54 protein-coding genes and 1 tRNA gene (1 of these 55 running past the window's edge) are annotated in these 57671 nt (G+C 56.7%); 6 read left to right on the top strand and 49 right to left on the bottom strand.

Translation table 11 applies throughout. The features are described 5' to 3' along the window. From KQI26_RS06775 to KQI26_RS06720, 12 genes are all read right to left on the bottom strand, one after another. Positions 1–1993, bottom strand: partial view of a hypothetical protein gene (locus KQI26_RS06775; protein ID WP_216503830.1) — the 5' portion only. 1007 nt of this gene lie to the left of the window's left edge; 1993 of the gene's 3000 nt are visible here — the first part of the coding sequence; the start codon lies at positions 1991–1993; the stop codon falls past the left edge of the window. A 30-nt stretch (positions 1994–2023) separates the two neighbouring features. Further along, complete coding sequence (locus KQI26_RS06770) at positions 2024–2419, bottom strand: GPW/gp25 family protein (protein WP_216503829.1); 396 nt, start codon at positions 2417–2419, stop codon at positions 2024–2026. Positions 2420–2435: 16 nt separating this feature from the next. Beyond that, positions 2436–3182, bottom strand: a complete 747-nt coding sequence (locus KQI26_RS06765) for a phage baseplate assembly protein V (RefSeq protein ID WP_216503828.1) — start codon at positions 3180–3182, stop codon at positions 2436–2438. Positions 3183–3197: 15 nt separating this feature from the next. Continuing rightward, a complete protein-coding gene (locus KQI26_RS06760) occupies positions 3198–4298 on the bottom strand; it encodes a contractile injection system protein, VgrG/Pvc8 family (protein ID WP_216503827.1) in 1101 nt (366 codons plus the stop codon). Positions 4299–4331: 33 nt separating this feature from the next. Then, on the bottom strand, positions 4332–5048 hold the full coding sequence (locus tag KQI26_RS06755) for a hypothetical protein (protein ID WP_118426350.1): 717 nt from the start codon (positions 5046–5048) through the stop codon (positions 4332–4334). Positions 5049–5081: 33 nt separating this feature from the next. After that, positions 5082–5822 carry a hypothetical protein gene (locus tag KQI26_RS06750; protein WP_216503826.1) on the bottom strand — a complete coding sequence of 247 codons (741 nt, stop codon included), beginning with the start codon at positions 5820–5822 and terminating at the stop codon, positions 5082–5084. A gap of 3040 nt (positions 5823–8862) precedes the next feature. Then, the gene (locus tag KQI26_RS06745) at positions 8863–9345 is read right to left on the bottom strand and encodes a phage tail protein (protein WP_177614305.1); all 483 of its coding nucleotides are present in this window, start codon (positions 9343–9345) and stop codon (positions 8863–8865) included. Between the two features lie 35 nt (positions 9346–9380). Then, the gene (locus tag KQI26_RS06740) at positions 9381–9545 is read right to left on the bottom strand and encodes a DUF6760 family protein (RefSeq protein ID WP_371744102.1); all 165 of its coding nucleotides are present in this window, start codon (positions 9543–9545) and stop codon (positions 9381–9383) included. Between the two features lie 23 nt (positions 9546–9568). Further along, positions 9569–9934, bottom strand: a complete 366-nt coding sequence (locus KQI26_RS06735) for a phage tail assembly protein (RefSeq protein ID WP_216503825.1) — start codon at positions 9932–9934, stop codon at positions 9569–9571. Positions 9935–10034: 100 nt separating this feature from the next. Then, positions 10035–10457, bottom strand: a complete 423-nt coding sequence (locus tag KQI26_RS06730) for a phage tail protein (RefSeq protein ID WP_118426341.1) — start codon at positions 10455–10457, stop codon at positions 10035–10037. Positions 10458–10500: 43 nt separating this feature from the next. Then, the gene (locus KQI26_RS06725) at positions 10501–12213 is read right to left on the bottom strand and encodes a phage tail sheath subtilisin-like domain-containing protein (RefSeq protein ID WP_216503824.1); all 1713 of its coding nucleotides are present in this window, start codon (positions 12211–12213) and stop codon (positions 10501–10503) included. Between the two features lie 74 nt (positions 12214–12287). Then, entirely contained in the window at positions 12288–13184 is an 897-nt protein-coding gene (locus KQI26_RS06720) for a hypothetical protein (protein ID WP_216503823.1), read from the bottom strand. Positions 13185–13613: 429 nt separating this feature from the next. On the opposite strand from KQI26_RS06720, the gene KQI26_RS15725 reads away from it, so the two are divergent. Next, positions 13614–15548 carry an ATP-binding protein gene (locus tag KQI26_RS15725; RefSeq protein ID WP_216503822.1) on the top strand — a complete coding sequence of 645 codons (1935 nt, stop codon included), beginning with the start codon at positions 13614–13616 and terminating at the stop codon, positions 15546–15548. Between the two features lie 21 nt (positions 15549–15569). On the opposite strand, the gene KQI26_RS06710 is transcribed toward KQI26_RS15725, so the two are convergent. From KQI26_RS06710 to KQI26_RS15720, 5 genes are all read right to left on the bottom strand, one after another. Further along, positions 15570–16295 carry a LytTR family DNA-binding domain-containing protein gene (locus KQI26_RS06710; RefSeq protein ID WP_216503821.1) on the bottom strand — a complete coding sequence of 242 codons (726 nt, stop codon included), beginning with the start codon at positions 16293–16295 and terminating at the stop codon, positions 15570–15572. A 156-nt stretch (positions 16296–16451) separates the two neighbouring features. Beyond that, positions 16452–16649 carry a PTS ascorbate transporter subunit IIC gene (locus KQI26_RS06705; RefSeq protein WP_216503820.1) on the bottom strand — a complete coding sequence of 66 codons (198 nt, stop codon included), beginning with the start codon at positions 16647–16649 and terminating at the stop codon, positions 16452–16454. A 3-nt stretch (positions 16650–16652) separates the two neighbouring features. After that, positions 16653–17675: an SPFH domain-containing protein gene (locus KQI26_RS06700; RefSeq protein ID WP_216503819.1), complete on the bottom strand. Its 1023-nt coding sequence runs from the start codon at positions 17673–17675 to the stop codon at positions 16653–16655. Positions 17676–17731: 56 nt separating this feature from the next. Next, on the bottom strand, positions 17732–18394 hold the full coding sequence (locus KQI26_RS06695) for a hypothetical protein (protein ID WP_216503818.1): 663 nt from the start codon (positions 18392–18394) through the stop codon (positions 17732–17734). 174 nt (positions 18395–18568) lie between these two features. After that, positions 18569–18925 carry a hypothetical protein gene (locus KQI26_RS15720; RefSeq protein WP_371744101.1) on the bottom strand — a complete coding sequence of 119 codons (357 nt, stop codon included), beginning with the start codon at positions 18923–18925 and terminating at the stop codon, positions 18569–18571. Positions 18926–19304: 379 nt separating this feature from the next. Here KQI26_RS15720 and KQI26_RS06685 point away from each other — a divergent pair, with 379 nt between their 5' ends. Continuing rightward, the gene (locus KQI26_RS06685; RefSeq protein ID WP_371744100.1) at positions 19305–19622 is read left to right on the top strand and encodes a helix-turn-helix transcriptional regulator; all 318 of its coding nucleotides are present in this window, start codon (positions 19305–19307) and stop codon (positions 19620–19622) included. 57 nt (positions 19623–19679) lie between these two features. Here the strand turns inward: KQI26_RS06685 and KQI26_RS06680 are convergent, their stop codons facing one another. The 21 genes from KQI26_RS06680 to KQI26_RS06580 all read right to left on the bottom strand — a co-directional run bounded on the left by KQI26_RS06680 (position 19680) and on the right by KQI26_RS06580 (position 42186). Next, a complete protein-coding gene (locus tag KQI26_RS06680; RefSeq protein WP_216503817.1) occupies positions 19680–19856 on the bottom strand; it encodes a cysteine-rich KTR domain-containing protein in 177 nt (58 codons plus the stop codon). Positions 19857–19930: 74 nt separating this feature from the next. Further along, complete coding sequence (locus KQI26_RS06675) at positions 19931–20311, bottom strand: hypothetical protein (protein WP_216503816.1); 381 nt, start codon at positions 20309–20311, stop codon at positions 19931–19933. Between the two features lie 103 nt (positions 20312–20414). Then, positions 20415–20984, bottom strand: a complete 570-nt coding sequence (locus KQI26_RS06670) for a hypothetical protein (RefSeq protein WP_216503815.1) — start codon at positions 20982–20984, stop codon at positions 20415–20417. 49 nt (positions 20985–21033) lie between these two features. Then, positions 21034–22146 (bottom strand): hypothetical protein, encoded by a 1113-nt coding sequence (locus KQI26_RS06665; RefSeq protein ID WP_216503814.1) that lies wholly within the window; start codon positions 22144–22146, stop codon positions 21034–21036. Between the two features lie 15 nt (positions 22147–22161). Then, positions 22162–23478: a TPM domain-containing protein gene (locus tag KQI26_RS06660; RefSeq protein ID WP_216503813.1), complete on the bottom strand. Its 1317-nt coding sequence runs from the start codon at positions 23476–23478 to the stop codon at positions 22162–22164. 19 nt (positions 23479–23497) lie between these two features. After that, positions 23498–24631, bottom strand: a complete 1134-nt coding sequence (locus KQI26_RS06655; protein ID WP_216503812.1) for a hypothetical protein — start codon at positions 24629–24631, stop codon at positions 23498–23500. Between the two features lie 69 nt (positions 24632–24700). Then, positions 24701–25909: a hypothetical protein gene (locus KQI26_RS06650; RefSeq protein ID WP_216503811.1), complete on the bottom strand. Its 1209-nt coding sequence runs from the start codon at positions 25907–25909 to the stop codon at positions 24701–24703. A 92-nt stretch (positions 25910–26001) separates the two neighbouring features. Then, positions 26002–26970: a DUF5067 domain-containing protein gene (locus KQI26_RS06645; RefSeq protein ID WP_216503810.1), complete on the bottom strand. Its 969-nt coding sequence runs from the start codon at positions 26968–26970 to the stop codon at positions 26002–26004. 54 nt (positions 26971–27024) lie between these two features. Next, positions 27025–28491 carry a hypothetical protein gene (locus KQI26_RS06640; protein ID WP_216503809.1) on the bottom strand — a complete coding sequence of 489 codons (1467 nt, stop codon included), beginning with the start codon at positions 28489–28491 and terminating at the stop codon, positions 27025–27027. A gap of 22 nt (positions 28492–28513) precedes the next feature. Beyond that, positions 28514–29197, bottom strand: a complete 684-nt coding sequence (locus tag KQI26_RS06635; RefSeq protein WP_216503808.1) for a TIGR00266 family protein — start codon at positions 29195–29197, stop codon at positions 28514–28516. A 48-nt stretch (positions 29198–29245) separates the two neighbouring features. Then, positions 29246–30097 carry a DUF4428 domain-containing protein gene (locus tag KQI26_RS06630; RefSeq protein ID WP_253292714.1) on the bottom strand — a complete coding sequence of 284 codons (852 nt, stop codon included), beginning with the start codon at positions 30095–30097 and terminating at the stop codon, positions 29246–29248. Between the two features lie 22 nt (positions 30098–30119). Then, positions 30120–30521 carry a hypothetical protein gene (locus KQI26_RS06625; RefSeq protein WP_216503807.1) on the bottom strand — a complete coding sequence of 134 codons (402 nt, stop codon included), beginning with the start codon at positions 30519–30521 and terminating at the stop codon, positions 30120–30122. A 44-nt stretch (positions 30522–30565) separates the two neighbouring features. Then, positions 30566–31408 (bottom strand): hypothetical protein, encoded by an 843-nt coding sequence (locus tag KQI26_RS06620; protein WP_216503806.1) that lies wholly within the window; start codon positions 31406–31408, stop codon positions 30566–30568. Positions 31409–31527: 119 nt separating this feature from the next. Further along, positions 31528–32952 carry an SPFH domain-containing protein gene (locus tag KQI26_RS06615; RefSeq protein ID WP_216503805.1) on the bottom strand — a complete coding sequence of 475 codons (1425 nt, stop codon included), beginning with the start codon at positions 32950–32952 and terminating at the stop codon, positions 31528–31530. 300 nt (positions 32953–33252) lie between these two features. Next, positions 33253–33621: a hypothetical protein gene (locus KQI26_RS06610; RefSeq protein ID WP_216503804.1), complete on the bottom strand. Its 369-nt coding sequence runs from the start codon at positions 33619–33621 to the stop codon at positions 33253–33255. Positions 33622–34216: 595 nt separating this feature from the next. Beyond that, on the bottom strand, positions 34217–34834 hold the full coding sequence (locus KQI26_RS06605) for a response regulator transcription factor (protein WP_216503803.1): 618 nt from the start codon (positions 34832–34834) through the stop codon (positions 34217–34219). Further along, positions 34831–36261 carry a hypothetical protein gene (locus KQI26_RS06600; RefSeq protein ID WP_216503802.1) on the bottom strand — a complete coding sequence of 477 codons (1431 nt, stop codon included), beginning with the start codon at positions 36259–36261 and terminating at the stop codon, positions 34831–34833. Before KQI26_RS06600 ends, KQI26_RS06605 begins: the two co-directional genes overlap by 4 nt. Next, a complete protein-coding gene (locus KQI26_RS06595) occupies positions 36254–38674 on the bottom strand; it encodes a histidine kinase N-terminal 7TM domain-containing protein (protein WP_216503801.1) in 2421 nt (806 codons plus the stop codon). The genes KQI26_RS06600 and KQI26_RS06595 overlap by 8 nt, the downstream gene beginning before the upstream one ends. Further along, positions 38671–39024, bottom strand: a complete 354-nt coding sequence (locus KQI26_RS06590) for a hypothetical protein (protein ID WP_216503800.1) — start codon at positions 39022–39024, stop codon at positions 38671–38673. The genes KQI26_RS06595 and KQI26_RS06590 overlap by 4 nt, the downstream gene beginning before the upstream one ends. 172 nt (positions 39025–39196) lie before the next feature. Next, positions 39197–40789, bottom strand: coding sequence for a helix-turn-helix transcriptional regulator (locus KQI26_RS15715; protein WP_216503799.1), 1593 nt, complete (start codon positions 40787–40789; stop codon positions 39197–39199). Between the two features lie 23 nt (positions 40790–40812). Beyond that, a complete protein-coding gene (locus tag KQI26_RS06580) occupies positions 40813–42186 on the bottom strand; it encodes an ABC transporter substrate-binding protein (protein WP_216503798.1) in 1374 nt (457 codons plus the stop codon). Between the two features lie 432 nt (positions 42187–42618). On the opposite strand from KQI26_RS06580, the gene KQI26_RS06575 reads away from it, so the two are divergent. Beyond that, positions 42619–43056 (top strand): tyrosine-type recombinase/integrase, encoded by a 438-nt coding sequence (locus tag KQI26_RS06575; protein ID WP_216503797.1) that lies wholly within the window; start codon positions 42619–42621, stop codon positions 43054–43056. A gap of 74 nt (positions 43057–43130) precedes the next feature. Here the strand turns inward: KQI26_RS06575 and KQI26_RS06570 are convergent. After that, a tRNA-Val gene (locus KQI26_RS06570) sits at positions 43131–43207 on the bottom strand. Positions 43208–43381: 174 nt separating this feature from the next. On the opposite strand from KQI26_RS06570, the gene KQI26_RS06565 reads away from it, so the two are divergent. Then, positions 43382–44041, top strand: a complete 660-nt coding sequence (locus KQI26_RS06565) for a helix-turn-helix domain-containing protein (RefSeq protein ID WP_216503796.1) — start codon at positions 43382–43384, stop codon at positions 44039–44041. Positions 44042–44095: 54 nt separating this feature from the next. Here KQI26_RS06565 and KQI26_RS06560 read toward each other — a convergent pair whose 3' ends face one another. The 7 genes from KQI26_RS06560 to KQI26_RS06530 all read right to left on the bottom strand — a co-directional run bounded on the left by KQI26_RS06560 (position 44096) and on the right by KQI26_RS06530 (position 52442). Beyond that, on the bottom strand, positions 44096–45232 hold the full coding sequence (locus KQI26_RS06560) for an aldo/keto reductase (protein ID WP_253292713.1): 1137 nt from the start codon (positions 45230–45232) through the stop codon (positions 44096–44098). Between the two features lie 226 nt (positions 45233–45458). After that, on the bottom strand, positions 45459–45653 hold the full coding sequence (locus tag KQI26_RS06555; protein WP_216503795.1) for a hypothetical protein: 195 nt from the start codon (positions 45651–45653) through the stop codon (positions 45459–45461). An 11-nt stretch (positions 45654–45664) separates the two neighbouring features. Further along, a complete protein-coding gene (locus tag KQI26_RS06550) occupies positions 45665–46171 on the bottom strand; it encodes a GNAT family N-acetyltransferase (protein ID WP_216503794.1) in 507 nt (168 codons plus the stop codon). A 506-nt stretch (positions 46172–46677) separates the two neighbouring features. After that, positions 46678–48558: a family 10 glycosylhydrolase gene (locus KQI26_RS06545; protein WP_216503793.1), complete on the bottom strand. Its 1881-nt coding sequence runs from the start codon at positions 48556–48558 to the stop codon at positions 46678–46680. Positions 48559–48684: 126 nt separating this feature from the next. After that, positions 48685–49722, bottom strand: a complete 1038-nt coding sequence (locus KQI26_RS06540; RefSeq protein WP_216503792.1) for a low specificity L-threonine aldolase — start codon at positions 49720–49722, stop codon at positions 48685–48687. An 18-nt stretch (positions 49723–49740) separates the two neighbouring features. After that, the gene (locus KQI26_RS06535; protein WP_216503791.1) at positions 49741–51669 is read right to left on the bottom strand and encodes an LTA synthase family protein; all 1929 of its coding nucleotides are present in this window, start codon (positions 51667–51669) and stop codon (positions 49741–49743) included. A 32-nt stretch (positions 51670–51701) separates the two neighbouring features. Beyond that, a complete protein-coding gene (locus tag KQI26_RS06530) occupies positions 51702–52442 on the bottom strand; it encodes a DUF2461 domain-containing protein (protein WP_118748071.1) in 741 nt (246 codons plus the stop codon). A gap of 230 nt (positions 52443–52672) precedes the next feature. Between KQI26_RS06530 and KQI26_RS06525 the strand changes: the two genes are divergently transcribed. Both KQI26_RS06525 and KQI26_RS06520 read left to right on the top strand, forming a co-directional pair. After that, positions 52673–54526, top strand: a complete 1854-nt coding sequence (locus KQI26_RS06525; RefSeq protein WP_216503790.1) for an LTA synthase family protein — start codon at positions 52673–52675, stop codon at positions 54524–54526. Between the two features lie 41 nt (positions 54527–54567). Continuing rightward, a complete protein-coding gene (locus KQI26_RS06520) occupies positions 54568–55098 on the top strand; it encodes a GNAT family N-acetyltransferase (protein WP_216503789.1) in 531 nt (176 codons plus the stop codon). 52 nt (positions 55099–55150) lie between these two features. On the opposite strand, the gene KQI26_RS06515 is transcribed toward KQI26_RS06520, so the two are convergent. The 3 genes from KQI26_RS06515 to KQI26_RS06505 form a co-directional block, all read right to left on the bottom strand. After that, positions 55151–55840 (bottom strand): MATE family efflux transporter, encoded by a 690-nt coding sequence (locus KQI26_RS06515; RefSeq protein ID WP_216503788.1) that lies wholly within the window; start codon positions 55838–55840, stop codon positions 55151–55153. A gap of 426 nt (positions 55841–56266) precedes the next feature. Beyond that, positions 56267–57370 carry a recombinase family protein gene (locus KQI26_RS06510; RefSeq protein ID WP_216503787.1) on the bottom strand — a complete coding sequence of 368 codons (1104 nt, stop codon included), beginning with the start codon at positions 57368–57370 and terminating at the stop codon, positions 56267–56269. After that, a partial coding sequence (locus KQI26_RS06505; protein WP_216503786.1) for an integrase core domain-containing protein occupies positions 57363–57671 on the bottom strand: 309 nt, incomplete at its 5' end. The genes KQI26_RS06505 and KQI26_RS06510, both read right to left, overlap by 8 nt.

Below are 57671 nucleotides of genomic sequence, written 5' to 3'. Positions count from 1 at the left end.
CCTTCACCGAAAGGGAACCGTGCTCATTGACCCAAACTCTGGTTTCCCACAGATTGGGCACATTCAAAGAACACCACTTGTTCTTTTCCCCCCGGCCGATGTAGAAATAGGCCCGGCTGCCCCGTTCCCGCTGGATCACCGGCACGGTATTGGGCCACACAGCCCGCAGCACCGGATTTTTCCCTTTTTTCTTTTCATCGTAACGGCCGTCCACATCCACAAGGCGGACAAAATACCCTTCCCGTCCGAAAAACCGGGCTTTGGCAAAGTCCTTTTTGCCCACCAGAGTCACCATGCCGCTGCGGGTGAGGTTTTCGGTCTGATCCATCACTTCGATGCTTTTCCATCCCGGCTCCCCATTGACGGTGATGCCGTAATACTCCCACCGCAGAGGGGGCGGGGCGGGAAAGACCCCTTCGGCCACATCCCAGAATATCCGCAAAGGCCCGCCGGTGAGGGGATTGGTAAAGCACACATACATGGTCGGATCGGGACAAAGGCCCGCCGTCACCAAAGGCGTCTGGCCGCTGTGGGGCAGCTCAACCAGATCGCGCTCCACATTGCTCTCCACCAGCACCGCTTTCCCCTCCTGCCAATCCTGGTACCAGTAGCCGATCTCCATATGGCGCACAAAGGGGACGATGTAATGGCCCTTGGTGGAAAACAGATAAGAGAGCTTGTCGATGCGGGCCCGGATGAACAGCCCCTCCGCAGCCCCTACCAGCAGGCTTTCCATGTCCGGGGGACAGCGGAAAGTAAGCCGCTTGACCCGTACGCCGGTCTGATCCGGGGTGAAGAAATCCTCTTCCTCCCCCAGGGGAAAGAGCCGGGCCCAGCCCAAGCCGTTCCAATATTCCCACACTACCCGCTCGATGCGCACATCCCGCTCCCGGGAACCTTCAAAATCCTCCCGGGTCATGACGCTGCGGTAGCAGATGGGATCGGGCTCATAGGCCTGCTCAATGGGCACTTTGTAATATTCCAGGGCAAAGTCCACCGTGATGACGGCCCCGGCCTTGGAAAAAGCCTCCCGGCTGGAAAACTGAAAGGCGGTGAAGATGCTCAGCCCATCGCCAAAGGGGGAGAAATTCTCCTCCGGCAGCTGGTTTCCCTCCCAGGACAAAGCGTCGGGGGCCAGTCCCTCTCCCCAGCCCTTCCAGGCGCTGTGGGTAAAGGAGACCCCTCCATCGGGGATCTGTTTCAGGCGGCAGCGAAGCAGCCCCATGGCCTGCTCCCCTTCCACTTCCACCGGATGGCTTCCCCGGCTTCCTTCCAACCCGATGCCCTCTTCTGTGAGCAAAACCCGGTCAAAGGGTTTCCAGCCGGTTTCGGTATGGTATTCCCATTGGGCCATATCCTCATTGGAAAACACCTCCGCCAACTGGCGGCGCTGCTTTTCCGAAAGGGCATGATCCAGGCGTATCATAAAGTGGGTACGGTCTTTGGTATAGAAGGCCCGGTCATCCCGGAACACCAGGATGTGCTGCTGAAGCTGAGGATATCCCTCCAGATCAAAAAGCCGCACCGGCTCTCCCGGCTCGTTCCGGTCATAGGCCATGACGATGGTGTCCTTCTCCGCACTGGTAAAAAAGATGCTGTCCACCTGGGTATCCAGGGCGGTCATGCCCTGGGTGGTCTCATAAAAGACCCGGCCTGCATCGGTATCGGCGGCGGCATACACCACCGTGCCCTGGGGCAGATAGACCTCTCCTCCGTCCGGGAGCACTTCCACCGTCACCATACCCTCTGCCGGAGCCGGAGGCAAAAGCCGGGTGCCCAGCAAGTTGAGGAAGGACAGGAAGTGATTGTACATGGTCCGGTTGTATTTGCTGACGGTATTTTCCATCATGGCGGCATAAACATGGGCCAGAACCATGCCGGCATCCGGGTGTTCCTCACCCCATCGCCACTCAGGCACATAGCTCCGGGCCAGAGCTTTCAGCTGGTCCATAATATCCCGGCGATCCCGCCCATCCAGCTTGGGTGTCTGCATTGTCCTTCCTCCTTCCTGTGTATTCTGAAATCATCTGTCCCCTTGGTTCAGCTCCATCTCCTGCCGCATCTGCTGGGGACGGATGGGGTCAATGTCGGAGACATACTGAATGTCCACCGTCACCGCCGTCCGGTTTTCCGGCGACTGCAGGACCCCCACATTGATTCCCTTGATATGCTCTTCCCACCGCTTGATGCTCTGGGCCAGAGTCTGGGACATCTGATTGACCAGCACCAGATCCACATTCTGGAACATGAACTGGTTGAGCCCGGCGCCGAATGTGGAACGCATTTTCCGCTCGCCCTGGTCGGTTTTCACAATGAGCCGGACATCCTGGCGGACACATTCTTCGTCCTCCACCATCCGGATCCGGCCCGTGGTTTCATCCACTTCCACTGGAAAAGCCCATCCTTGCAGCTGTGCCATCCTCTTTCCCTCCCTATCAGTTGACTTTCACCATGGCGCCCTTCACATTGGTGACGCCGCTGGCCTCCAGATTCAGCTGGCCGCTGGCCTTCACATTGACGGCACTCTTGCCGCTGACATCCACCTGCTGACCATCCACCTTGATGTTGCCCGAGGCCTTGATGGTGATCTGGTTGCCGCTGCCGTCCAGCTCGATGGAAGCGCCGCCGCATTTGAGCACCAGTTTGGTTTTGGCCTCCAGCGTCACGGCGCCGCCTCCGATATCGATCTTCAGCAGATTGGCTCCCTCTTTGTCGGTGAGGGCAATGGTCTTTTCCTTATCGTTCATGGAAAGGGCGCTTTCCCCTGCGGTTTTCAGCGTCAGGCCAGGGGCTTCCTCTCCATCGTTCCACTCCATCAGATGGCCTGTTTTGGATTTGATGGTGCGCAGCTGGTTTTTGCCCTCCTCCACCTTGCCCGGGCCAGGGGCCTTGGCATTGTACAGGCTGCCCAGCACATAAGGGGCGGTGAAATCCCCATCCACAAATCCCACCAGCACCTCGTCCCCCACTTCCGGCAGGAAAAAGGCGCCGTAGTCTTTGCCGGCCATGGGGGTCATCACCCGGATGTAATCGGTCTCCTGGAGGGAATCGGTGCGGTTGAGCAGCCGGACTTTCACCCGGTTCTTTTTCTCCGGGTCTTTGATGTCGCTGACGATGCCCACCGTGATGCCGCAGAAGGACTGGTCCTCATGCTCCTGGGCCAGCATTTCGAAGATGCTCATTTTCTTCCTCCTCTGCTACATCTTGTTTCCCGCAATGTGGACGGTGGTATCAAATCCATCCCGATCCAGATGATGCACCACTTTGGTGATGAAATAATCCCGGTTCAGATCCTTATTGAAGCCCTTGAGGGTGATCATATGGCCGGGGAACAAAATGGGGATGCCCGAAAGTTCGATGGTGCCTGTGAGAAACCCCATGGACATCTGATCCAGCAAAGCCTGGGCCCGGGCTTTGGACTCGGCCTCGGAACGCACCGAGCCATCAGCCACCACCTTTTCCATGGTGGCGGTGATCAGCTTGGTTGCGTCAGCCCCCGCTTTTTTGCCGCCTCCCACTCCGGTGACGGCGGTGGCCTTGGCTTCAAAGGGCTTGCTTGCGTCCTCTGTGTTGTGGCTGCGCACCGTCACCGATTTCACCTGATTGGCCAGAGTGACCTCCCGGCGAAACCGGCGCAGATTCTCTCCCGGCTCCACCGTCAGCAGGCTGTCGGTGAATTTCTTATAACTAACGAAATACACCGTATCCTGTGCCACATAAAAAAGGTAATTCAGCCGTTTGGCCAGGGAGACCACAAAATCATAATCGCTCTGGTTGTGCTGCTCGATGGGGGCCAGCACCTCTGCGCTCACTTCCACCTGCTTGCTTTTGTAAAGAGCGGTGTAGTTTTTCAGCACATCGTTCACCGCTTCGGAGTATTTGGTGATGCCCTTTTTCTGCAGGGAGCGGTAGCTGTTCATCATAAATTGTTTGCAGTCCATGGCGGTGACGATCACGGCCACCCGATCCCCCTGGATGTCGATTTCCTGAGAGGAGATATAGCCCACAAACACCGATTGCGCGTTTTTGCTCTCTCCATAGCCCAAAAAAACCTCCAGCTTGGCCCCCAGCACCAGCTTATCCAAAGAGGTATCCATCTGGAGTTTCCCATCTTCAAAACGGGAATACCGGCCCACCACTTCCAGCGTGCAGTCGCTGGCCTCCATGCCGGTGGACATATTCACCTGAATACTGGTATAGATCAGCTGCTCTCCTGGAAGAAGAGAACCGTTGACATGGAAATAAGCCACTGGCCGCTGAAAATTATTGAATTTTTGGGCCGCATCGTTGAGGGTCACGCTCTCTCCTCCCTTCGCTTTTCATCAAACCGGTCAAATGGGCAGAGATCGGAGAAATTTCCCCGCCTTTTCCACCATTTTCAGCATATCCGAGGTGGAATCGCTTTGCTCCAAAGGATCCGCATTGGTCTTGGTCACCATGGACAAAGAGACTTCGGCCCCCAGCGGCGCTCCCTGGCTGGAAAAATAATTAAAAGTCGTCTGAATTTTGGTGATGATCCCTTTATAGGCCATATTGCCCCAGGTAAATATCACCGGCACCTGCTTGTGAGCGGCCTTCATCAAGGGGGTATAACAGCACAGATCCTCGTTGAACAAACTCAGACTGGTAAAGTCAGTCTTTTTGATCAAGTCACTCAAGGCACTTTCCGCCTGGCCGATCTTGTCGCCGCTGCCGATCAGGCTGGTGACAATGCTGGTGGCCGCTGTGGCCAGAGCCTTGAACTCCACCCCGTCGGTTTTGGCGTTGTATTCTTCCACAATGTTGAAAATCAAGGTGATATCCACCTGTTGTTCCCCAATGCCCCGAGGCAGAATCTTACCGTCGGCCGCTGCGGTCTCCGGAGTTTTTTCATTGGCGACCCCTTCTTCCCGCTTCACCTGCGTAGTGGCGCTCACCTTCAGACTGGATGGGTTGAACAGCACAGGATAAGGCCCTTCGGATTCCCATTTTCCATCGCTTTTTTGTTTGGTGGCGATAGTGAATGTGGCCTTGTCCACCGCACCGAACCGTCCGCCCAACGCACACATGGGCCATACCCCCTTTTTGTCATTTCAATTTTTTTACCGGCCGATTTTCCGCCGTTCTGTCCGCAGCCGCCGCTCGACCCGATCCAGCACCTGGGCGGCCATGCGGTTATAATTGAGATCCTGCAGCACCTGCTGGATGATGCGCTCTTCGGTCTCCTGGCTGATGGCTCCGGGAGTTTCCGGTCTGGGACGGCTCTCCGGCGCCTGATAGGAATAGGCCGCATTCATGGCCGACACATACCCTGCGTCCACCGATTGAGCCCGCAGCACTTCTTCTCCGCTCTCTTCCTTTTCCTGGGGTGCACTCTGCGGCCGGGGCGGCAGACGATAAACCACGCTCTGTCCTGTCCCTTTCGGCGCATCCTGGGATGGAGCCATCGGTCTGTCCGGCTGTGAAACCGGTGTTCCTTCGGAAAACTCTGGGGAAAAGGCGGTGTGCACCATGGCCTGGGAAGTTGCATCCAGCCTGGCAGGAGGTCGGGCATTCTCCAAAGACAGCAGAGAGGAAAGTCCCTGGCCTCGCCGAATCGCCGGTGCCCCTTCTTTCTGCAATGGCGCAGATTCCTGAGTTTTTCCCTGCTCCAAAGCAAAAGCAAGATGCCCCATCATAGGCCCTATAGAGAGAGCCTCCGCTCTTTCCTGCTCGGCCCCTTGCTCTAGCTGGGTATCCAGAGAAGTGCGGAACACCATGTCCCAAGGCCCTTCCTCCTCCCAGGCCGTGGGAAGAACTCCACTGGAATGAGAAAGAGGGCTTTGACCTTCTGTCAAAGGCATAAAGCTCTTTCCACCGTTCCAGGCCCCGCCCCGCCAGGGACGGGCAAAGGGGAGCGTCCTCTTTCTCGCCGGGGCCGCAGTCCCTTTGGCCCTCATCGGGGCCAGAGACAAGGCGCGGCCGATGGCAGCCACGCTTTCCAAGGCGGGAACAGCGGGGGAAACAAAAGAAAGAGAGAATGGATAGGAAAAGAAGGATTTTCCCCTTTCCGTTCCCGACCGGATGGCAACGGTCTCTCCACTCCGGCGTACCGGCTCTCCACCCCAGGCCCAAGGCCGCGGGAGAGGAAGAGGCGAGGGACCTTCCCATTTCCGGGAAGGTTCTGGAATGGGAGAAGGCGGCAATGCCTCTCGCCCCGGCGGGAAAGAAGACGCCTCATGCCCCTGATCCACTGGATTGGAACGAAAAACGCCAGCCGGCAGCGTTGTGCGATACACCGGCTCACGAACTCCGCTGCTGACTGGTTGCGGCCCCGTCAAAGCACCAAGCCGGGACATCGCCCCAACCGGCAGCGCTGTGCGATACACCGGCTCACGAACTCCGCCACCGACCGGCTGCGGCCCCGCCAAAGCAGCAGATCGGGACAACGCCCCAATCGGCAAAGTCGTACGATACACCGGCTCACGAACTCCGCTGCTCACCGGCTGCGGCCCCGCCAAAGCACCGGATCGGGACAACGCCCCAATCGGCAAAGTCGTACGATACACCGGCTCACGAACTCCGCCACTGACCGGCTGCGGCCCCGCCAAAGCACCGGATCGGGACATCGCCCCAACCGGCAGTGCTGTGCGATACACCGGCTCACAAACTCCGCCACTGACCGGCTGCAGCCCCGCCAAAGCACTGGACCGGGACAGTGCCCCAACCGGCAGCGTTGTGCGATACACCGGCCCATGAGCTCCGCCACTGACCGGCTGCGGCCCCGCCAAAACACTGGACCGGGACAGTGCCCCAACCGGCAGCGTTGTACGATACACCGGCTCATGAGCTCCGCTGCTGACTGGTTGCGGCCCCGCCAAAGCAACGGATCGGGATAATGCTCCAACCGGCAGCGTTGTACGATACACCGGCTCACGAACTCCGCCACTGACCGGCTGCGGCCCCGTCAAAGCAGCAGATCGGGACAACGCCCCAATCGGCAAAGTCGTACGATACACCGGCTCACGAGCTTCACTGCTCACCGACGAAAGAGCGGCCTCCTGCTCTGCTTGTGCTGCGTCCCGATGGACCAAAGAAGAATGTAGCCCAGCTCGCCCCTGTGGGAAAAAGGTAGCGGCCCCACGGGACCCCAGACCTGGCGTTTTGCTGCTCACAGACTGAGATACCAAAGCATTTTTCGCCTTTTCTCCCAACGGCCAAGCCGCTTTTTGCCCAAATACACCTTCTTGGCCTGATCTTTCCCAGGCAGTTTCCCGTTTGTTTTCTCCGGTCTGGAGTACAGTCCGAGCTTTTTCAGCTTCTGCCCTTGTTTCGGCCCATTCTGTGCGAGGACCAATTGAGGGAAAAAGCGGACGGGCTTCATAGCCTGAAGCCGGTTCTTCATTGGAACCAATCTCCCGGAAACGCAAAGGCACCGCCTTCGGGCTTTGGCTCTTCCGCCCAGGAAACACTCCCTCAGCAGACAGAGGGAAACCGATCCAAGGCGTCCCTTGGGCACGACCCGAAAACAGAGAAAGCTGTTCTTCTTTCCTCCCCCATGCCGCCCCTTTGGAAGCCAGAGTCAGCGGTCCAGGGAATATCGCTCCGGCCTTGGCAATTCCTCCAAAAGGAAACGACGCATAAGAAGATGGAAAAACCGACAAAAAGGACGGCATTCCCAAAGCCCCAGAGGGCGCAAGTGGCGGGAGATTTCCCACTGGCCCAGGCATTCCAGCCTTTGCCGAAAGGATTTTCGGCTGAAAAACGGAGACAGCATGGGAAATCGCCGGAAAAGTCCGAAGGACCGGCAGGCTTTTCCCCCCCGGTCTCTCTGTTTCTTCCCCATGTACTTCCCGGCTTCCAGCGGAAACTGGTCGGGCTGTGCTCCCATGCTCTCGCTTAAAAACGACGCTTGCAGAATCCTGGGATACACTTTCCAGCGTCCCTTGAACGGGGAGTTGGGCACTCCACTCCTGGGAGCTTTTCCCTGTCACCGCTGCGCTGCGGCGGCTCGTTTCTTCGGCCTGAGACAAAGCAGGTTCCCGGCTCTCTTCCCCATGGGAAGTTGGGGCACTGCTTTCCCCTCGCTTCTTCTGGATGCGCCCGGTTTTCCCTTTGCTTGGGGAATGGACCTCCCCTTGTGCATGAGGGCCATGGCCGGCTTCCCGACGCCGCAGACCACGAGGCGATGGAGCCTGCTCCCGCACCGTTTCCCCCTGTTCTTGCTTTTGCACTACAGTCAAAGGGGTAGTATGCAAAGATTGCGGCTTTCTTTCGGCCTCTGTCCGTCTGGGGGCAGAGGTCTCCGGCTTCAAAGAAAAAATTGGAGAGGCTGGACCAACAGAAGGGGCCTGCTTTCCATGCACCGGGGCAGAGCTTCCCGGTAACACAGCCCGGGTCAGCCGCGCTTCACCGGATTTGCCGTTTTTTTTTAACTGTTGGGTCAGTTCCGAAAGAGCCTTCTGAAACTGGCCAGCCTGGAGCATCTCCCCTTCCACGGCCCGCCGGATCTGCTGGGCCTGGGAGCTCACCGTGCCCCAAGCGGTGGAAAGAGCCTGATCCAACTGACGGGTCAGCTGAAGCTGCAAATTGTGCTGCTGGCGGAGAAAGGTGTTGCTTTCATCGCAATAAGCCCGCAGCTGCATCAAAAGATTGACCACCACCGGCTGCTGAGACGCCGGAGTCAGCTCTGGCCCCTGCCCCTCCCGCGGGAGTACATAGGACAAAGATTCCAGGCGCAGCGCCTCTCCCGTAATCCCCTTTTGCAGGATGGACTGGCAGAAGGCCGCGTTGCTGCCAGGCAGGGTGAACTCCCCCAGCCCCCGGCCAATGGTGCCGGTTATCGGTTTGAATCCTCCCATGCCCATGCCTTTCCTCCTCTCCGGCCCTCCCTTTTACTAGAACCTAGAACAGAGAGGGAATGGGAATGTTTTTCAGCCCCTTGTGGGTGATGGTGAATGTTTCAATCAAAGGTTCGGAGCGGGTGGCGTCCAGATTGCTGACCTCCCACTCCACAACACCCTGGGAAATAAAGGAATAAATTGCCTTGATGCTCTGGCTTTCGTCCAGCACCAGGATCAGGCCCAAGGCGTCCTTGGCCTCGATGGCCTGACTGCCCACATACCCGGCCAACAGACCGGTGATGCTCAGCTTGCGCATCTGGTAGCCCCGCTTGAAGGTGAGCCGGTGGGGCTCGGTCTGGGGTTTGGGAATGCGGATGGGATAGTCGTTGCGGCCCCCTTCGCTGATGAAATCCACCGACTGGCTCCGCCCAATGCCCGAAACACTCTGAAATCCCAGTGTCACTGCATTGAACAGCACAATAAACCGCACCGCCACAATGGGATCATAATGGCCGCTGCGGGTGATGAAAAAGGGTACCTTCATACGCTTCCTCCTTTCCCCAAGGCCCCGTTTTTTTGTTAAAACACATCAAAGATGTTTTTGCCCCGGGTCTCCTGGTTCATTTTGTCATTGATCCGGGAAACCTCCCGGCAAAACCGGAGTCGCTCCCTGTGTTCCATGTCCATCAGTTCGCCGTAGCTCCAGTGCAGATAGTAGCCCAAAAAAGCTATCTCCTCATAGATCCGGTCCAGGGGATAGCTTTTTGCTATTCCCCCAGCAGGGATACCTCCACCTTGAATTTTTCACCGCAGTGGGGGCAGGTTGCTTCCACCCGAATGGGCTCCACCGCGTTGATCTGCTGGTAGAGGTTCTGGAGATAGGCCATGTCGGAAGAGGGCAGCTTTTCTACGATCCGGTTATCGACGGCCGGCAGCGTGCCCAGTTTGGTGATGACCCGTGTCATGAGCACCACGCTGAGATAGGCCGGGTTCTGCTGGACCCGCGGGTCCTTGAGAGGCAAAATCTCATCCGCCGCCGTGGCAAAACGCATGGTGCCCTCCCGATGCACCGTGCCGTTTTCATCCATATAGCCCCGGGGCAGTGTGAAGGGATATTCTGTCTGGTAAGCCATGTATGGCACCTCATTTCTTCGCTATGGTGACCTTGCCGAAAAAGACAACATGCCGCCGTGTCCCCGTCCAAAAGGACAAGGACACGGCAGCGATGACGCATCACTCGGTGCGAGTCAGGCCTTCGTGGGCCAGCTCGATGGTTTCGATGGCCACCTCGGAGGAGGTGCCGTTGAAGTCCGGGGCGGTGTATTTCACCGGCCAGGCGTTGATGCACCGCCAGGAAGCGGCAGGGGAACCCTCTTCGTCCAGAGCGGTGAGAGTCACTGTCTTTTTCTCGATGGTGCCTTCGGTGATGTCGATGAGCCAATCATAAAGCACCATGGTCTCAGAAGAGCCCCATTTCAAGGTGATGTTGCCATATTTGATCAAGCCGGGCAGCTTTGTGGGGGTGATGGCAGGATCGTCCCCGGCCCGGTATTCCACCACATCGATGGTGGCGTCGAAACCGCTGACTTCGCTGAAGCTGCCGGCATCCAGGCCGTCAATCTCCAGGCGGAATCGGAAATTACGATAGGGAAGCACTTGCTGTTCAACTCCTTATATAAAAATCGTGAGAGCCTTTTTCTTATTCGCCGGTCTTCTGGGTCAGGCGGAAGATGACAAATTCCGCAGGCTTGACAGGGGCCACACCGATGACGCACACCAGGCGGCCATTGTCGATGTCGTCCTGGGTCATGGTGTTGGTGCCGATGTTGACAAAGAAGGCATCGGCGGCAGTGGAGCCGGCCAGAGCGCCGCTCTTCCACATCCCCTCCAGGAAGACCTCGATGGTGCGGCGGACACGGATCCACAGCAGCTCGTCGTTGGGCTCAAAGACCACCCAGTTGGTGTTGGCCTTGATGGACTCCTCCAGGAAGATGAACAGACGCCGCACGTTCACATACTTCCACTGGGGTTTGGAGCTGGCGGTACGGGCGCCCCACACCCGGATACCCTGGCCGGGGAAGGAACGGATCAGGTTGACGCCGTTGGGGTTGAGCATATCCTGCTCGGCGGTGTTGTAGGCCACCGACAGGCCGGTGCAGTTCATCACCGTCTCGTTGGCCGGTGCTTTGTGGATGCCCCGGCTGTTGTCGCTGCGGGCATAGATGCCCATCACCGAACCGGAGGGCGGAATATAGGTGTTTCTCTTGTCCAGAGGATCATAAACCTCCAGCCAGGGATGGTACATGGCACAGTAATCGCTGTCCACGATGTTCCGGTGCTTCATGATCTCATCCACGCTCTTGGCCTCTTTGGGCATATCCAGCACGGCGAAACGGCTGCCCAGGTTTTCGCAATGGGCCACCAGGGACAGCTGCACATTGGGAGAGGTGATGCCGGGCACAGCCATGATGGACACATCGCTGTTGTCCAGGAAAGCCTGGATGCCGGTACGCTCGCCGGGGCCCTTGTCCTCGCCGATGAAATCGCCGTCGGACAAAGCGGCCGCTGTGCCGTTGAGACCACCGGACAGCTGGAGACGGACTTCCGCTTTCTGGCAGCCTGTCCACTCTTTCACCAGCTCGATGGGGGCCTTGGCCTCTTCCACAGCCTGGGCGGTCACATTGACCAGCTCGGACTTGGAGAGCATCTTTTCGATGAAATAAGGGGTGGTGATGTTAAAGGACACATTCTCATAGGTCTCCGCCATGTCTTCGCAGCGGATCTCCATGTTCATTTCACAGGTCTTGATGGTCACCTGAGGCAACAGAGCCTGGTCCACCACCTGGGCGCTCTGGAAGGGAGAAGCCATGGTGATGTTCTTGCCCTCCACCTGGGCCACCACGCCGTATTCCACCCCATCGGGGCCCTCCAGGGCCACCACATCGCCTGCATAGAACTCCTCGACGCTCTTCAGGGTGTATTTTCCTTCGCCCAGATCCTCCATGATCTGGCTCTTGCCCTTGCTGGCCGGAACCATGGTGATGACGATCCGGTTACCCCATACACCGGGGTTCTTGGCTTCAAAACGCAGGCCTTCGCCGCAGGACAGGCCGGCCACTGCCGCATCGGAAGGGGCCACGCGCATTACAAAAGCCCGGGCACCTCCGTTGGCGAAAAAGTGGCTGACCGCATGGGCCAGGTAGCGATATTCGCCGAATTCGCTTTTCTGCAGATAGCCGCCGAACTTCCGGTGGAAATCGGAAATACCGGTGACAAACACCGGAGCGCCGGACACGGGGCCCTTTTCTGCAAGGCCTACAAAACCGGCGGTGCTGGTGCTCACCCCCTGCATGGGAGCCGGGCCGCTGTCAAATTCCTCCACATAGACACCGGGAGACAAATATTCTGCCATACGCTTTCGATCCACGAGCGATCAGGCCGCAAACAGCCCGGCCCGGGATCTTTCCACTCCTTTCTATCTGGTGTTCATGGTGTTTCGCGCTTGGGGGATCCCGCTTCCTCCATGTTCTCCGCTTCTTCCATAGGGAGAACATCCTCTCCCAGGCCGCTTTCCAGATCCAGGCCCAGGGCCTGGGCCTGCATGGCCAGCCATTTTTTCCGGATAAAAAGCTGATAATCGTCGGATTGGCGGTTCTCCCCGGCTTTCTGCAAAGCCTGGGAGAAAATTTTCTGGAACTCTTTTTGCTTTTGCCTCTTGCGGGAGATCAGCGTCTCCACGCCGGAGGCGGCGCTGTGAATGCTGCTGCGCCGGGCATCGCTGCGGTGCTCCAGCATTTGCAGCTGGTGCAGGCGGTCTCGTTCCTCCTCCACGCCGTAAAAGGGGAGCACCCGATCCATGGTGGTCTCCCCGCCCTCCCGACGGGACATGGTTCCCATCCGGCCCATCACCGCCTTGGGCGCCCGGGCCGCCTCACACCGCAGACCCATCGCCCCTTGGGAAAAGGTCTCGTCGTTGCTGCGGAACCGGTCCTGACCGTGGATGGTGCGCACTCTGGCCTTGTTTTCCAGCACTTCCCGTCCCTGGGAGTCGTGGTCGTGCCGCACAAAGCCCAGAACCACATCCCGTTTTTTGGGGTCATAGCCCACCTCAGCCCGCCCGGTGGTAAGATCCACCTGACCGGAGAGCTGAGGCAGTTCCTCACGGGAAGCACAGCAGGAGGGCTTGACACTTTGCAGCCGGGAATCTTTCCCTTCCGCCGGTTTCAGGCGGATGCTCTCGGCGGTCTCCAGATCCAGCCCCTGCAAATAGGTGCTGGAGCTTTTGGCCGTGGCGGCGCTGAGGGTGATGTGATCCCCTGCAGCCTTGCTCCATTTGGGCCGCAGCGGCTTTTTTCCAGGCGCTGTCTGTTCCTTGGAAAGCACCTTCCCTCATCCCTCCTTCCGGTCGGGCCGCAGTCTTCCCGACCCCATCCGGCCGCGGCAGAGAGAATACACACAGAAAAGCCCTCGGGCTCTTTCTGCCCCAAGACCGCTGCTCAGATGCCATATTTTCATGATGAGAATAACATAAAATCTTGTCGAATAGTGGCTTTTGGCACAAACGACACGCATCTGGCACAAACAACACGCATCTGGCACAAACAACACGCATCTGGCACAAACAACACGCATCTGGCACAAACAACACGCATCTGGCACAAACAACATGACAATGGCTTCTCAGTGGCTTGTGTCCGGAAACAAACTCCTGTATGATAGAAATAGCGTAAAATCGCCATCAAGCGATGAGCTTCTCATAAAAAGGATACCTTTTCGGTATCCTCTCTCAACTTATGGACGGAGGTGCAGGCTGTGTTTACCAAAGAGAAATGGAAGAGATTTCTCTGTGATAAAAAATGGTTTTTGCTGGCCTTGATCCCAGCGGCCGCGCTGCTGTGGTGCTGTTTTCTCTATATCCGCATGACCCAGACCCCCTTGAAGAATCTGGACATCAGTCCTGCCTCCGATCCGGCCTCCTGGCACTTCACCCTGGCCGATGGCACAGAGGTTTCTCCCCAAGGCGAAAACCTGCTCCTTCCCCCGGATACCGTTCTATATTGCAGCCGGGACCTGTCCCAGCTGGATTTTCCCCTCACCCCCACATCCATCCTCGCAATGAACCGTTTTGGCTGTGATGCCGCTATTTTATCCGACGGAAAGCTTCTGGCCGACCCCTCCCTGCGGTATCACCCCCAGGAAGGACATTTTGATGCAGGAAATCAGCCCGCCATGTACCCCGCCATGTACAGCGATATCATCACTCTGGGCTCTGCTCAGGAACTGACTTTGGTTCTGTCCTATCCCGGTGGAATGGCCTCCATCCGCCAGCTGCCCTCCCTGGTTCTGTACCCGAATCTTACAGCTTATCAAAGCCAGGCCATGGCCTCCACCGCCCAGGATGCTTTGCCGGCGGGAGTGCTTCTGGCGGCCGCCCTGTTTCTGGTCGGGCTCTTCTTCTTGCAACTCTACCACGGCAAGGCCGACGCCAGCCTGCTGCCCCTTTCCCTGCTGGCCTTGTCCTTCGGTCCGGAGCGTGCCGTCTCCTACAGCGCCTATGACATCTGGTTCCTGCAAAGCCCTCTGGTGCTGGTGGGTCTGCAAATGCTCCCTCTGGTGCTCAGTTTGTGGGTCCTTTGGTACCATCTGGCGGGAAGAGTCCGGAAATGGGGAGTCTTGCTGCCCGCTCTCGGCACTTTGGGCATGGCAGTCGGTCTTGTGTGGCGGCTTTTCGACAACCAGGGCGGTTCTGTATGGACCAATCTGCTCCTGAGCCGTCTGCTTCCTCTGGCTCTGCTTGTCTCCCTGCTGCTTTGTGCCCACCAAGCCCGCCGGGGCATCGCCTATTACCGGCACTTTTTCCTGCTGGGCGGCGTTCTTCTCCTGTTTTTTGCCCTTTGTGTCCTTTTCTCCCTGGCCGGAGATGGCTCTTTGTGGTCCTATCTTTGCTCTCTGTGGCAAAACACACGGATGCTCCGCAGCTTTTTCTATCTGGCCCGCTTGGTGAACCATCTTCTGCTGCTTCTTTTCTTCCTGCTGGCGGCGTATGACTTTGTGCAAAGTGTGGTGCGCCGAAACAGTGAATTGCAGCTTCTGACGGTGCAGAACCACTATGCCTCGGAACACGCTGCCTACCTTCGCCGTTCCCTGGACGAAACCTATGCCATGCGCCATGAGATCCTTCACCATATGAACGCCCTGTCGGCCTTTTGCCAGGAAGGGGATCTCCAGCGGGTGCAGCAATATGTGGAGCATTTCACCGGACAGATCCGCCAGGCCCCCGGCCGGTATACCGACCATCCCCTCATCAACGCCCTGGTGTCCTATTGCCAGATCCAGGCCCAGAAACTGGATGCTTCCTTTCAGGCCTCGGTGCAGGTTCCCCAACACATCGGCATTGTTGATGCCGACCTGGCCGTGCTTTTGTCCAATATGATCGACAACGCCCTGCACGCTGTGGCGGCCTTGCCCGATCCCCAGGAACGCAGTATCCGGCTGAAAGTGGAGATTTTCGAAAATGCCGGCCTTTTCGTCAGCTGTACCAACAGTTTCTCCGGCGATCTCCAGCGAGATGAACAGGGCGATCCCCTTTCTCCCCGGCGCCACGAAGGCCATGGCCAGGGCATCAAAGCCATGCGCCGGGTGGCCGAGCAATACAACAGTGTGCTCATCATCGAAACCCAGGACAATCTGTTCCATGTGAAGTCTTACCTCTATTTTCAGGAAGGCCCCTCTCAAGCAGAAGCATAACAAAAAACAGGCCATTTCTTCTCAATAAGAAGAAATGGCCTGTTCCACATACTGCACAACAGCTTTCTGCACTTCATAACGATATTGCCGCCCCAGTGGGATGGCATCGCCCCCATGGAGCAGGATCTGGCTGGTGCTCACCCGCACTTCCTGCACCTGGGCCAGGTTCACCAGATACCCTTTGTGACACCGGACAAATTTTTCCGCCCCCAGCTTTTGCTGGACCTGAAGCAATGTGGCCCGCAAACACAAGGGTTCCCCCTTGTCCCCCAACCGGATGAGCACATAATGCCCTGTGGACTCGACATAGAGGATCTGCTGCAGCTGAAGAATCTTCATGTCTCCGGTGGTTTCCAGCAAAACGGTCTCCAGGCGGGGCAGCACCCGGCCAATGGCCTGATCCAATGTGTCCTTCTCCACCGGCTTGAGCAAGTAGTCATCGGCTTTGACCTTGTAGCCATCGATGGCATAATCCCGGCTGGCGGTGATATAAATCAGTTTGCCCCGATACCCTCTTTGCCGAAAAGCCTGGGCCAACTGAATGCCGTTGCGTTCTTCCATCAGGATATCCAGCAAAAAAAGGTCGTACTGGATCTGCGTCTGCTGCAGCTTGTCCAGCAGGCTTTCCGGGTCGAAGAACAGATCCACCTGTGCTTCGATCTCCCGCTGGGCCATGATCTCCTGGGTCATACGGCCGATAAGATGTGCTTCTTCCTGATTGTCGTCGCAAACCGCAATATGATACATCTTATCACCATCCTTCACCCGATCCAGGCCACTATCCAACCCCCTTCCGTTTCTTCTTCCAGGAAAGGGGAGCTTTTACATTACCGTACATTGTATCGGTTTTGCAAAACGATGTCAAGAAAAAGGGCGAGAGATCGCAGTCTCTCGCCCTTTTTGTCATAAATCTAGTTTTGGAGGTTCATCCAGCTTTTCCGGCACATATTTGCCATTCTTTTTCCGCTGGCGGACGCATTCGGTGAGGAGATACTCGATCTGACCGTTCACCGAGCGGAAATCGTCTTCGGCCCAGGCGGCAATGGCGGCATAGAGCTCGGGGGGCAGGCGCAGGGGAACCTGCTTTTTCTCTTCGGCCATGGTTTAATACAGACTGCCGGAATTGACCACCGGCTGGGCATCCCGATTGCCGCAGAGCACCACCAGAAGGTTGGAAACCATGGCAGCTTTCCGTTCTTCATCCAGCTGCACCACATGGTTTTCTCCCAGCCGCTCCAAGGCCATTTCCACCATGCCTACCGCGCCGTCCACGATCATCTTCCGGGCGTCGATGATGGCGCTGGCCTGCTGACGCTGGAGCATTACTGCGGCGATCTCCGGCGCATAGGCCAGATAGGTGATCCGGGCCTCGATGACCTCCAGTCCGGCATCCGACACCTTGCTCTGGATCTCCTCCTTGATGCGCTGGGCCACCACTTCGCTGGAGCCCCGCAGGCTACCCTCATCGGCCACGCCGTCGCCGGTGGTATCCACCCCCGGCGCCACATCATAGGGATAGAGCCGCACGATGTTCCGCAGAGCGCTGTCACACTGAAGGGACAGATATTCCTTGTAGTTGTCCACATTGAACACCGCTTTGGCGGTATCGGTGACCCGCCACATGACGGCGATGCCGATTTCCACCGGATTGCCCAGGCAATCGTTGATCTTCTGCCGGTTGTTGTTCAGCGTCATGATCTTCAGGGAGATCTTTTTTCCGGCCGCTTCCGCACCGGTCGCAGCCACAGCGGTGGCTGCCAGAGCGCCGTTGCTTTGACCGTCCACATCCCCGCTCTGTTTCAGCCGGGTCTTGGCCGCCGGATTCACCCCGGTGCAGAAGGGGTTCACACAGTAAAATCCTTCTCCCCGGAGGGTACCCACATATTTGCCGAACAATGTGAGCACCAATGCTTCCTGTGGTTTGATGACCCTCAGTCCGCAAAGGAAGATCCATCCCAGACTGAGCCACGCAATGGAAAGAACCAGCACCAAACCGCCCGCCAGCACCCCTTCTCCCGTCCAAACGGCCCCCAGGATACCCAAACCGAGGGCCGCCACATAGCTCAGCAGCACCAAAAGCAAGACAGGCATTCCTTTTCTGCAATTTTTCAGGATCTTTTCTTCCATGAAAAACACCCTCTCTCTTTATGATATCAAAATCATATCATAATCAAATCATGCTGTCAAGCATGGAAGCGCGCCTTCACGGCCTGGCCGATGGCGGCCGAAGTAACGGTATGCAGCAGTGAGGAAGGCAGGGACAGTTCATAGGCCGGTTTGTTCCCATAAGGAATGTGATGGGGGATCAGGCGGGCCGGGATCTCTTCTGTGAAATCCAAAAGAGCAAACTCTCTGGCAGCCATGGAAACGGCCAGAAAAAGAGATTGTTCCCGCTGCATTTTCAAATATTTGTTGTCCCGTAAATGCATTTTGTGGCTTCTGGCCCAAAAGCCGGTGTAGTCGTTCATCAGCTCCAGCTTGCGGCTATAGCCGTTGCAGCTTACAGAGAAATCGCTGGAGGAGGAAGTTTTCACATTGCTCAATACCTTCCGGCCCTGGTCGGCCCCATCCAGACTGGCGTCCAGACCGGCGGCCCAGAATACCCGAAGGAACACATCCTCCACCAGCCAGGAGGCCACCAGGTCCTGGCCGTATTTCAAAGGGCTGCGTTGATCGGCCTGGTGGGTACAGGAGCACAGATTCTCATAGGTCTCTGAAAACTGCTCCCGCAGTTTCTGGAGATCCCCCTCCAAAATACAGATGTTATCCTCTGCATACCTATAACGCCGGGCCAGCTGAGACAGAGGCATCCCGAAAAAATCCGTCGCGCCAGAAAAAGCACCCATCTCGTTTCCTCCTTTGTTTTTGAAGATACCTCTATCATAGCAAACGCCAGACAAAGTGTCGAATTTTTCTTTTGGATCTGTTACAAAAAAACAAGCTGATCCCCCGGTTGCTAACAAATCAAAACAGCCCTTGGGCCAGTGCGGCCCAAGGGCTGAGCGTGTCGAAAAAGTGGCTTAGGCCACTTTTTCGAGTTTTTGCAAGGGGCTGTATGCACGCCTTTGGCGCACACTTGCCCCTTGAGAAGTACAAAAAGCCACGCACAGGTCGCGGCTTTTTGCGGATTGATAGGGGTAGGGCGGACGACCCTTTTCGTTATATAGGTTTTTCGACAGTCTGAGCCCTTGGGCCAGTGCGGCCCAAGGGCTGTTCAGCAAATCATCAAGCAGTCCCTGACAGCCTTCTATAACATCCCGCCAGGTCGCATCGAAGTCGCCGGTGCACCATGGGTCGGCTACTTCTCCGGGGCGGCTTGTAAAATCCATCAAAAGGTGCATTTTGTCGGCAAAGCCGCCACCACAGATCTGGTACATACTCCGGATATTGGCGTTCCTTTTTCAGCTTTGCAGCGCGGAGCTGTTCGGTCAGCTCATTGCTCTGGGATATAAAAATGTCAGGATCAATGAGACCCTGCTGTTTCAGCGTGGTCAACATTAGATTCTGACTGGAAAGTTCAGATATTTGTTTGTTCAACTCAATGACATCCAGGCTTCAGAGCATTCTGCGGCTGCGGATCGTCAGGAGACTGGTGATCATCTGGGAGAGGATTGGCTCTCCATGGTGCTTGAGGTTATAGTATCGTGATACACCCAACAAGCGAATTGTGCCGCATTCACCCGCAAAAAGATGTATTGTAGAATATCTTCGAGGTGAACTGTGATGTATGATTTCTCCTCTCCATTGGGAAATGCGGTGAAGAGCACATGTTATCAGCGCGGTCTGACCCAGCCTCAGGTAGCAGACATGGCGGATATCGATGTGCGAACCGTGATGAATATTGAGAACTACAAGGCAAATCCCAAGATGGAAGTGCTCTACCCTTTGATCCGTGCCCTCCGTATCGATGCCAGAAGCATTTTTAACCCTGAACTGCAGCGCGAAACTCCCGCTCTGCAACAGCTTCGGCTTATGATTGAGGAATGCAGTGAGCGGGAAGCCGAAGCGTTGATCCCGGTGGTGAAATCGGTCATTGCCGCACTCCGGACAAAGGACGCCATTGAGATTGGATGACTACATAAAAAACAGAGCCTGCTTTTCCCCGACAGGGGGATCAGCAGGCTCTGTGCTTTAAGCATCCGGCTCGTCGCTTAATACCATCTTCAGTTTTACCACATTGACCATGAATTCCTTTTTACATTTTGGACAGTATAGCGGGAATTTTACTAAAACCGTTTCTTCATATACTTTGACTTTCGTTTTGCTGCCGCACTGAGGACAGCAGATCCATTTTGACTCATACCGCATAGCAATCACCCATTTATTCGCAGTTACAAGTTAGATAATTGCAGTTGGTTTTTCTTCATTGATACCCAATCATTCTATGAAAACGCCGCCAATTTCGCCAGCAGATATGCCAGAGAACTATCATAGAAGATGAAATCATCGATCAGTCCGGCATTTTTTGCATCTATGACACGGCTGCATACGACAGACTGTTCCGGCCTGACCAGAAGCAGGATCTTGAGGTCCTGTTCAACCTGCCGAAGAGGTTGGCAGATCCCGACCGCCTGATCCATATCCGCCTGATCCACAATATCCAACATCACCACATCCGCATGAAAGATATCAACGCCGACCACAGCCTGCGGATAATGGAACTGGGCCGCCCACAGGAAGTCAAGCTCCGGTTTTGCATGGATGGCCGCTGACAACCCCTGTCCCAGCACCTTATTGGATGATATAAACAGCACTGTTTTCATGATCGGCACCCTCTATCCAATCCGATAAATACAGATGGCTTTCTGATCGCTCCCGCCTGCTCCGGCTTCCATGAGCCGAGCCTCCACAGCCGCGCCGCCTGACTCACGCCCAGGGGTCGGCGGACTTGGGGGTACGGACACCGGTGAGCAGATATTGCTCCCAGAGGAACCACTTTCCATCGCTACCCCGCTGTCGGAGTTTGATGGGGCGAGGGCTGTCCGCGCCGCCGCAGGGGATAAACAGTTTCATATAGCCCTGCTCCTCACCGGAAACATGGTTGCTTTCCACCCGGATGGTATAGGGCTGGGCGGGTGTATAATTGTTGTCGGGGGTAGAGCCGGCGAAGTAGGTGAAGGGAAGGTAGGTTTTTCCGTCACGGAAGCGGTCGTTTAAGAAGGATATCTCCTGTCCGTTCAAAGGACGGGGCCCCCGCAGCCAATTCAGCATATCCGTGCCGATCTGCCGGTCAGCGGCATAGGCGCACAGGGCCAGCACGGTCAGCGCCGCCGTCTGAAAGGGGGTGTCAAGGGCCGCCTCCGGGAGAGCCTGCAGCTGGGCAAGGCTCTCAGGGAGTGCCGCGAAGGTAAAGGTTTCCCGCTTGTTTCCAATGGCTGTGGCTGCCGTCGCCGCAGCATCCACGGCGGACTGCTTTAGCTTGTCAAAAATACTCATACAAATACTCCTTTCACGCCTGTCCCACACTCGTGCGCCTGATGTTCTCTCAGCCATAGGTGCGTATCAGATCCATACAGGTCATGCCCTCGCCAAAAAAGGGTGGACACACACCGGTTTCACGATCCTGCTGGATATGGAGAGATTCGCCGGAGGGGTCGATCAGCACCGGGAAGCTGCCGCTCATGCGGGTGCCCGCGCCGTCCGAGAGGTCCAGATACAGGCAGTCGCCCTCCATACGCCAGATGCCGGAATATGAGTATGCATACTCCTGCCCATCCTCCGGCTGATGATAGAGATCGATGCGTCCGGAATAGTCCGGGTCGCTGTCGCCCCAGCTGAACTCCATGTACCAGCGCTCGCAGGTCCAATTTGTGTAAGCCAGCCCCCAGTCTGTGGGCGGCAACCAGTCCTCGGGGTAGTCCAACCCGGTCACATAGCCCCAGATGCCGAAATCCATCAGCATGGGAAGGTCGCTCTCCCCGGTGGGCACGATGGGAATGCCGTATTCATCGGCCAGCGGGAGCCACTCCACCTCCACGCCATCGTTTGTCACAAGGACGATCTCCGTGTCCGGTTCATCCCGCCATTGCTCATAATTTACGAATATCAGTACAGGCTGGGCACACTCTTCCCGGTAGAGCACCTCACCCGGTACAGGCCGAACGCCGTTACCGAGAGATTCCCAGGTGACATGGTTCACGGCAAGGCTGGTAATCTCATCCCGGGGAACGATGCAGAATAAATCCCCCCAACCTGCGCCGAGGATATGTTCGGCTGGTATATGCAGCAGAAACGGCATCGCCTCGACCAATCCGGCACAATTCTCCACCAGCCAGTCCGACAGCGGGGTGGAGTCCTCCTGCTTCCTGTGTCCCAGATAGGCGACCGCGCCGGCGTACTGGTCATCGTATGCCATGGCGTCATGCAACAGGTTCAGGGACTCCTCCGCCAATTCCGCCTCCGCTGTTTCTTCCCCGCTGCCGGAGAACACACCCACCCCGGAATCTTTTCCTCCCTTGCTGCCAGAAAGGGTGCCCATCGCACCGTCCGTTTCCGTTTCAACGGGCGGTGTGTCTTTTCTTCCGCAGGCGCACAGGCCAAAGGCCAGCGCCATGCACAAAATCGCCGGGAGAAAGCGGCGCCGGAGCAAATTCATCATCATCTGGCCTCCTTCTCAGAATGTCCCGCTGCGGCCGCTGCCGCCGCCCCCGCTTTCGCTGTAGGTGCTGCCGCCGCTGTCGCCCGAGCTCTCTTTCTGGATCTTGGTGCGTGTTTCGGTGGTATGGGTGTACCGGTCGTACTGCTTTGTCAGGTGTAAGCCGCCAGCGGTGATGTACGCATCGGCTTCCGCCTTTTGATGGACGGACTTCATCTTACGCAGCAGACATAGGCAAACCGTCCCTGCGGCCAGACAGGAGCATCCTGCTGAAATGACGAACCAGATCCAGTAAGGACGGCGCACCGGCTTGCCGGCGTCGGCCTTCGTCAGATATTCGTCACAGGCGTCCAGATAATGGGAAATGCCGCCGTACCAGTCGTTTTCCCCAAAATCACCCAGGAATCGTTCTTCCAGCTTCTCCTGCCCATATTCATCAAAGGCATACTCGGCGTATTCGCCGTAGACGAACATGGCATAGTTCCGCTTGGCCATGCTCAGGAGCACGATGATCCCATCCCGCCCGCTGCCCATACCGAGCTCATTGCCGTGGTAGAGCTGATAGGTGACCTCATAGACACTGCCGTTCCCGTATTCCGTGTAATCATCTACAAGAGCAAAATAAACGCCGCAATCCTGCTTTTGGGAAATAGCTTCGGCCCGTTCCTCCAGTTTTTTCCACTTCTCATAGGGAAGAAGGTCTGCAGCATCAAATACATACTGCATCGTGCCGCTGCCCTGCACCGGTTCTTCCACACCGGCATCCTCGCCGGAGCCGGCCGGCGGGCAATTTGTGAGGATGTAATCCTCCGCCGATTCCGCCATGGCGTCCACTACCTGTGTCAGCGCCACGGCGCTCATGGTCATGTCCTCGCCGTTCCACGCCCGCGCCGCCATATAAGGCTGTACCGCATCGTAAACGGCATCGGACAATTCCTGGCTGCTGCCCCGCTCATCGCTCAGTCTGGCGTAGACGCACCAGTCATTTTCGTCAACCATCTTGTAGGTATCCCCATCCTGCGGTTCCAGCAGAATGGTCAGCGTAACGCCCTCCTTGTGCTCGCCATAGCCGTAATCATATTCCTCATAGATTCCCGCGGCGGCGTCGCCAAGTTCGTCATAGCTGTTTTGGGTCAATACATCCACCCGCAGATCAAGGCCCAGCGCCTGGGAGAGCTGGGGGAGGGTCTGTTCTCCCTGCATGGTCAGCTCCTGCGATCCCAAGGATTCCGTTTCGTCATAGATCACGCCGTACTCCATTGCCGCCATTGCGGGAGTGCAGAGGGACAGGGCCAACAGGAACGCCAGCGCGAGAGCAGTATATGCTTTCTTCATATCCGGTCCGCCTCCTTTCTCACGGCAATAGGACCAGCGCCGAACTGATCAAAGATAGGGGGACGGCGATGGCGGCAAACAGCCCCCAGAACTTCCCCCAGCTGACCGGCAGATCGCCCACCAGCTTTCCGGTCTGTCCATTCATGGCAAAGAGGAAGTCCTTCCCATGCCATTTGGTATTCAGCATCCAGACGGGCATCAGGGCGTAATGCACCTTGCCCCTACGCAGGTGAACGCTGCTTTCTTTGAGAACGCAGAGGTCATAACGCTTCACTGTGCCGCGCAGCGCGGAGGCAAGGGTCCCCTCACAGCGCTGATCCGCCCGCTGCCGGCTCTGTTCCACCGTCACATCGAACTTATCGGCCAGGAAGCCGGGGAGATACGCGGTGGAAAAGGGCTTCAGCTCCTTGTAGTCATAGGGTTCAATGGAGTCCATGTGGCCGTCCGGCATCTTGCTGGAGGCGTCCACCGGCACCTTCTCAAAGGCGACGGTTCCGGCCCGGTAGACATCGTAGTGTTTCGTCTCCGTGATCTCGTAGTCGCCGGAGCGGTATGTACGGGAGCGGTCAGCCTCATAATGGGCGTCGCCCTCCGCCTCGCCGTCGAACATCCAGAAGGGAACATAGATCCCCCGAATCTCCTGCACATGATTTTCACCGGTAAAGCTTTTCGGCAGGAAAAACTTTCCTTTGTAGTGGGACTTGAGGGCCTTTACCGCATCTTCCTTGCTCAGCTTGAACGGAACGATGAAATCCGGCCGCAGTGCCCCGGAGAACTGGCCCGGCACCACGGTGGGGTTCCCGCAATAGGGGCAGGAGGTCGCCGCCGTGCTCTCCTCGCAGATGAGCTCCGCGCCGCAGCTGGGGCAGCTGTAGGCCCGCATACCGTCGCCCTCAGCCCCCCAATCCTCGCAAAAGTCAGAGGTGTCCCATGCGCCTCCATCCGTGGCCGGCGCGCCCTGTCCGGCGCCGCCTTCCTCCGCCGCCTGCTGGGCTTCTGCTGCTTTTTTTTCTTTCTCTGCGTAGAGCGCCTCGATCTCCGCCACATCGTAACTGGCACCGCAGTATTCGCACTCCAACCGGCCGGACGCACCGGAGAAATGCAGCGGTCCCGTGCAGCTGGGGCATTGATAATTTGTTACCTGTGTTGGCATCTGAAATTCCTCCTTCCCATGCCGACGCTGTAACGGTCTATGCCGAAACAGGCCGTAATCCGCAGAAGATCAGCCGAGCGGGTCGGTGAGCCAGCTGTCCAGCGTCAGGACGCACAGCTGCGCGTCGTACTTCGGCATAAACGGCAGGCTGACTTCGTTCTCCCCAGCGCCGATCACCATCTCCTCGCCGCTGGGACTCATCAAAATCGGATAAGTCTCCGAGATATAATACGGGCCGTCTGTAACGCCATAGTTGTCGCCGCCAACAAGGGACAGGCTGATGGTCACATAACTGGGCCCATCCATGACGGATGTGGTCGTCCAGAAACCGCTCCACACCTCTTCCCATGTCGTTTTAGAAGGATCGGCACCCTCGTATTCCCAATACAGTTCGACCGTTCCTCCCATCTCATCCTCGGGAAAGAACCACAGGTAGTAATTTGCCATACGGTCCGTATCCCATGCCACCGCCTGCGTTGTCCAGCTGCCGCCAAGCCCGGAGGCATATACGCCACTCCAGCCGTCTGCCAGCCACGGTGCAAGCTCGGAAGGAACGCCCTGCCATCCGTATTCCGTAAAGTCGAAGGAGAGGTAGTCTCCGTTTTCCGAGAAACATGGCGCGATGTGCCCCGTTGATGTATAGAGCTGCGGCTCCCACATGCAGCTGTTGCCTGCGCTGTCTACGATCTGGATCTGTATGTAGGACAGGTATGCGTATGCATCGTCCCCGCCGGCTGCAAAGATCAGCAGCGGATCTCCAGCTTCAGACCGGTAGAGAACCTCGATGACCTCTTCGGTATCTGATTCCGGATCCCACCGCATGCGATTGACGGAAACCGTCGCATTTTCATCCAGCGGCACGATACCGTACAGATGGCCTGAACTGCCAATGATGCGGGTTTCGTCGATCTCCGCAAGGAAGGGATATTTCTCCAGCATGGTCTGGTCTGCCGCTGACAGCCAATCGCCGGCTTTTTCCACATAGCCCAGATAAGCCGCGCCGAACATGGTCTGCGGAAAAGCCATTCTCTCCCGCAGCCAAACAAGAGATTGTTCCGCTTCCGCGGAGAATCCGGTCGGTGTCGGCTGCATATCCGATCCCCCGGCCCCCGGGCGCAGCTTTTTCGGCAGTTTCTGATCGGGCATACCAGTCTCACCATCGGCGCTTCGATTTGGTTCGTCTGTTCTCGCTTGCTGTTTTTGCTCGCAGGCACAGAGAGACAGCATCAGAACCAGTATTAGAAAAAATGCGATCACTCGTTTTGATGTCCTTTTCATAACTGCTCCTTTCAAATGTCACCGCTCCATACCATTGCGCAAACAGGGATCGCTCCGCCCCAAATGGGGCGGGAACGATCCCCATTCTGGTGTTATCCGATGCTGTCCGGCATAGGCTCCTCCGCATCGATCAGAGGCAGATACCAGCTGTCATAGAGATTGGGCAGATCCTCCTCATCCACATCCACCCAATAGGTCCCCCACGGGCGCAGGTAGATATCATAGTGGAATGCATTTCCGCCGTTTTCGTAATCACCGTCAATGTGGATCATGTCCCCATAGTCCACCAGTCCCGGGTCAACGATCCAGTCCCCGTGCTCCAGCGCAATATCCGTGAAGGCACCGCCCTCGGATGTCATGGTGCCATATATGCTGGTCCCATCATCACTGAGGCTGACCGATGCGGAGACCATCGGTTCCGACTTCGTGTAGTCCTCATCCCAGAGGGTGACAGTGCCCATTCCGTCTTCGCCGATATCAATGGCACCGCAGATGTCCCACCAGGCGCCCTCCAGATCCTCGTAGTCGCCTGAGCAGCCGGTCATGGTCCACCAGCCGTACCAGTCGCCGTTCCACCAGTCCAGCGGTATATCTCCGGTCCCACTATCCTGACCCGTACCGCTTCCCGCCGTTTCCCGGCTGAGTGTGGACGGATCGACGGTGATCTTACCGGTTTTGTCGCCGAATGCCTCCTCAAAGGTCACCTCGACCTTGCTGGTGGTATCCTCCAACACGAAGGCGGTTCTGAGTTCAAGGGTTTCACCCGGCGCGACATCCGTAAATTGACTGTCGATTACCGTGTCGTAGGAGTCGCTGTCCGTAAAGACAGTGGCGATGGCCAGCTCTGCGCCGTTCTGCATCACTGTTTCAGAGATGCACCAGACATAGGAGCTGCTGTCCTTGCTGTTGTTGGTAAAATCCAGCGTCAGGACCAGCGCGTCGTTTCCATCTGAGTCCTCCATGATACTGGCCCCTTTATAGAGCAGTTCATAATCTCCGAGTTTGATCAAATCGGACTCTGCCGGTGTGTCCTTGTCACAGGCGGCGAGGCTGAACAGCATCGCCACCGCAAGCAGGACGCAGAATAACCTCGTGCGTTTCATGTCAGATCCTCCTTAAAAGCCGCTGAGTTTGAATGCCACCAGTTCCATTGCGGACTCGTCTGCTCTGTCTTCGGTCATAATGGCAAGGATGCTGCCGTCAGCCAGCTTCACGCCGCCGCAGAACCAGGGATAGTCCGTGCCGAACAGGTCGCCGCCATCCGCCTCGCCGAGATAGGTGCCATCCTTGCTCCAAAGCACCACCTCACGCATATTTCCGTCCAGGGCCAGATAGCCATTTGCGGTCTGCGTAATAAAGGTAATGCTTCCCAGGCCGCCTCCGTCGGAATCTGCCAAAGTCATTTGCAGCGCACCATTGCTGTCATAGACAAACACCTTGTGACCGCTGCCATCCACGGCAGATCCGCAGACATAGATGTGGCTGTCGTCGATCAGCAGATGGCTGAGGTTATCCACTTCCTGGAATACCATGGGCTCCATCTTGAGAGCTCCGCCGGAGAGCGTGATCTTTTCACATTCCGGTCCGGAGAACCAGCTGACGCCCCAGGTCCCGGATGGGTGCATGGTGACGTGATCCGGGCCCTCATAGGACGCCGTCTGTGCGCCGTCCTTCCAGCTGATCAGCGGCTCCATAAAATTCGCCAGCCAGAGGGTCCCTGTGGTGTCGGCGGAAATATCCTCATATTCCGCGTCCAGCTCAATATCCTCCGCGAATTTCAAAGAGGCGCCGTCGTAATCGAAGCGCTTCAATTCTCCGTCCACCAGAAGGTAAGCCTGATCTCCTGTGACAGCAGCCGCGTGATTGAAGGTCTCCTTTGTGATGATGCAGTCTGTGATAGGCAGCCACTGGCTGCTGAGCGTGTGCGTACCCACCATGACGCTGCGGGGCTGGGCGGAAAAGGGCTCGCCCTCCCAGTACCAGGGGCCATCCTCGTTTCCGGTATCCTCCAGATGGATCGTCAGGCCGGAGAGCAGCTTGTCTACACGCTCATCCTCGTACTCGCCGATGATCTCCATAAATACGGTGGCTCCCGCGCCCTCCACCCGGTTCATATACCGCAGGCAGGGGGAACCCCAATAGTTTCCTTCTGCTTTGAGGCAATCGATGCCGCCGACGGGAGTAAGATCATAGGCCTGATCGACTGCATATTCGTACTCGTCAAAGCCGTAGCTGGTGAGGTAGTCCCGGAAGGTATACGGATCTTCCACGGAAACGCGGATCTCCGCATCGACGATGCTTCCATCCTCTCCTTCCTTGGGAAGCGTCAGGATGATCTTGGAGGATGTTTCATCGTCATGAAAGTCGTCCTCCTCATAGACCCAGCCGTCCGCCTCATCGTAAGTAAGATCCCACAGATTTGTATGGATCGTTGTTCCGCTTCCCGCTTCCACAGGAGACTTTGTCTTCTCGGTTCCTTCCGATGTCGAGCCGGGCTCCGGGTTGTCCTTGCCGCAGGCAGTGAGGCTGAACAGCATCATCGCCGCGAGAAGCAGACACGATATCTTTGACTTGTTTTTCATGGCGATTCACCTCTTTTTATTTCTATTTTTTGTCGGCAAAAAACGGAGTCAGCAGCTCGGCAACCTTGCTGATGGGCATGGTCTGCAAAATAACCTTGCCAGGCCCTCTGACAACGGTATTAAAAATACCCTCTCCGCCCAGCAGCATATTTTTGACGCCCTTGACCGCTACCACATCCATAGTGCAGCTCTCCTCCATGGCCGCCAGGTACCCTGTGCTGATCACCAGTTCCTGCCCAGCACTCAGTTCATACTCTGCTGCATGTCCGTCGATCTCGATAAAGGCGGTTCCGCTCCCGCTCAGCCGCTGCATGATGAAGCCTTCGCCTCCAAACAGCCCTTTCCCCAGTTTTTTCTGGAAGTACATGGATAGTTCCACGCTCTCCTCGGAGGCAAGAAACGCACTTTTCTGCACGATCATGGACCGGCCTGCGCTGATCTGCAGGGCCTTGATGGCTCCGGGAAAGCTGGACGCGAAGGCGATGATCCCGTCCCCGCCCTCTGCGGTGAACTTGTTCTGGAATGCGGAATCGCCGGACACCAGCCGCCCCAGCATCTTCTTCATACCGCCTCCGGTGGTGGTTTCCATTTTCATATTTGGGCTCATCCAGCTCATGCTGCCGCTCTCCGTGATCATGGATTCGCCTGGGGACAATTCACATACGACGACCGGCAGATTTTCTCCTAAAACTTCATACTTCTTCATGGTGAAGCTCCTTTCGTTTTCGTCGTTTTCTATTGCTCCAAGGTATTCTTATCTGTTGATTGCGCCGCCGCAAAACTCGCAGCAGCCGCTGGCATCCGGTGTGGTGGTCGCCCCGCAGTACGGACAGGTCACCGCCGCCTTGGGTGCTGCGGCTGCGGCCGCTTCCTCCCGCGCCTGCTGCCGGACCTGCAGCAGCGCATCCCGGATCTCACAGCCCATTTCCTCATATTGCCGGTATTCCACGCTGGAGCGCACCTCATCCGCGTTGGAGGTCAGGGAGCCGCCGCCTATTCCGCCGGCTTTAGCCCGGAGACCCCCGCGGGGTCTGCGCATGGCGTCGGGTCCATCCAGCAGTGTTTCCTCATCGTTATCCACTGAGCTGCTGTTGAGCTGGAAGCGGATCTCGCTGAAATAGGGATTGTTGACGTTGATCACGATGTAGAAATCGTAGGAATAGGCATACCGTTTGGGATTAAAGCTCTGCCGCTCTCCATCCTTATCCCTGTATTCGATCTCCGTCCTGCTCTCGTCGATGTCCAACTTGCAGCCGGTCACATCGGAGAAGGACAGCACATCCGGATTGGCCTCCTCCCAATTTCTGGCGGAGGTGACCATAAACAGACCCGCATCCTCGTCCAGCAGCACCTTGGTGCGCTCACCCAGAGTACGGGTGGTGCGAAAAGAGGATACCTTGGCTTGATTGGCCTCCCGGTAGGCCAGCTGCTCCTGGATCTCCGCCACCGTGCTCTGGCGGCGGTCGCTGAACCAGGGAGAGAGCTTGGCGGCGCATTCCTTGCACAGATTGCCGTCCTCCAGCTTGCGGTTACCCAGCAGCCCGATCTCGCCGCCGCAGACCGAGCATTCCTTTTTATCAAATAGTTTTCCAAAGAGCCCCATCATCTGCACCCCTTTCTGAAGCCGCTTACGCGGCACCCTTCATCTGCATGGCGCCGTAGGCATACAATCCCGGCAGCAGAAGGTTGAGCACCAGACTGGTGATGCTGAACTGGCCTCCGCCTACAAGGCCGATGATGATGGAGATGATTGCTAAGATTGCAATGATAATGCCCCATTTGACACAGGAAGCGGCCTTCTGGGGTGCGCTGCAGGCCCCGATGCCCTTAATGCCTGCGATAAACTGGATCACAGAGTCCACAGTTACAAGAATGGAGCTGGCATAGAGCAGGCCGGTATCCTCCGCGCTCCCCGACAGGGCTACCAGGGCGCTGACGCCGAGAATGGCGATGACGCCGGCGATGGCGGCGATGACGCCGCCGATGATCATGAGAATGGATGTGACTTTCAAAATCTTCTGACCTTTCATTTGTAGTACCTCCTATGTTCTGTTTTTATGGATCGATTTGCGTACTATGGCTGTTCATCCAGCAGGCACAGGGCCAGCTCTGTAAAATACGCCCGGAGCTGCTTCGCTGTTTCCTGATCCAATTTCTTCTGCTGCTGTTTGCCGTCAGAGTAATAGATGGTGCAGGCCGGCTTTTCCGAGCTGCCGTCCGGCTGCTGCTCCAGACGGATCCCCTCCGCAAACGCGGTGAAGGCATCCCACTCCTCATCTGACACAGCCCAGTCACTCCAGACCTCCTGCTTCCGACCGGACGGGGTAAACCTGGCCCGGAGGATATATGGGGCGTCCTCTCCGTACACAACAGACGAACCCCGGTCGAATTGGAAGGAATAGCCCTTGGAGAAGAGAGCCCCGGACTGCCCCATATAGAAGCCGCTCAGCTCCGGCGGGGCATAGCGGGGGATCTCCCGTCCAATGGGGTCGGCCAGCTCCTCCAGCAGAGCGATCAGCGTATGGATACGGCGGTCGTTTGGCGGATCATAACGGATGCTCCGTGTTCCGTCTTCTGTACTCCAGGTCAGGATCAGGCTGGTGGAGTCCCCGCCATCCATGACTTCGATCCCCGGTGGCAGCTTCACCTCAAGCCGGTTTTCCGAGATGGGCTCCATCAGCGGGTAGAGCTCCAGAATGATCTGCTCCACATCCGACCACTGAGCCGCGGTGATGGGGACATTCTCTTTGGTAGACGGGTGATACCAGTCCTCGTCCTCCGCCGTATCTGGATCAAGGGCCGGATAATAGCTTGTTTCCAGAATGACCTCCGGCGAAAGCGTGATGGCAAAATCCGCTCTGGCAACCATGCCGCTGGTGTGGCTGTATGTGACGCCGGTCAAGGTACCGGGCGGCACGGCAGATTTCTTCTGTATGGATGAATCACCTCCCTGATGACCTCTGAAACAATATCCCGCAGCCGCCAGAAGCAGGAACAGACCTACAACAGAAAATACGACGGTTTTTCTTCCCCGGGTCATCCCTGCACATCGCCATCGTCAAAGGGATCGCCGCACTCCGGGCAGAACTTGGGCGGATGGGCGGGATCATCCGGCTCCCAGCCGCATTTGTCGCATTTGTACTGGGGTACGCCAGCGGGCTTTTTCGCCCCGCACTCCGCGCAGAATTTCCCTTTGTTCACCGCACCACAGGAACAGGTCCAGCCGTCCGCTGCGGGCCGGGGCTTGCCGCACTCTGGGCAGAATTTTCCGGTGACGGCTGCACCGCAGGTACACTGCCAGCTCTCTGCTGCCGGCTTGGGCTCCGGCTTTTTGCTGCCGCAGTTAGGGCAGAAGCTGCCGGTGATGCCGCTTTGTCCGCAGGCGCAGGTCCAGCCAGGGGCGGCAGGCGGGGGCGTGGGTACAGGTTCGGGTGCGGGCTGAGCCTGCTGCTGCGCGCCCATCTGATAGAGATTCTGGGCGTTCATTCCGCCCATCTGTCCAGCCATCCCCATGCCCATAAAAGCCATAGCGGGACCGGCATTGGGGTTGCTGGCCGCGGACTGCATGGCGCTGGCCTGTGCGCCCACCAGATGGGCCGCCGCCCGGGTTGGGTCCATAAAGGCCGCGTTGCGCTGCAGCTCCTTAATCATCTGCTCGTCTTCCTCATTGGCCTTGACGCTGGAGACGCCAAAGGAAACGATCTCCATGCCCCGCAGGTCCCGCCACCGGGAGGAGAGCTGCTCGTTGAGGGCTTCTGCCAGCTCCAGGGTGTGGCCGGGGAGAGCGGAGTAACGGATACCCATTTCCGAGATCTTTGCGAATGCGGGCTGCAGGGCGGTGAGCAGCTCCGTCTTCATCTGCCCCGCGATCTGCTCGGTCTTAAAGTCCTCGCTGACGTTGCCGCAGACATTGGTATAGAACAGCATGGGGTTTTTCAGGCGGATGCTGTACTCGCCGAAGCAGCGGATGGCGATATCGATGTCGATACCCGCCCGCTGGTCCACCACCCGGAAGGGGACGGGGCTGGGGGTTCCGTACTTGTTGCCGGTGAGCTCCTTGGTATTGAAATAGTAGATGCGCTGGTCCTTGGGGGCCTCTCCGCCGAAGGTGAAACGCTTGCCGATGTTCTGGAACACGCCCTTGATGGATTCCCCCAGATCGCCGGTGAAGAGGCTGGGCTCGGTGGACATATCGTAGGTGTACTCGCCCGGCTCGGCGCACATATCCACCACCTTGCCCTGCTCCACGATGAGCATACACTGGCCGTTGGCCACGGCGATGACAGAGCCGTTGGTGATGATGTTGTCATCCCCCTTGGTGTTGCTGGAGCGGCCTGTGGCCTTCTTCTTTCCCTTTACCGCCAGCACATCCGCGGGGATGGCTTCACAGTAGAAGAATTCCTTCCACTGATCGGCCATCACGCCGCCGGCTGCGCCCAATGCAGCTTTGATCAGTCCCATAATGCAATCTCCTCTCTTGTTTTATTTGTTATGGTGTCAGGAATGTCCACCCATCCACCAGATACCCGTTTGTGTCGGTGATAGGCCAGAGGTACCAAAAATCTTCCCAGGGGCGCTTGATGTGCAGGCACAGGTTCCTTCTGCCCCCTAAAACCGCAGCACTTTTTCCGTTGTCTCTTGGTGTTCGCCGCCAGGCCGTCTTTGTGTATAAAACCGAATCGACCAGAGCCGGATCAACGCCTACCACGGTAGGCGTTGAAATGGGGGGTACCCCCCATTTCAAAATGATCGTTGCCTATCTCAAAGGGATTGCAGACTGGCGGCCAAATAGTCCAGAGATACATCATAAAACACAAAGTCGTCGATCTTGCCCCTACGCTTAGCCTCGATGGCGCGGCTCACAGCCTCCGGCTGTCCTTCGGGGCACATCAGCATGAGCCGGCAGTGGGGCGTGACTTCCCGCAGCCATGCGCACAGGGCCAGACAAAAGTCGATGCCGTGATCGCCATCCTCGGAGACCTCCAGCAGTGCCCCAGAGGCCAGATGGCTGCGGATGGCCACATCCGCGTTGGCATAGTCCGGCTCATAGCACAGCTGTATTCCCGGGGCGTCCCGCACTTTCGCCATCAGGCCCTGAGCCAGCGATGCCCGCCGCATGATCAGGAGCACAGTTTTCAGTCTCCCCACCTCCCATACCTTCTGTATTACAGATTTATTGTAGAACTTATTTTGAATTTGCACCCTACCCGCTGCGGGTAGTCTTTTCCCTGAAACAAAAAAATCCACCGGCACAAAGCCGGTGGATACAGACTGTCGAAAAACCTATATAACGAAAAGGGTCGTCCGCCCTACCCCTATCAATCCGCAAAAAGCCGCGACCAGTGCGTGGCTTTTTGCACTTCTCAAGGGCGGGGCGCCCCGCTGGTCCGGTGGCCGGACGGCCATACTTTCTTTGGTCCGGTGGCCGGACGGCCATACTTTCTTTGGTCCGGTGGCCGGACGGCCATACTTTCTTTGGTCCGGCGGCCGGACGGCCATACTTTCTTTGGTCCGGTGGCCGGACGGCCATACTTTCTTTGGTCCGGCGGCCGGACGGCCATACTTTCTTTGCCTTTCTGCATCGGACCTGCCCGGCGCGGGAGCGCAGTATGGGAGCGGAGGCACTCCGCCAGCCCCTTGCAAAAACTCGAAAAAGTGGCCTAAGCCACTTTTTCGACACGCTCAAAGGACCGGCACAAAGCCGGTGGATAGGAAGTGCAATTCTTTAATACAGGGGATTGATCCAGCCGTTGGAGATCATGTAGAAGGCCAGATCCACCGCCTTGGAAAAGCCGGTCTTGCCCAGCATGTTCATCTTGTGATACTTGACGGTGTTTTCGCTGATAAACAGCTCCTGGGCGATCTCTTTGTTGGTCATGTGTCTGCACATCAGCCGGAGCACCTCCATCTCCCGGTCGGTAAGGGGGGCCTCCCCCTGGGGCATGGGAATGGTCCTGGGCTCCGGGAAGCTGCTGCCCCCCGCCATCACCGTCCGGGCTACCTCAAGAAAATCGTGCAGGCTCCGGCTTTTGTAGATAAAGCCGTTGGCCCCGGCGGCCCTGGCCCGGGGGATATAGGTGATCTCGTCAAAGGCAGTCATAACGATGATCTTGACCTCCGGATCTGTTTTGCGGATGGCCTCCACCGCCTTCAGCCCAGAGGCGCCGCCCTCGGTGCAGACATCCATCAGCACCAGTTCCGGATGCAGATGTTTACAGAAATCCAGAGCATAGTCTGCGTTGGGCACTTCGCCCACCACGGAAAAATCTCCCGCCGCCGTCAGCGCCGTGGTCAGCGATTCCCGCATGGAAACATGATCCTCCACAATCAGAACGTTTGTCATTTCTCCACAGCCTCCTTTGGAACAGACAGTTCGATTCGGAATCGGGGAACAGTATAGAGCTCCATTCTGCCGCCAAGCTGACGGACCCTGCGGCGCATCCCGCCGATGCCGCCGCCCTCACGGATGGGGCCGGCGGGCGGGATGCCGTTGTCGGTGACCGTCATGCGCCAGCAGTCATTCTGGAAAAAGTGGAACTGGATGCGGGTGGCATACCCGTGGCGCACGGCGTTGGTGACACATTCCACGGCGATCTCGGCAAAACTGTCCGCCACCGCCCCATCCTCCGGCAGCGCGCCCTGGAACTCCACCGACACCTCCATGCCCTGGAAGGTCTCCCGCAGCATCTCCAGACGATGAGCAGGGCTGGGCGTGCGGTCCTCTCGGAGGGCCGTGGGAAGGTTGCGGGCAAAGTCCAGCAGCAGCGACTCATCCATCTGCCGGTCATCCCGCAGCGCCCGGAGCAGCAGGCTGATCCGCTGTCCCAAAAGGTCATGTACCCTCGCCTTGCTTCGGGCGATCTCCTCCGCTTCACAGATGGCCTGTAAATGCGCAATGGTGCTGCGAAGCTCCTGTCCGCGCTGCTCCAGCGCCTGGTTTTGCCGGGCAAGAAAGGTCACCGCGTCCCAATGCTCCGTGACATCATCGGCAGTCAGCAGAAGCATGGTCCGGCGCCCCATGGGGAGCTCATGGGCGGAAAAGCTCCATACGGAGGAATCGGGGAGGCGAAACACCTGCTGCCCACCCAGAACTTCCCGTGCGCAGCCGCCGCACAGTGGGCCGCACTCCAGCAGCCGCTGAAACAGCCTTCCGTCCTGTACCGGCTGCCCCGTCATCTGCCGTGCCAGCGCCTCCATGCTGCGGTTGCACAGCAGGAGCTCCCCCGACCGCCGAAAGAACAGCAGACCGGTATGCAGGGTATCAATGGCTTCCTTGACGGATACGGAGGAGAGCTGGGTGTAGAGCTCCCGCCGGCGCAGCAGGCAGATATGTACGCTGCGCAGCAGGAAGAACGCCATACTCATCAGAAAAAAGACGGGATAGGCGGGCCCTGTGACCGTCTCTGTCAGGGGGAGCAAGACAGCCGCCCCGCCCACGGCAAAAAACGGCCAGATCAGTTCCATCCCCACCGCAGCGGTGGTTCCCAGCACCGCAGTCAGCAAAAACACCGCCTGCCGGACAAGGCCGTAGGCGCTGGGCGCCAAAAAGCCGCAGAACAGCCCATACTGCACCTGTGCAAGAAGGGCGGCGAAGAGGAACAGCACCCCGAGGATGGCGCACTCCATCCCATTTTCCACCCGGCGCACCCAGCCGGTGGGCAGACGTCGGATGCTGTAAGAGATGGCCCTTGTTTGAAACACGATGCACAGGGCGGCCGCCATCACCAATGTGGTCAGCACCCAATGGGGAAACCGGTAAAATTCAGCCACAGGACTCACCTCCCAAGGGCAGCGTCATGCAGATCCCAACGGCATCGTCCAGATCCTTGCAGGCGATCTGACCGCCCAGTGCGGCCGCCGCCGTCGTCAGCTCCTCCGAAAAGCGCCATTGTCCGGGATCACCCCCCGGAAGAAAGCGGAAAACCAGATGGGCGCCCTCCGGCTCCAGATACCCCAGCAGAGGAGAGGCGTTCTCCCTCAGGGCCCAGGATATGGCTTCAAAGGCAAAGTCGTAGCACAGTGCCGCCCTGCGGATCTCCAGCACTCCACGCTGCCCGCAGCGAATGAGCAGCTGCAGCCCCGCATAGCGGGCCAGTTCTGCCAGCTCATCCAGATAAATGCTCAATTCCTCTCCGGGCAGTCCATCCCCCTGACGTGCCAGGAAAAACAGATTGCATCTGCGTTTGATATGGCACAGGCAAAGAGTGATGTAGGCGGTCAGGTCCCGGGGATGGGGCGTATCCGGCAGAGCCTCGATCAGCCGTCCCAATGTCTGGATGCGGCGCTCCATGTCCCGGTCCAGCTGTTCAAACATGGTGCGGTTTGTCTCCGCGGCCAGCAGGCGCTTTTTCACATCGCCCTCCTCACGCAGCAGGGTGTTGACCGCCTCCAGACGGGCCTGCACAGCCAGGATTTCCTTGCGCAGCCGGTTGAGCTGGGAGAGGTCCTCCTGCCATACCGCCACACCGCCATGAATGGGGACTGCGTGAAGCTGGGTGTCGCTGTCCCGCAGCAGCGGATGGGTCATATCCATGGAGATCCTCCGCCAGATGGAGCGGGAGACGGGAGGCGCGCCCCGGGAGGACAGGACGGTGCGGCCCTGCTCATCCAGCAGCGTCAGCCCAATGGGAGTGGCGGTGAACAGGCGCTGATACTGAAGATTGACCGGGATAAACCCCGCGTGGAGGGCCGACTCAAAAAACAGGGCGGACAGCACGCAGATGTTCACGGTAAGATCGCTCTCCCACGCCAGAGGCACCCGCCTGATGTAAGCAATGATGTAGGCCAGAAGCCCCGCGCAGAACAGCAGCGGAACCACCCTGCCGGCCCAGTAGGGGCTATACCGCCCCTTGTGGAGCAGCTTCCCGACTGCGCAGGCCAGGAACAGGAGGGATAACGCCATTACGCCCCAGTATCCCGGACCGTACCGGTAGTCTGAGGCCCAGTCCCCGACCGGGTCAAAACGAAACACCAGCTGGTGGAGATCGTTTGTGAGTACCAATAGCACAGAGAGGGCATAGCAGGCCAGAGGCGGCCACAGAGGGCGCAGCGGCTTTTTCTCACCCTCCGGATGGTCCAGGATCACGGCCAGATACAGCAGCGTTACCGGAAGGGCAAGCTGAAAGATGTAATAGCCGTACCAGCACATCCGGCACAGAAGCCCATCTGCTGTCAGCTGATATTTGAACAGGCGCAGCAGCAGCCATCCCACCATCAGCCAGCCCATGACCCCGACTACTCGGCGGACATCCCGGCGGATCATCCGATGGGATACCGTCCCCTTCCATAACAGGATGGCGGCGGCGATGAGCAGGGCGGATAAAATATGCTCCCGGAGATCTGCTGTGGTATAGCGCCGGATGTGGAGCACCTGCCGGCGCAGGTCCCGGCTGCTATCCCCGGTCAGTTCCAGAAACCAGCCGTAGTCCTCCTCGCTCAGGGTACGGGCCGACCGGTAATCGCTGGGAAAATCAGCCGGTCTCTCTCCGTCCGCCAGGGGCAGCCCTGCTGACAGAAGGGTTTCATCCAGCCCCGGCTCCAGCGTCAGAGGGACATCGGAGAGCAGCCCCATACGGCAGGACAGCGTGCCCTCCGCCGGCACGATGATCTCGTAATTTCCTCCGTTCCGGTTCCACGCGGCAGCCTCGCAGTCCAGACAGATCAGAATGGGGGCGTCCGGCGCCTCCAGCCGGAATTTTCCGTTCTGGCCAAGGTGTTCCAGCAGCTCCAGCGCGTCACGCTTGGAGGGCGCCTCCCGGTCCAGCCCGTAGGACAGGGCGCCCAGAGCCAGCATATTGCGGATCGCGGAGCTGCTGCTGATGCCGATGGGAACCGGGCTGTCCCAGAGGCTGTTCCAGCCGGTGACGGCGGCGTCCGTCCGGCTGCGGTCCACCGCCAGGATCACGGTGGCCGTGACATGGGGATACCAATACCGGCCGATGCCCCGCTCCAGCGCCGGGATGGCCTGTACATCAAAGCAGGCCACGGCGCTGCCCCGGCTCACCTCCGAGTAGAGGGTATCCTCTGCCGTCTGAAGGGAATACCCGGGGAGGAAGGGAACGAGAGCCGCGCTGTATGCCTCAGCGCCCTCCGCTCCGGCGATCAGACGGTCCCCTGCGTCCACTGTGCCGCACCCAGCCAAGATCAGGCACAGCAGGAGGAGCGGCAGCCAACGCCCCTTCATGGAGCCACCGGCTCCCCGGACTCCTCCATCCGGCCGGCACACTCCCGGCACAGATCCATCTCATCGCAGATGAGGAAACAGGCGTCGCAGACCAGCCGCCGGCAGATGGGGCATTGGCTGAACCGCTCCCTGGCCTCCTGACTGGCCGCCTGCATGGCCCGCTGCTTCTCCGGCTGATAGATGGCGTCATAGAGTTCCTTCTTCTCCCGGTGTTCCGCCGCCTGCAGCGCTTTGGAAAAGGGGATGATGCTGCTGTACCAAAATTCTCCGCACACCTCGCAGCGGATGGAAAAGCAGAAATACTGGGGCGTGGACCGGTCCTCTAAGTGGCTGGACAAGAGATTCGTCATATTCCGCACCTCCTCGTTTCTACTCCTATTATAGCAGGAGTAAGGGGGAGAGTATATGGTCCGTCGGATACTTTTTCCCACTTTTTCGCAAAGGTATCCATTGGATAATAGAAAAAGCGCACAAAACCAGAGGACTGGTTTTGTGCGCTTTGCTGTGATGGAGAAACTTGTCTTAGCAAAGCTCCTGAAGCCTTCCGCAGCGGCGGAGCAGATCGATGTAGAGCATCAGCTCATCCCGGGAGGCCACCCCCAGTTTCTCGTAGATGCTCCGGTTGTGCTTGCGGACCGTACTCATGCTGATAAAGGCCAGGTCCGGGATCTCCGCGATCTCGTGCCCGGCGATGTAGTAGCGCAGGATATTCCGCTCCGCCTCGGTCAGCAGATCCTTCCGCTCCACAAACTGGTCGAACAGTTCCGCAATGTTGGGAGGAAGCTCTCCCTGCTCCAGCCGCTGATTCCGCGCCCGGGCATTGAGGAACTCCGCCAGCTCATCCAGCTCCGAGATTCCCGAGGACATCCCCTGTTCCGGCCCCTCCGCCTGCTGGAACCGTTTCAGACTGTCGGTGATGGGCCGGACAAATCGCCGGGACAGGAAGGAGGACAGGGCCAGCAGCACCAGGAGCAGTCCCAGGGCCGCAATGATCCAGGTCTGCTGGACGCCGGCTGTGTAGGCGGCATAGCTCTCCTGGGGGATCAGGATGGCAACGGCCCAGACGGTGTCCTCCGGTTTCCCTCTGGAGATGGGTATGGTCTGGTGCAGGCCGATATACCGTCCAGCGCCTGTGTCGTATTCGTTATAGTATCGCCCCTGATGGATGGCCAGAGTCTCCTGACCGTCCAGGTAGGTGCCGTTGACGCTGCCCACCAATCCATCCGACAGCAGCAGACGGCTGTCCTGGACCGGAGCCAGCACGGTGACAGCGGAGCCGAACTTTCCCTCCAGGGTGGGATAGGAAAACTGGAAATACAGGGCGCTGAGCTCTACCCCGCACACGCCGTACACCGTTCCGTCGCTCCCCACAATGGGGACACACAGCAGCATAGCGGATTCCCAGGTATCCTTTAGATCGATCCGGCGGGACCAGAAATAGCGGTCGGCAGGCCGGCTCAGCGGCGCATCCATCAGCTCCCGGCAGCCCGGGATCTGATCGATGTCAAATTCCAGATTCCATCGGTTGTGCAGCTCCAGATCCTTTTGATGGGCGATGTCCGGGATGCCGCGGAAGTAGACCACTGTGGGTGTGACCGGACTGCTGGCGCTGAGGTTGGAGTAGCGCAGATGGATGCCGCTTCTGGAGTGGTCCGCCCCCTCCAGGCCGGTGTTGGTGGTGGCGTCCAGGATCGCATAGGCGCCATTGCAGTTGGCCGTCTGGAGGGTGGTGCTGATCAGCGGGTACATGACCTCCTGCAGCTTCAGCAGCCGCTCCGGATCATCGTTGACCTCCTGCAGCGAAATGCCCTCCTGTACCAGCACCCCCTCGATCTCCCGGCTGAGCTCCTTGGAGAGATTCAGGCTCTGGGCGGTCAGATGGTCCAGTTGGCTGACCAGCGTATCTCCTGTGTTGCTCAGGTGGAGCTCCATTACCTCATGGAGCTGCTCATCATCCCGGGAGAAGGCCCCAGCGATGGACAGCAGAAGGATCACCGCCGCGAAGACCACCAGGATCATGGACACCCAGTAGAGCATCAGCTTTCGCCGCATCCCTACGCTCTGCTTTTTGGCAAAGGCGTTCAACGCCCGGAGTTCTTTCAGTCTGTTGCGCACGGTGGTTCCTCCTCTCTTACAGGTTATCGCTCCATGATCTCCCGGAAGGACTGGAGCTGGTCCGCACTGATCTGCTCCAGTCCGGTCTCTTCGGCCTCCAGATAATCCCGGCGGCCCATGGCCAGCTGGGCCCGCACATGGTCCTCCAGCATGGTTTCCAGGCTCAGGTAGCTCTCCAACTGGGGCGGCACATAGAATTTATAGTTTTGCTGGGTATTCAGATAGGCCTGATAGAGAGAGGCATATTTGGCGCTCTCCAGACCTTCAATGGCCTTTGGCAGCTCCGTTTCGAATGCAGCCTGGGTCACCGGCATGTAGCCAGTCCGGGTCGCGAACTCCACATTGTGCTCCGGCTCGGTGAGCCATTTGAGGAAGGTCACCGCGGCCCGCTCCCGCTCCGGGGTGGAGCGGACGGCACAGAAGCCCGCGCCCCGCTGCATCACCAGCTTTTCTCCGTTTTCAAACACCGGGCAGGGCCGGGAGATGATGGTGATGTCCTCAGTGGTGTTGTCCGGATAGGTCACCACATCGCTGTAATAGAGGATGCTGGCAGAGGAGGCCACGCTGACGATGCTGTCGCCGGTGCGGATAGACTCGGTGGCGTACCCGCCCTTGAGCCAGACACCGCCCCGCAGGGCGGCCCGGGCCAGGGGTTCCCACGCCGTCTGGAAGGCGGGGCCGAAGGCCAGCACATCCCCCCGGAAGAAGTCCTCGCCCAGGGACTGGGCTCCTACCTGGAAGTAGTCGAAGTAGTAGTCGTGAACGAACATGGACTTGGCATCCCCCGGAATATCCGGCGTCTGGTCGTCGGTCCAGTCCGCGTAGATCTCCGCAGCCCTGTAAAGCCCCTCCCATGTATCCAGATCCTCGATCGTTACACCGGTAGCCTGGGAGAAGCGGTCGAAGATGGTCTGGTTGATGAACATGACCTCTGTGGATTTGGCCACCGGCAGCACCACCAGACGGTCATTGACCGTCCCCTCCTCCAGAAAGGCTGGGAGGAAGGCGGACAGCTCCTCCTGGCTGAAATAGTCCCGGTAGTCCACCAAAATGCTGTCGTCGGGCAGGGCCATCACCGTCTTGGGATAGGAGATGAAGAGGTCGGGCAACTCCGAGGCACCCGGCTCTCCGTTGGCGGCGGCCAGCACCAGCTCGTGGATGGTGTTGGTGTTGGACACGGAGGTGACCTGCACATTGATCCGCTGCTCCTTTCCCACCGTCTGGTTGAACGCATCGATGAGGTCGTTGAGCGGGGAATCTGTCTGACCGCCATAGACATGCCAGACCGTAATGGTGGTCGGTGTCTCTTCTTTTTGGGCCGTGTCGGAACAGCCCGCGCAGCAGTAGGCCAGCAAGATACCTGCCAGCAAAAACGCCGCAATTCTTCGTACCTTCACATCGCATCACCTCGTTTTCATTATATCTGCTGAGGGTAAAAAAAGCCAGTTGAAACAGGATACTTTATTGAATTCATTTCGTGGAGTATCCATTTCCATTCAGTATAACATGGATTCCATAAACCTGCACTATCCGCAGCGGGTAATTTTCATCGTTCAGGTTTTTCTTTTGATATCATGCTATATCTCCCTTCCTATATCTCCCTTCTTTCATTCTAAATTCAAAATCGCATCCCCGTATTTGGCCTAAAGCAGAGCGCAGATAATCAATTGGAACGCCTCATCTGTGACCAGTTCCGGGGAAGCGAGATTGTCAATGGTAATATTGCGGCTGCCGACTGCAATGCCTTTCGCCGCCTGGTAAACGCTGTATAGCTCCGGCTGGATGCCGGAAAGGGAAATGGACGAAAAGTCAAATCCGTATTCATCGAAATGCCAGATGACTCTGCTCCATATGTCATCATAGGCGAGCTTTTTTCCCTTCCTCTTTCTAATTATCCTGAAAGTTATGTGATTGGCGGTTCCAAAACCGAAGCTGGCCGGAATCGCATTATTCCTATTCGCCCGGAAGGCCGGGAACACTTTTCTTATTTCGCCGAATCAGCAACCGGTCCTTTGCTCTTATCCGGCTATTCTGGGCAACGGCTCCCTGATAATTTTCGCAAAAGAGACCATTACCCTCTTTTGGAAAAACTCCATATCAAAAGAAAAACTCCACACGCCACCCGTCACACCTATACTTCCCGAGCCATCAAGGAGGGATTGGCCCCAGAAGTTCTTCAGGAAATTTTAGGCCATGCCGACTACTCCACCACAGTAAATATTTATAATCACTTTGGTCCAGGCTGTAAATGTCGCTGCCGTTGCTAACGCATTACTAACAAATCAAAATTGACAGAAAATGAAAAAAAGCCCTTGAGCCATTACAGCTCAAGGGCTTTGACTGGTGGACGCTAAGGGACTTGAACCCCTGACCCCCTGCACGTCAAGCAGGTGCTCTAGCCAGCTGAGCTAAGCGTCCGGGTCAATCAGCTTTTTCATTATACAAGCCGCGCACCTGTTTGTCAATAGTTTTTTCTCTTTTCTCCCCTTTTTTCTGTTTTCCTCCCGGGAAACAGATCGCGTCTTGACTTTTCTCTCCTTTTCAGGCTACTCTGCAATTAAAAAAGGTCCGTTTTTAAAAAGGAGGGTTCTCATGAACATTCATCAAAATCTACGGCAGCTGCGGCAGATGACAGGCCTGACTCAACAGCAAGCGGCGGAACAAGTGGGGATTACCCGCCAGGCCCTATCCGGATATGAATCGGGCCGCCGCCAGCCCGACCTGGAAATGCTGGAACGGCTGGCCGATCTATACCATACCGACCTGATGGCCATACTCTATGGCAGCACCCGCCAGCAAAAACTGGCCCGCCAGATCAAAACAACAGCCTTGCTGCTTTTTGGTTTCCTGGTGGGAACAACTTTGCTTCGCTGCGGTTTGACCCTGGCCATAAACCAGCTGCTTCCCCCTGCTTCTCGGTCTCCGGGCACCATCCGAAACCTGCGCTTTCCCCTTCTCTCCTTTTGCTCCGCTCTGGGCGGTCTGGCTCAGGCTATGTCTCTTGTGGGATGCGTGATCCTGGGTGTTCTTCTATTCAAAGCTTCCCGTTTGCCTTCTCCCCTTACCTGGGCACTTTACGGGGCCGTGCTGTGGGGATGCCTTCTGCTGTGCGCCCTGATTCCCGCCCTGCTGGACCCCCTCTACCAGCCAGCCGATTACCTGCTGCCCCTCCTGAATGTTTTTGCTCCCTTCGTCCTTTTGCTTCTCTTCCTCATCATTTTTTGGCTGCATCAAAACAAAAGAAAACAATGACAAAAGCCTCTTGCGGCATCACCGCAAGAGGCTTTCTCTTTGCATATGTACTTTTTAGCCTTTCAGCTTTTTGTACAGCGCTTTCACATCCTCCATGCGAGTGGGGATGTCGATGGACTGGGGACACTGCGAGCAGCACTTGCGGCAGGCCACGCAGTGATGCGCCTGTTTGCTGTCTCCCACAGCTTCGTAATCGGCCAGGAACTGAGCCTTGTTCTCGGTGACGCAGTACTGGTTGTAGATCTTGAAGACGGCGGGGATGTCCACTCCGGCGGGACAATCCATGCAATAGCGGCAGCCGGTGCAGGGCACGGTCTTGCTCTGCTTATACACATCGGCCACCTTGAACAAAAGCTCTCTTTCGCTTTCGGTAAGGGGCTTAAAATCGTCCACCGTGGCCACATTGTCCTTCATGTGCTCCATGGTGGTCATGCCGCTGAGCACCACCAGCACATTGGGCAGGCTGGCGGCAAAACGCAGGGCCCAGGAAGCAGGTGTAGCATTGGGATCGGCCTTTTTCAGCATCTCGACGCCTTCGGGGCACAGGGTGTGCAGAGCGCCGCCGCGCACAGGCTCCATTACCACAACAGGCAGGCCGTGCTCTTCCAGGATCTCATATTCCCGCTTGGCATTCTGCATATCCCAGTCATAGTAGTTCAGCTGGATCTGGGCAAAATCCCAGTCATAGGCGTTTACGATCTCTTCCAACATTTCGATGGTGCCGTGGAAGGAGAAGCCCAGATGCTTGATGCGGCCGGCTTCCTTTTCCTTCTGGAGGGTCTCGAAGATATGGTTCTTCTTGATGATCTCCAGGCGGTCATGGTTGAGGGCATGGCACAGATAATAGTCAAAATACTCCACCTGGCACTTATTCAGCTGCTCCTCAAAATATTTCAGGGTATCCTCCGGCTTTTCCACCAGCCAGACCGGCATTTTGCTGGCCAGATGGAAGCTCTCCCGGGGATATTTCTTCATGGCCTCGCCCACGAACAGCTCGCTTTTGCCCTCGTGATAGGGATAAGCAGTGTCAAAATAGTTGACCCCGTGGGAATAGGCATAGTCGATCATCTCCTGGGCCTTTTCCTTGTCGATGTCGGATTTCTCCGAATCGATCTTGGGCAGACGCATCAGACCAAAGCCCAGCAGGGAAACCTTATCGTCGGTGTCTTTATAATTCCGCATGGCAATCATTTGAGGTTCCTCCTTTTTCACAGGCGGGATTCATCCCGCATTTTTATTATCTTTATTGTAACGCCTGGAGTGGGGTGGAAGTCAACATTTTTTTGTTTCTCCTTGACAATTTCTTTGGGGAATCCACAATAAACTTGTTGGGGAAATCCCCCAAACCCCTGAACGATTTCAGAGAAATCGGCTGCGCTCCTGCGGAGCTGAACATCACTCCATCTTGAAAAGTGCGTCAGGGATTTTTCGGCTCACGGAGTTCAGGCATATCCGGTTTTTCCTCATATCCGTCGATCGCCACTTTCCGAAGGTAAGCGCTCATATTCTCTATACCAAGCTGCGCCATCCTCGCCTTTATCAAGCCGAGTTCTCTTTCATCTACGAAAAATTTGACCTGTATCGGTCGCTTGCGATCTGCTTTATTCGGCATAGGTGTCTCTCTCACTCATAACTGACAAAATCCTGCTCAACCAGCGCATAATCAACCGATGATTGAAGCCGACCGAGCTGGTCTTTCCATGAATCGATATTGGTTCGTACCTTGCGGAATCCAAGTGATTCGTAAACGTGCTGCGCTCTTGTGTTCGTCAAGTTCGTATCGAGGATGATTTTGGCATAGCCGTTTCTGAACAGCCAATTGATCAGCATACTCAAAACCTTTCTGCCAACACCACGGTTCTGACAATCGGTTTCGCAGATCTTAATGCCAATTTCTACAACTCCATCTGACACATTGTGGTAATTGCACTCGCCAATCAGACGGTCGCTTTCCTCAACGACCAGAAGACCGTTTCTAAGTCCTTTTACAACTTCTTCCTCGGTCGTTCCCAGGCCGTTGGGAAAGCCTGCGTGTGCCATCACAGCACCATCATTCCACCAAGCGGCAAGCTGCTTCGCATCGGCAACCTCGGCTTGGCGGATTGTTAGATTTTTATGTTGTATTCTCACTTGGTTACTCCTTCCCTTGCCTCCCGGCCGTTAGTGTGTACACACATTGTATCACAAGGATAGCTCTGTTTTCAATACGATACCCAGAATTTATCGCCCTAAAATATAACTTTTCCACGAATATAAGCTGATTTTCAGTTTCCCCAGTGTCGAACATACTCTGCATCGAAATACCCACCTATCGACTTTACGGTTTTGAGGGGTATTTTGTACGACCGTAAATATACGCACTCCCCAGCGAACGGTATCCGCTATGCAGCGATTCGCTGTTTCACAAAAGAACCACGCAGAGGCGATAACTATTTCACCCTTTTTACTGTCCTTACCTTACAGAACAGAAAATAGGCGATTTTCAGCCCTTAGCTGTACAAAAACAGGCAGCACCCAACCGAAGTTGAGTGCCGCCTGTTTTGTTGTCCAATCCTGCTTGGCAGATGCCGATTTTGTAGTTTTCTCAGATTACTGTCTTATCGGCACACGGCAAAAGGGCTTCTTTTTTTGTGTCTCTATGCCAGGGTGCCATCGGGATCGTGGGCCACAGAGGCCTCCAGAATGTTGCCGTAGGCCCAGTGGCTTTCGTCCACATCCTGGAAGGGATTCCGGGAGATCAGCTCCGCCAGATGCCCTTCCTCCGGGATGCGGCCCAGGGCACCGTTGATCATTTTTACCGCTTCGGCTCTTGTCACCGGCTGGTCCGGACGGAAGGTGCCGTCCTCATAACCGGCCACAAAGCCCTTTCCGGCGCCAAACGCCACCGCCTGATAGGCCCAGTGGGTTTCCGGCACATCAACGAAAGAGGCGCTGCCCGTCTCACCAGGGAAATAGGCCGCCAGAATCTTCATCAGTTCGGCCCGGGTCACCGGCTGATCGGGACGAAAAGTGCCGTCCTCATAGCCCCCTACAATGTTGTATTTCCGGGCAAACCCCACATAAGAAGCATACCAGCTATCCCCGGCCACATCGGAAAAGGAAACCGGATAGCTCTCCTCCTCCTGGTAAAGGGCCTGGCCGTTTTCATCCACCGTCAGCCGGGCCAACATAGCCACCGCCTCGGCCCGGCTGAGGGAGTCCCCCGGCCGGAACAGCCCCTCGGCGCCCTGGATATAGGCGCCGTGGTCTGTCCGATTGAGCACAGGCTTCACGGTCTCTTCCGGCTCCTCCGGAGTGTCCGGTTCATCCGGCCGGGCGTATTCCTTCTGATACAGTGTCACAATCTCCGGGTTCCGCACCATCAGCTGATAGCGGAAATGCACTTCACCGGACACCTGGGGAATGGTCTTGTTGAGGGCCAGCATATCCTCCAGGGCCTTGACGCCATACCAGGGAGAAGAGGGACTGCTGTTGCCGGCCCGGTAATCGGCCATGCCCACATACAGCCGCACATCGGTGCCGTCCACCACATCGGCCCACCAGCGGACCAGGGTGTCATAGTCGGCGGCCTTGTGGCCGATGTACCAATAGATCTGGGGACAGATGTAATCAATGTATTCTTCCTTTACCCACTTGCGGCTGTCGGCATAGGCATTGAAATAGGTTTCATTGCCATTGGTGGCCGAGCCTTCGGGCAGACTGTTCCGGTTGGCCCATACACCGGCCGGGCTGATGCCATAGGACAATTCAGGATCGATGGCATGGAGACGCTCTCCCAGCTCTTTCACCAGCCGGTTCACATTGTCTCTTCTCCAGTCTCCCAGATCGGAAAAGTCCCCGCCGTACTTCTGGAAAGCCGCAGCATCATCAAAGTCCTGGCCAGGATAGAAGTAATCGTCCATGTGCAGTCCATCGATGTCATAGTTCCGGGCCAGCTCCTCGGCCCCCTGAATCACCAGTTCCCGCACCTCCGGAAGACCAGGATTCAGATAGTTGTTCCCCTCGTGCTGCACCAGCCATTCCGGATGCTGCTTGGCCGGAGAAGAAGCCGACAGACTCTGGTATTCGCTGTCGCCGCTTTTGGTCACCCGGAAGGGGTTGATCCAGGCGTGGAGCTCCAGTCCCAGCTCGTGGGCCTTCTCTACCCAATAGGCCAGCGGGTCAAAATCTCCCTGGGGAGCCTGGTCCTGGCTGCCTGTGAGATAGCGGCTCCAGGGGAAGATCTCCGAAGGATACAGCGCGTCACAGGAGGGGCGCACCTGCAGAATGACTGCATTCATCCCCATATCCACGCAATTTTGCAAAATGGAATCGGCCTGGCTCTTCAAAGCGGCCGGGTCGGTGGTGGCTTTGGTGGGATAGTCCAAATTGTACACAGTGGACACCCAAACAGCCTTCATATCCTCCCGGGCGGGATTCTGGCTTTTTTCGGTTTTTACACCGGCGCCGCAGGCCCCCATCAGCAGGATGACCCCTGCCAACAGACCGGCCCACAGCCGTTTTCGCAAATGTTTCATATTCTTTCTCCCATCCTATGTTGTTTTGTTCTGTTTTTCCGGCAAAAAGCCGGAGACCGGCTGCGTTATGGCCGACCAAAGCCATTATACCACAACCAGTCCCCGGTTGTGGTATCTTCTGCCTGCTTACAGGGCTGCCACATCGGCGGCCAGCGCCTGGGCGTGCTCCAGGGGCGTGGCCCAGCTGGTGCAGAAACGCACGGCGTGGTGGTTTTCGTCCACCTTTCCAAAATCGGCAAAGGCATATTTTCCGCTGAGTTTTTTCATCACATTCTCGGGCAAAATGGGGAATTGCTGGTTTGTGGGAGAATCGCAGAAGAAGGGGAAGCCCTTGTCTGCAAAGGCCTTGCGGATGATGGCAGCGGCCTCATTGGCATGCTTTCCCATCTCCTCATACAGCCCGTCTTCCAGCATGGTCTCAAACTGGACGCCCAGCAGCCGTCCCTTGGCCAAAAGGCCGCCCTTCTGCTTGATGAAATAGCGGAAATCCTCCTTGAGGGCCGGAGCCGCGATCACCAGGGCCTCCCCGAAGAGCGCCCCCACCTTGGTGCCGCCGATATAAAAGGCATCGCACAGCCGGGCCAGATCGGCCATGGTCACATCGGTGCCAGGCGCGGTGATGCCATAACCCAGTCTTGCTCCATCTACATAGAGGAACAGGTTCTTTTCCCGGCACACGGCGCTGATGGCTTCCAACTCGGCCTTGGTATACAGCGTACCCAACTCGGTGGGATGGGAGATGTACACCATCTTGGGCTGCACCATATGCTCCTGGGTCTCGTCGTTATAATGATCCTCCACCAGCTTGCGCACCTGCTCGGCAGTCAGTTTGCCCTCTTTGCAGCCGGGAATGGCCAGCACCTTGTGGCCGGTGGCCTCGATGGCGCCGCTTTCATGCACATTCACATGGCCGGTCTCGGCGGCGATCACACCCTGATGGGGCCGCAAGGCCGCGGAGATCACCGTCAGATTGGTCTGGGTACCCCCCACCAGAAAGTGCACATCCACATCCTCCCGGCCACATTTCCCCCGGATAAGCTGGGCGGCCCGCTGGCAATGGGGATCTTCCCCATACCCTGCCGTCTGTTCCATGTTGGTCTCCATCAGGTGTTCCATCACCCGGGGATGAGCCCCTTCGGAATAGTCACAGTTGAAACGGATCATCTTTCCTCTCTCCTTTTCCTAATTCTCTTCTTTTTTATGGAAATGTTTGCGCCAATAATATTGGGCATTCCGATAGTCTGTCACCAGATCCCGGTCCTCCAGCTCCAGATGCTCTTCCACCTGGCCGTCCTTCATATACCGGCCGCTGGAATGGACCACCTGAACGCTGTCCATCACTTCATCGGTCATCTGCATAAAGGCAGGGCCTTCCCAGCCGCATTCCTCAAAGAGCAGATTCATCAGGAAATAGGGGCCGATGTCCGGGCCTTCCCCGGAAAAGTCATTGTCCAGCACTTCCTTGGCCGCGTCATTGGCCCAGATAAGGTACCGGGTGGAATAGTAATTCAAAAACCCTTCCTTGGTGGACAGATCCATATTGATGCCCAAGGCGTCGTAGATCTCTCCGTCATCTCCCATCCAGGGATTGTGATCCCCAAAGAGCACAATGACCACCGGCTCTTCTTCCTCCCGGAAATAATCGAAGAAGGCCGCCAGATTCTGATTGGTGTTCCAGATGGAGCCCAGATAGTTTTCCAGAATGCACTGCTGACTGTCGGTGAGCTTGCCGTCGCTGTTATCAATAAAGATGTCCTTGGGGCTCCACCAATACTGCTCGCTGTCATAGGGGCCGTGGCCCTGATAACTCACATTAAAAGAAAAATAGGGTTTGCCGGTTTCCTTGTTTTCTTCGTAGAAATTGATGATCTCCGGGAAGAGCACTTCGTCCAAGGCCACTTCCCCGCCGGTGAACTGCTCATAATAATTTTCCACAAAGTAATAGTTTTCAAACCCCAGAGACTGGTTGATGTTTTCCCGGTTGTAGAACCACTTAAAACAAGGATGGCTGCCCTCCACCGTGTAGCCCTCGTCCCGGAAATACCAGGGGTAGGCATTGGTGTTGGTGCGGAAGTTGTTCAGCTGGGAGTAACCGGTGAGGAAGCACCGCTCGGTGTCCACCGTTCCCCCTGCGAAGATGTTGGTCACCAGATTGCCGGAAATGCCTTCTTCCTCCAGCTTGTGGTATTCCTCGTAGGCATCATAGGCCAGGTTCACTTCTTCAAACTTGCTGAAATCGTTGTAGGCCTCCAGCATGATGGAGATCACATTGACCTTTTTGTCCTCGGGGATGTGGGCATCCTCATAGCCTTCCATGATGGCCTGGGCGGTATCCTCGTCATAGCCCTCCGGCGGCCGGTCAATGGCGTCGGTGATGCTGTGCAGGAAGGGATAGACAAAGCCTCTGGAAATATAGACCTGGGTATCCGACCAGGGGCTGATGCGTTCCGAGTTGTCGGTGGCTGCATCGTAGCTGTACAGATTGTCGTCGGCATATTTGCCGCTGACCAGGAACGCGAGAATGAGCACGGCCAGGGCGCCGCCTGTACGCACCAGGGGATGGGGCTTGCCCCGCAGGAAAAAGAAAAACAGCACCGTCACCGCCAGCACGCCGGCCACAGAGAGCCACATCCCGGCGGTGGGAATGATTTCATACTGTCCCGCCATGTTCTGGGCTTCCCGCACCAGAAGCACATCGGCAAACAGCAATGGGTCATTGCGCAGACTCAGTTTGAACCAGTTGACAAAAGTGCCGCCTAAAATGACAATGCTCTGAAGCAAAAAGGCCAGCCAGGCCCGCCCCAGAAGAAAATACAGCAGCGCCCCCAGCAAAAGCACCGGAAGTGCATTGAGGAAGATGAGAAGGGGAAATTCAAAATAGCTCTCAAACATCTCCCCGCCGTATTCCGAGGCGGCAAAGGCCAGGCTGATCACGACCACTCCAAAGGTGGCCGCCCCGTAAAGCAGACCGGTATACACCCAAAAAAGCACCTTTTTCCAGGTGCTCCAGCTTTCCAAGGGCTTTTTCTGAAAAACGAACCACTGCTTCCAGCCGGGGGAAGCATCTTCTCCCCTCTGCCAGGCCGTGGACACAAGGCTGAATAATTTCATGAGGGAAACGATCCCTTCCTTTCTCTTCTTTGTTACCAATCGAATTGCTGCCGGGGCGCTTTGGGCAGAGGAGTATCCTCCTGCTGGGTCTGCTCAAACGAGAGCGTCTGTACTTTGCGGAAAAAGTCATACACCGGCTGCAGCTTTTTAAAATCCTTTTCCAGCTTCTGCGCCAGCTGGGGCGAAAAGAGGATCTCCGCCTCCTCCGGCGAGCAGGTATGGGCCACCGCCACATTCTTCTGATCCAGCCACAGCTTTTCCCGGCCCTGGGCCTGGGGGAATTTGCTCCGCTTGTACCGATCCCCTTCCAAAAGGAAATAGCCATTCTTCCCCACAGCTTTGTCGGCCTTATAAAAATCCGGGTCCTGACGCAAAATCAGCCCCCGCAAAGTGTCCATATCCCGTGGGCTGGCCCGGTAATAACCGCAGCCCCAGCGGACAAAGCGGGGGGAAAACTCAAAATAAAAAGCCGGCGGCCCCTGATAGAGCTTCTTTTCCCGCAGGAAAACGCACCAGCACACATCCCGGAAAGTGGATTTATCCTTTGTAAAGCGAGTATCCCGATAGATCCGGGAGATGGAACGGCCCACTTTGGGCTCGGCGATCAGGCTGTCGTCCAGCTTCCAGACCCCGGGTTGCAGCTCCAGAACCAGCTGACGCATGGGGTCCAGCACCAGCCGGTCGTAGTCCTTCCGATGCTCCCGGAACCATTCTTTGCTGTCCCGCAGCTTGTTTTCCATCAAAAAATCCAGCGCTTCCTTGGAAAAAGCCACTCTTTTTCCTCCTTCGACAACATACTGTGATTTTTATTTTCCCCCTTCCCCCGGAATTTGTCAAGAAAAAGACACAGTCAAAACAGTTCCTTCTTGCCTTTTTTCACAAAACTTCCTATAATCTTCATAGAATATTCAGAATTTCGTCGGGGATTTGTCCTTGCATTCCCCCTTCTCAAGCTGTATTATTGTTATTAGTACAGTCTCTCCCACAGAAAGGAGTGTTGGGCATGAAACTGCGCCAGAAATTAACGCACCTGGCCTCCCAGAATATGCGCCGAGTCTGCTTCTATCTTTTTCCCCTTTTTTTGAATCTGGTGCTCTATTGCAACCTGACTCCCTCCCCATCGCTGGCCCCGCGCACACCCCGCTTTTCCTTTGATCTGCCAGGGGTGCTTCGTTTTCTGCTGGCGCTGCTGCTGATCTTCATAGGCTATGTGCTGTTGACCATTCTGACCCGCCGTCCGTGGCTGGCCGCTTTGGGGCTGTCCGTGCCCCTTTATGTGATCTCCATGGTGGACTACTATAAATATTACGCCCTGGGTACCCGCATCTCCCTGGACGATGTCATCATGGTCTTCAGCCTGCATGACCTTTGGACGCCCCAGGGCGCTGCGGGAAATGGGATGTTCTTCAGTCCCCTTCTGTTGGTCACATTCCCCCTTCTGTGCCTGTATATCCACTTTCTTCGGGTGCTGCGGGTGGGAGACGCAGTGCGTTTCCATGGCCGCCGGGTCATCTGCGGCGCCTTGGCCATGTGGTGCCTGCTCACTTTTTCCACAAACAGCCTGGCCTATCAGATCTTTGACCCCCAGCTGCAAGCCTACAGTGTAGTGCCCTCTTCCCGCTCCAATGCGCCTCGTCTCACCTCCATCGACTGCCTGATCGGCTCGGTCTATTACGACGAATTCACCGACGAGCGGGCCACAGAGGACAATGTACAGCGCCTGCTCTCGGCCTATGAGCCTCAGGCCGGCACCGGTGTGCGCCCCGACATTCTGGTGGTGATGAGCGAATCCTATTTCGATCTGCGCCGGGTGGATGGCCTGGAGGTGGACGACTCCCTTTACCAGAACTTCCGGCGGATGCAGTCCCAGGGGTGCTACGGCCGGGTGGTGGTGCCCGCCTTCGGCGGCGGCACGGCCTCTTCCGAGTTTGAGGTACTCAGCGGCACATCCAACGCCGCTTTGCAGGGCACTCGCTCCCCCTATGCCGGTATCTCTTCCTGGGATACCCTTCCCTCCTTCCGGGAGTATTTCGGGAACGAAGGATATGACTGCACCTATGTGCACCCCTTCAAAGGCTCGTTTTACAACCGGGCCAACGCCTTTGCCGCCATGGGCTTTGACCGGGTGCTGTTCCAGGAAGACCTGACGGTGCCGGTGGAGGAATATTCCCGGGATATCCACATCAGCGATGCAACCCTGACCCAGCAGCTCATCGCCCTTCTGGAAGAAGAAACCGATGATCCCCAGTTTATCTGGGCCACTTCCATGCAGAACCACTCTCCCTATGTGACCATGGAAGAAAACGATCCCTGGCTCATTGATGCGCCGGAGGGTGTGCTCAGCGAAGGGGAGCTGGATGGGCTGCGGGCCTATGCCGTGGGCATCCGGGATACCGACCAGGCCCTGGGCCAGCTTCTGGACTATATCGACAGCCGGGAAAAGCCCACCGCCCTGTTGTTCTTCGGCGACCATCAGCCTTTGCTGGAAGGATATAAAAAGCTCAACGGCATCGAGACCGATACGCTGTATGAGGACCTTTCCAATCTGACCACCGACTATGCCATCTACACCAATTATCAGGCGCCCCTCACCTCCATTGATGGCAGCGATACACGGCGCACCGACCGTCCGTTCAGCGCCTGCTATCTGATGGATGTCTACCTTACCGCCCTGGGCATGCCCAAGGATTCCTATCTGTCCTTCCTGGACGATGCCTTCCGTCACCTGCCGGTGTATTCTCTGCTGATCACCCAAGAAGAGGGCGAGAAAAAAGATGTGCGTCGGTGCCGGGATGCTTTGGACATCCTCTCCTATGACCGGGCCATGGGCGAGCATTATTCTTCTCAAATACAATAAATAACGGAAAGGCTCCCTTTCAGGGAGACGGGTTTTGTTTTATGGATGTTTTGTATGCTTCTCCCCGTTTGGAGTTTTCCCTGTGGGATCAGCAGGACCCCCAGCTGGCCCACACCCTGTGGGGAAATCCTCAAGTCACCCATTTTCTCACAACCGATGGAATCATGACCCCGGAGCAGATCGATGAGCGTCTGAAAAAGGAAACCGAACAATACCAGCGCTGCGGCCATCAGTATCACCCGGTGTTTCTCCGGGAAGGCGGGGCCTTTATCGGCGTGTGCGGTCTGCGTCCCTATGGCATGGGAGCGGACATCTTCGAGCTGGGCGTCCATCTGCTTCCCGATTACTGGCATGCAGGCTATGCCCAGGAGGCGGCCCGCCGCACCATCGACCGGGCTTTTTCCCAGTTGGGATGCCAGGCCGTATTTGCCGGTCATCATCCCAAAAACACCGCTTCCCGGGCACTGCTCCTTCGTCTGGGGTTTGTGTATGACCACGACGAATTCTATTCCCCCACCGGCCTGTATCACCTCTCCTACTTCCTGTGGCGTTCGGCCTATCAGGGGAAATAATTCCCAGCTCCCAATTTGACAGAATAAAAAAAGTGGCCAATGGCCACTTTTTTTATTCTGTCACCGGATCGCCCGGCACAATATTCTGATTTTTCTTGTGAATACTCCGTGTGGTACTCTGGTTCAGACCCACCGATGCCGCAATCGTTATCATCTCGGCCAGAGGCATGGCCAGCCAGAGCCCTGCCATTCCCCACACTTTTGGCAGCCAAAGGAGAAAAACGATCAACAGCAAAAAGGACCGCAGCAGGGTGACCACAGCCGACCAATGCCCCTTTCCATAAGAAGTGAGACGAATGGCTGTGAAAATGTTCAGACCGGCCACCAGATATCCCAGGCCATACAGCCTCATCCCCTCCAGGGCCAGGGTCCAAACGGCAGTTCCCCGCTGTGCAAAACAGGATACCGCCAAGGGTGCAGATAGGGAGGCCAGCCCATACAGCAGCGGCGGGGCCACAGCAAAGAACCGATAGCTGTACCGCTCCAGTTTTCTGCACACCTGGATGTTGCCCTGTCCATATCCATGGCTGAGCAGCGGTGCAATGCCCATGGAATATCCGAAATACAGGCCAATAAAGAGAAACTGCAAATACATAATAATGGAGACCGCCGCAATACCGTCTTCTCCGGTCAGCGCCAGGGCCGTACGGTTAAACACCACGGTTGTGATGGCAATCGCCAACTGACTGACGCATTCCGATGCTCCGTTGACGGCGCATCGGATTCCTTCCTTGATTTCCATCCCCCGCCATACGGGCCGCAGCTGCCGCCGCTGTTCGGGATGCCCTGTCCGTTCTTTCCGGCGGGCAGCTCGATATATGGAAAAGCGGCGGTATCTCAACGATACCGCCGCCGTCCGGCCCTCACCGGGGTCGGTTCCAATTCATGCAGAGATACGAAAAATCCGAACCCTTTGCCAACAGCAAACAGGTTCGGATTTTTGTGTTTTGGTGGAGATAAGCGGGATCGAACCGCTGACCTCTTGAATGCCATTCAAGCGCTCTCCCGAACCATGTTTTCTATGCCCCCATTCAGACTCTGCCGTGTGGTGTACGCCCCCACACACTTTGAATCTTAGGTTAGTAAGATTTTAATCTGGAGGGGGCGAATTGCTAATGGTCAAGAAGGTACCGGCTTCTCCATGGATGATAGAGAAACTGGTGTTTTCCTATGCTGGGATATCAATGGGATCTTCATCAAGCTCACTCAGACCGCCGAAGAATTGCCCAACGCTGATATTCAGCTTTATTTTGAGTTTGTAGCCTTTGAATACATCGACACGCTCAATCAAGTGCGACACAATCATCTTTTTTGCCGCCATAGTAGCGTTTTTATATGCCGATGACCACTCCAGCAGCTCGTCATATTGATTTTCCATTCTGGTCAGCTGGCTTGCTGCGTTTTTAAGTTCCCGGTCGGCCTTGTGGTAGGTTTCCTTAAGCTGAATGCACTCATGTTTCTTTTCCTCTATTACGCTGTTGAGCAGCTCGGGAGAAAACGAGCTTTCGCCGGTAATGGCTTTAATTACTTCGCCTTTGAGCTTGCGTAAATCCTCCTCAGCCTTTTCGTAGTCACGCTTCATCTTCTGCAAGAGAGCCTTTTGAGCGTTTTGACTGTTTCGAAAATTACTTCCAAGAATCTCTGACTTGTCCATTTTTTTCATTTTCGAAAAGAGAGAAAGAATGACGGCTTCCACCATTTTGTCCAGCCTTTCAACCGTATAACCGGTCTGACCATCACAGTCTCCATGCGTTCTGCTCTTAGTCTGGCAGGTGTAGCGTGTACGCACGGTATCCGTACCGTCACGCTTTTTTCTCCCTTTGCCGCTGGTCGTCACACAAAGCCTTGCGCCGCAATGTCCACAGAACACCATGCCGGATAAAAGCGAGTTTCCTCTGGTATTAAGTGGTGCGGAGCGAATCACTTCATTCTTGCGAGAGCGAGCTGCCAGCATGTTTTTTACCTTGGCAAATCTCTCCGCAGAAATGATGATAAGGTCTTTCCGCTGCGCCCATGCGTCGCCATTCTGGAGGATTCCTGTGTATAGGTTGTTTTTCAGTATCCCCTGAATGGAGGAAGGGTGCCAGTTCATCCTGGAACGGTTTTTGATGCCCTTTTCATTGAGCAAATTGGCAATTCGTTGCGCTCCATAGCCCCACAATTCCGCCCACTCGAAGATCTGTCTGACAATCTGCGCTTCCTCATCGTTTATAGCAAGGTCATTCACGGGCTGTTTTTTCTTGTTAAGGCGACCTGTAGGTTTGTCAAACATATTGGACAGTGACCTCAGCGGGAGCCATCCAGCGGAGGGGTCTCATGGGCAAGTTGTTGGAGCGGCGGTTGTGGACGGCAAACTGCTTTGCAAAGTCATCCAAGGAATAGAACGAGTGGCAAGAGTAGAAGCGTTTCTGATCCTCGCGGTGGCTGCGCTCGACCTTTCCGTTGTGGCGCGGTGTGTAAGGACGGATCAGTTTATGCCGGATATTCAGTTCAGCGGCCGTTTTTTCAAATAGCGTCGGCAAATTACGCTTGCTGCCCGAAAAACGGTTGGTAAACTCAAAACCGTTGTCTGT

The organism is Intestinimonas sp. MSJ-38, assembly GCF_018917925.1.
Classification (GTDB): Bacteria; Bacillota; Clostridia; order Oscillospirales; family Butyricicoccaceae; genus Pseudobutyricicoccus.
This window is presented reverse-complemented; position numbering and strand designations above follow the sequence as displayed.

Excerpts from the sequence above, each read along its gene's own strand:
- KQI26_RS06670 (WP_216503815.1), bottom strand. The coding sequence starts at position 20,984 with ATGAGTATTTTTGACAAGCTAAAGCAGTCCGCCGTGGATGCTGCGGCG.
- KQI26_RS06665 (WP_216503814.1), bottom strand. The coding sequence starts at position 22,146 with ATGATGAATTTGCTCCGGCGCCGCTTTCTCCCGGCGATTTTGTGCATG.
- KQI26_RS06590 (WP_216503800.1), bottom strand. The coding sequence starts at position 39,024 with ATGACGAATCTCTTGTCCAGCCACTTAGAGGACCGGTCCACGCCCCAG.
- KQI26_RS06655 (WP_216503812.1), bottom strand. The coding sequence starts at position 24,631 with ATGCCAACACAGGTAACAAATTATCAATGCCCCAGCTGCACGGGACCG.
- KQI26_RS06625 (WP_216503807.1), bottom strand. The coding sequence starts at position 30,521 with ATGAAAGGTCAGAAGATTTTGAAAGTCACATCCATTCTCATGATCATC.
- KQI26_RS06710 (WP_216503821.1), bottom strand. The coding sequence starts at position 16,295 with ATGTATCATATTGCGGTTTGCGACGACAATCAGGAAGAAGCACATCTT.
- KQI26_RS06555 (WP_216503795.1), bottom strand. The coding sequence starts at position 45,653 with ATGCCGAATAAAGCAGATCGCAAGCGACCGATACAGGTCAAATTTTTC.
- KQI26_RS06545 (WP_216503793.1), bottom strand. The coding sequence starts at position 48,558 with ATGAAACATTTGCGAAAACGGCTGTGGGCCGGTCTGTTGGCAGGGGTC.
- KQI26_RS06770 (WP_216503829.1), bottom strand. The coding sequence starts at position 2,419 with ATGGCACAGCTGCAAGGATGGGCTTTTCCAGTGGAAGTGGATGAAACC.
- KQI26_RS06765 (WP_216503828.1), bottom strand. The coding sequence starts at position 3,182 with ATGAGCATCTTCGAAATGCTGGCCCAGGAGCATGAGGACCAGTCCTTC.
- KQI26_RS06695 (WP_216503818.1), bottom strand. The coding sequence starts at position 18,394 with ATGGGTGCTTTTTCTGGCGCGACGGATTTTTTCGGGATGCCTCTGTCT.
- KQI26_RS06645 (WP_216503810.1), bottom strand. The coding sequence starts at position 26,970 with ATGCTGTTCAGCCTCGCCGCCTGTGACAAGGACACACCGGCAGAGTCC.
- KQI26_RS06700 (WP_216503819.1), bottom strand. The coding sequence starts at position 17,675 with ATGGAAGAAAAGATCCTGAAAAATTGCAGAAAAGGAATGCCTGTCTTG.
- KQI26_RS06605 (WP_216503803.1), bottom strand. The coding sequence starts at position 34,834 with ATGACAAACGTTCTGATTGTGGAGGATCATGTTTCCATGCGGGAATCG.
- KQI26_RS06540 (WP_216503792.1), bottom strand. The coding sequence starts at position 49,722 with ATGATCCGTTTCAACTGTGACTATTCCGAAGGGGCTCATCCCCGGGTG.
- KQI26_RS06750 (WP_216503826.1), bottom strand. The coding sequence starts at position 5,822 with ATGCCTTTGACAGAAGGTCAAAGCCCTCTTTCTCATTCCAGTGGAGTT.
- KQI26_RS06630 (WP_253292714.1), bottom strand. The coding sequence starts at position 30,097 with ATGATGGGGCTCTTTGGAAAACTATTTGATAAAAAGGAATGCTCGGTC.
- KQI26_RS15720 (WP_371744101.1), bottom strand. The coding sequence starts at position 18,925 with ATGTACCAGATCTGTGGTGGCGGCTTTGCCGACAAAATGCACCTTTTG.
- KQI26_RS06660 (WP_216503813.1), bottom strand. The coding sequence starts at position 23,478 with ATGAAGAAAGCATATACTGCTCTCGCGCTGGCGTTCCTGTTGGCCCTG.
- KQI26_RS06520 (WP_216503789.1), top strand. The coding sequence starts at position 54,568 with ATGGATGTTTTGTATGCTTCTCCCCGTTTGGAGTTTTCCCTGTGGGAT.
- KQI26_RS06650 (WP_216503811.1), bottom strand. The coding sequence starts at position 25,909 with ATGAAAAGGACATCAAAACGAGTGATCGCATTTTTTCTAATACTGGTT.
- KQI26_RS06535 (WP_216503791.1), bottom strand. The coding sequence starts at position 51,669 with ATGAAATTATTCAGCCTTGTGTCCACGGCCTGGCAGAGGGGAGAAGAT.
- KQI26_RS06725 (WP_216503824.1), bottom strand. The coding sequence starts at position 12,213 with ATGGCAGAATATTTGTCTCCCGGTGTCTATGTGGAGGAATTTGACAGC.
- KQI26_RS06755 (WP_118426350.1), bottom strand. The coding sequence starts at position 5,048 with ATGTGTGCGTTGGGCGGACGGTTCGGTGCGGTGGACAAGGCCACATTC.
- KQI26_RS06745 (WP_177614305.1), bottom strand. The coding sequence starts at position 9,345 with ATGAAGGTACCCTTTTTCATCACCCGCAGCGGCCATTATGATCCCATT.
- KQI26_RS06560 (WP_253292713.1), bottom strand. The coding sequence starts at position 45,232 with ATGATTGCCATGCGGAATTATAAAGACACCGACGATAAGGTTTCCCTG.
- KQI26_RS06640 (WP_216503809.1), bottom strand. The coding sequence starts at position 28,491 with ATGAAAAACAAGTCAAAGATATCGTGTCTGCTTCTCGCGGCGATGATG.
- KQI26_RS06615 (WP_216503805.1), bottom strand. The coding sequence starts at position 32,952 with ATGGGACTGATCAAAGCTGCATTGGGCGCAGCCGGCGGCGTGATGGCC.
- KQI26_RS06675 (WP_216503816.1), bottom strand. The coding sequence starts at position 20,311 with ATGAAAACAGTGCTGTTTATATCATCCAATAAGGTGCTGGGACAGGGG.
- KQI26_RS06680 (WP_216503817.1), bottom strand. The coding sequence starts at position 19,856 with ATGCGGTATGAGTCAAAATGGATCTGCTGTCCTCAGTGCGGCAGCAAA.
- KQI26_RS06510 (WP_216503787.1), bottom strand. The coding sequence starts at position 57,370 with ATGTTTGACAAACCTACAGGTCGCCTTAACAAGAAAAAACAGCCCGTG.
- KQI26_RS06635 (WP_216503808.1), bottom strand. The coding sequence starts at position 29,197 with ATGAAGAAGTATGAAGTTTTAGGAGAAAATCTGCCGGTCGTCGTATGT.
- KQI26_RS06525 (WP_216503790.1), top strand. The coding sequence starts at position 52,673 with ATGAAACTGCGCCAGAAATTAACGCACCTGGCCTCCCAGAATATGCGC.
- KQI26_RS06565 (WP_216503796.1), top strand. The coding sequence starts at position 43,382 with ATGAACATTCATCAAAATCTACGGCAGCTGCGGCAGATGACAGGCCTG.
- KQI26_RS06515 (WP_216503788.1), bottom strand. The coding sequence starts at position 55,840 with ATGGAAATCAAGGAAGGAATCCGATGCGCCGTCAACGGAGCATCGGAA.
- KQI26_RS06735 (WP_216503825.1), bottom strand. The coding sequence starts at position 9,934 with ATGGCTTACCAGACAGAATATCCCTTCACACTGCCCCGGGGCTATATG.
- KQI26_RS06705 (WP_216503820.1), bottom strand. The coding sequence starts at position 16,649 with ATGGCCGAAGAGAAAAAGCAGGTTCCCCTGCGCCTGCCCCCCGAGCTC.
- KQI26_RS06575 (WP_216503797.1), top strand. The coding sequence starts at position 42,619 with ATGCCAGATGACTCTGCTCCATATGTCATCATAGGCGAGCTTTTTTCC.
- KQI26_RS06595 (WP_216503801.1), bottom strand. The coding sequence starts at position 38,674 with ATGAAGGGGCGTTGGCTGCCGCTCCTCCTGCTGTGCCTGATCTTGGCT.